Source organism: Collimonas sp. OK412 (assembly GCF_900112135.1).
Classification (GTDB): Bacteria; Pseudomonadota; Gammaproteobacteria; order Burkholderiales; family Burkholderiaceae_D; genus Collimonas; species Collimonas rhizosphaerae.
In genome coordinates this window covers 1-57,671 of sequence record NZ_FOLC01000017.1, presented here as the reverse complement: position 1 = coordinate 57,671, position 57,671 = coordinate 1, and the positions used below count along the sequence as shown (strand labels likewise).

The 57,671-nt window shown below is 57.9% G+C and carries 52 protein-coding genes; 29 read left to right on the top strand and 23 right to left on the bottom strand.

All coding sequences use genetic code 11. From position 1 onward, the window contains the following. Positions 1 to 109 precede the first annotated feature (109 nt). Positions 110 to 3,064 carry a sensor histidine kinase gene (locus tag BM062_RS17395; RefSeq protein ID WP_254785125.1) on the top strand — a complete coding sequence of 985 codons (2,955 nt, stop codon included), beginning with the start codon at positions 110 to 112 and terminating at the stop codon, positions 3,062 to 3,064. Positions 3,065 to 3,379: 315 nt separating this feature from the next. Further along, positions 3,380 to 5,650 carry a TonB-dependent receptor gene (locus tag BM062_RS17390; RefSeq protein ID WP_092399120.1) on the top strand — a complete coding sequence of 757 codons (2,271 nt, stop codon included), beginning with the start codon at positions 3,380 to 3,382 and terminating at the stop codon, positions 5,648 to 5,650. Between the two features lie 188 nt (positions 5,651 to 5,838). On the opposite strand, the gene BM062_RS17385 is transcribed toward BM062_RS17390, so the two are convergent. Next, positions 5,839 to 7,425 (bottom strand): glycoside hydrolase family 28 protein, encoded by a 1,587-nt coding sequence (locus BM062_RS17385; protein WP_092399118.1) that lies wholly within the window; start codon positions 7,423 to 7,425, stop codon positions 5,839 to 5,841. A 578-nt stretch (positions 7,426 to 8,003) separates the two neighbouring features. Here BM062_RS17385 and BM062_RS17380 point away from each other — a divergent pair. Further along, a complete protein-coding gene (locus BM062_RS17380; RefSeq protein ID WP_092399116.1) occupies positions 8,004 to 8,270 on the top strand; it encodes a hypothetical protein in 267 nt (88 codons plus the stop codon). A gap of 148 nt (positions 8,271 to 8,418) precedes the next feature. After that, positions 8,419 to 11,427 carry a sensor histidine kinase gene (locus BM062_RS17375; RefSeq protein WP_254785124.1) on the top strand — a complete coding sequence of 1,003 codons (3,009 nt, stop codon included), beginning with the start codon at positions 8,419 to 8,421 and terminating at the stop codon, positions 11,425 to 11,427. Positions 11,428 to 11,466: 39 nt separating this feature from the next. Here BM062_RS17375 and BM062_RS17370 read toward each other — a convergent pair whose 3' ends face one another. From BM062_RS17370 to BM062_RS17345, 6 genes are all read right to left on the bottom strand, one after another. Beyond that, positions 11,467 to 12,099, bottom strand: a complete 633-nt coding sequence (locus tag BM062_RS17370; RefSeq protein ID WP_092399112.1) for a response regulator — start codon at positions 12,097 to 12,099, stop codon at positions 11,467 to 11,469. Then, positions 12,096 to 14,738 carry a PAS domain-containing sensor histidine kinase gene (locus BM062_RS17365; RefSeq protein WP_092399110.1) on the bottom strand — a complete coding sequence of 881 codons (2,643 nt, stop codon included), beginning with the start codon at positions 14,736 to 14,738 and terminating at the stop codon, positions 12,096 to 12,098. The genes BM062_RS17370 and BM062_RS17365 overlap by 4 nt, the downstream gene beginning before the upstream one ends. Positions 14,739 to 15,401: 663 nt before the next feature. Continuing rightward, positions 15,402 to 15,761: a hypothetical protein gene (locus BM062_RS17360; protein WP_092399108.1), complete on the bottom strand. Its 360-nt coding sequence runs from the start codon at positions 15,759 to 15,761 to the stop codon at positions 15,402 to 15,404. A gap of 107 nt (positions 15,762 to 15,868) precedes the next feature. After that, entirely contained in the window at positions 15,869 to 16,270 is a 402-nt protein-coding gene (locus BM062_RS17355) for a roadblock/LC7 domain-containing protein (protein ID WP_092399106.1), read from the bottom strand. An 18-nt stretch (positions 16,271 to 16,288) separates the two neighbouring features. Then, positions 16,289 to 16,780 carry a GTP-binding protein gene (locus BM062_RS17350; protein ID WP_254785123.1) on the bottom strand — a complete coding sequence of 164 codons (492 nt, stop codon included), beginning with the start codon at positions 16,778 to 16,780 and terminating at the stop codon, positions 16,289 to 16,291. Between the two features lie 32 nt (positions 16,781 to 16,812). After that, positions 16,813 to 17,622: a hypothetical protein gene (locus tag BM062_RS17345; RefSeq protein ID WP_139220084.1), complete on the bottom strand. Its 810-nt coding sequence runs from the start codon at positions 17,620 to 17,622 to the stop codon at positions 16,813 to 16,815. A gap of 681 nt (positions 17,623 to 18,303) precedes the next feature. On the opposite strand from BM062_RS17345, the gene BM062_RS17340 reads away from it, so the two are divergent. Beyond that, on the top strand, positions 18,304 to 18,708 hold the full coding sequence (locus BM062_RS17340) for a hypothetical protein (RefSeq protein WP_092399100.1): 405 nt from the start codon (positions 18,304 to 18,306) through the stop codon (positions 18,706 to 18,708). A 462-nt stretch (positions 18,709 to 19,170) separates the two neighbouring features. Further along, positions 19,171 to 22,245, top strand: a complete 3,075-nt coding sequence (locus tag BM062_RS17335) for a hypothetical protein (RefSeq protein WP_139220083.1) — start codon at positions 19,171 to 19,173, stop codon at positions 22,243 to 22,245. Positions 22,246 to 22,304: 59 nt separating this feature from the next. Here BM062_RS17335 and BM062_RS17330 read toward each other — a convergent pair whose 3' ends face one another. Beyond that, positions 22,305 to 22,784: a VOC family protein gene (locus BM062_RS17330; protein ID WP_092399096.1), complete on the bottom strand. Its 480-nt coding sequence runs from the start codon at positions 22,782 to 22,784 to the stop codon at positions 22,305 to 22,307. 334 nt (positions 22,785 to 23,118) lie between these two features. Then, positions 23,119 to 23,646 carry a hypothetical protein gene (locus BM062_RS17325; RefSeq protein WP_092399094.1) on the bottom strand — a complete coding sequence of 176 codons (528 nt, stop codon included), beginning with the start codon at positions 23,644 to 23,646 and terminating at the stop codon, positions 23,119 to 23,121. 135 nt (positions 23,647 to 23,781) lie between these two features. On the opposite strand from BM062_RS17325, the gene BM062_RS25955 reads away from it, so the two are divergent. Beyond that, complete coding sequence (locus tag BM062_RS25955) at positions 23,782 to 24,306, top strand: winged helix-turn-helix transcriptional regulator (RefSeq protein WP_254785122.1); 525 nt, start codon at positions 23,782 to 23,784, stop codon at positions 24,304 to 24,306. Positions 24,307 to 24,358: 52 nt separating this feature from the next. Here BM062_RS25955 and panB read toward each other — a convergent pair whose 3' ends face one another. Then, complete coding sequence (panB, locus tag BM062_RS17315; RefSeq protein ID WP_092399090.1) at positions 24,359 to 25,189, bottom strand: 3-methyl-2-oxobutanoate hydroxymethyltransferase; 831 nt, start codon at positions 25,187 to 25,189, stop codon at positions 24,359 to 24,361. Between the two features lie 328 nt (positions 25,190 to 25,517). Here panB and BM062_RS17310 point away from each other — a divergent pair, with 328 nt between their 5' ends. The 6 genes from BM062_RS17310 (at position 25,518) to BM062_RS25630 (ending at position 28,651) form a co-directional block, all read left to right on the top strand. Further along, positions 25,518 to 25,934, top strand: coding sequence for a PaaI family thioesterase (locus tag BM062_RS17310; RefSeq protein ID WP_092399088.1), 417 nt, complete (start codon positions 25,518 to 25,520; stop codon positions 25,932 to 25,934). A gap of 28 nt (positions 25,935 to 25,962) precedes the next feature. Continuing rightward, entirely contained in the window at positions 25,963 to 26,403 is a 441-nt protein-coding gene (locus BM062_RS17305) for a DUF1294 domain-containing protein (protein WP_092399086.1), read from the top strand. Between the two features lie 147 nt (positions 26,404 to 26,550). Next, positions 26,551 to 26,964, top strand: a complete 414-nt coding sequence (locus BM062_RS17300; RefSeq protein ID WP_092399084.1) for a hypothetical protein — start codon at positions 26,551 to 26,553, stop codon at positions 26,962 to 26,964. Positions 26,965 to 27,253: 289 nt separating this feature from the next. Next, on the top strand, positions 27,254 to 27,520 hold the full coding sequence (locus BM062_RS25635; RefSeq protein WP_041741488.1) for a DUF1488 family protein: 267 nt from the start codon (positions 27,254 to 27,256) through the stop codon (positions 27,518 to 27,520). A 74-nt stretch (positions 27,521 to 27,594) separates the two neighbouring features. Next, entirely contained in the window at positions 27,595 to 28,359 is a 765-nt protein-coding gene (locus tag BM062_RS17290) for a substrate-binding domain-containing protein (RefSeq protein WP_371326601.1), read from the top strand. A gap of 115 nt (positions 28,360 to 28,474) precedes the next feature. Continuing rightward, positions 28,475 to 28,651, top strand: a complete 177-nt coding sequence (locus BM062_RS25630) for a hypothetical protein (protein ID WP_175501057.1) — start codon at positions 28,475 to 28,477, stop codon at positions 28,649 to 28,651. Positions 28,652 to 28,705: 54 nt separating this feature from the next. Here the strand turns inward: BM062_RS25630 and BM062_RS17285 are convergent, their stop codons facing one another. The 8 genes from BM062_RS17285 to msrA form a co-directional block, all read right to left on the bottom strand. Then, a complete protein-coding gene (locus BM062_RS17285; RefSeq protein WP_092399080.1) occupies positions 28,706 to 29,317 on the bottom strand; it encodes a LysE family translocator in 612 nt (203 codons plus the stop codon). Positions 29,318 to 29,660: 343 nt separating this feature from the next. After that, positions 29,661 to 29,864 carry a cold-shock protein gene (locus tag BM062_RS17280; protein WP_092399078.1) on the bottom strand — a complete coding sequence of 68 codons (204 nt, stop codon included), beginning with the start codon at positions 29,862 to 29,864 and terminating at the stop codon, positions 29,661 to 29,663. Positions 29,865 to 30,068: 204 nt separating this feature from the next. Next, entirely contained in the window at positions 30,069 to 31,445 is a 1,377-nt protein-coding gene (gene otsA / locus BM062_RS17275; protein WP_092399076.1) for an alpha,alpha-trehalose-phosphate synthase (UDP-forming), read from the bottom strand. A gap of 49 nt (positions 31,446 to 31,494) precedes the next feature. Further along, complete coding sequence (locus BM062_RS17270; protein ID WP_092399074.1) at positions 31,495 to 33,339, bottom strand: glycoside hydrolase family 15 protein; 1,845 nt, start codon at positions 33,337 to 33,339, stop codon at positions 31,495 to 31,497. Positions 33,340 to 33,353: 14 nt separating this feature from the next. Beyond that, positions 33,354 to 34,091: a trehalose-phosphatase gene (otsB, locus tag BM062_RS17265; protein ID WP_254785121.1), complete on the bottom strand. Its 738-nt coding sequence runs from the start codon at positions 34,089 to 34,091 to the stop codon at positions 33,354 to 33,356. A 129-nt stretch (positions 34,092 to 34,220) separates the two neighbouring features. Continuing rightward, positions 34,221 to 34,538, bottom strand: a complete 318-nt coding sequence (locus BM062_RS17260; RefSeq protein WP_092399070.1) for a hypothetical protein — start codon at positions 34,536 to 34,538, stop codon at positions 34,221 to 34,223. A 145-nt stretch (positions 34,539 to 34,683) separates the two neighbouring features. Next, positions 34,684 to 35,301 (bottom strand): CDP-diacylglycerol--serine O-phosphatidyltransferase, encoded by a 618-nt coding sequence (gene pssA, locus BM062_RS17255; protein ID WP_092399068.1) that lies wholly within the window; start codon positions 35,299 to 35,301, stop codon positions 34,684 to 34,686. Between the two features lie 138 nt (positions 35,302 to 35,439). Then, positions 35,440 to 36,186: a peptide-methionine (S)-S-oxide reductase MsrA gene (msrA, locus tag BM062_RS17250; RefSeq protein WP_371326600.1), complete on the bottom strand. Its 747-nt coding sequence runs from the start codon at positions 36,184 to 36,186 to the stop codon at positions 35,440 to 35,442. Between the two features lie 224 nt (positions 36,187 to 36,410). Between msrA and BM062_RS17245 the strand changes: the two genes are divergently transcribed. Continuing rightward, a complete protein-coding gene (locus BM062_RS17245) occupies positions 36,411 to 36,881 on the top strand; it encodes a GNAT family N-acetyltransferase (protein ID WP_092399064.1) in 471 nt (156 codons plus the stop codon). Here BM062_RS17245 and BM062_RS17240 read toward each other — a convergent pair. Both BM062_RS17240 and BM062_RS17235 read right to left on the bottom strand, forming a co-directional pair. Beyond that, positions 36,871 to 38,019: an acyltransferase family protein gene (locus BM062_RS17240; protein WP_092399062.1), complete on the bottom strand. Its 1,149-nt coding sequence runs from the start codon at positions 38,017 to 38,019 to the stop codon at positions 36,871 to 36,873. The two genes, BM062_RS17245 and BM062_RS17240, sit on opposite strands and share 11 nt — an antisense overlap. 8 nt (positions 38,020 to 38,027) lie before the next feature. After that, complete coding sequence (locus tag BM062_RS17235; protein WP_092399060.1) at positions 38,028 to 38,672, bottom strand: NUDIX domain-containing protein; 645 nt, start codon at positions 38,670 to 38,672, stop codon at positions 38,028 to 38,030. A 103-nt stretch (positions 38,673 to 38,775) separates the two neighbouring features. On the opposite strand from BM062_RS17235, the gene BM062_RS17230 reads away from it, so the two are divergent. Both BM062_RS17230 and BM062_RS17225 read left to right on the top strand, forming a co-directional pair. Further along, on the top strand, positions 38,776 to 39,531 hold the full coding sequence (locus BM062_RS17230) for a DeoR/GlpR family DNA-binding transcription regulator (protein WP_092399058.1): 756 nt from the start codon (positions 38,776 to 38,778) through the stop codon (positions 39,529 to 39,531). Between the two features lie 8 nt (positions 39,532 to 39,539). Continuing rightward, positions 39,540 to 40,088 (top strand): GNAT family N-acetyltransferase, encoded by a 549-nt coding sequence (locus BM062_RS17225; RefSeq protein ID WP_092399056.1) that lies wholly within the window; start codon positions 39,540 to 39,542, stop codon positions 40,086 to 40,088. Between the two features lie 6 nt (positions 40,089 to 40,094). Here the strand turns inward: BM062_RS17225 and soxR are convergent, their stop codons facing one another. Further along, positions 40,095 to 40,580 carry a redox-sensitive transcriptional activator SoxR gene (soxR, locus tag BM062_RS17220; protein WP_092399054.1) on the bottom strand — a complete coding sequence of 162 codons (486 nt, stop codon included), beginning with the start codon at positions 40,578 to 40,580 and terminating at the stop codon, positions 40,095 to 40,097. Between the two features lie 150 nt (positions 40,581 to 40,730). Here soxR and BM062_RS17215 point away from each other — a divergent pair, with 150 nt between their 5' ends. Beyond that, entirely contained in the window at positions 40,731 to 41,255 is a 525-nt protein-coding gene (locus BM062_RS17215) for a cupin domain-containing protein (RefSeq protein WP_092399052.1), read from the top strand. A gap of 38 nt (positions 41,256 to 41,293) precedes the next feature. Here BM062_RS17215 and BM062_RS17210 read toward each other — a convergent pair whose 3' ends face one another. Then, on the bottom strand, positions 41,294 to 41,584 hold the full coding sequence (locus tag BM062_RS17210; RefSeq protein WP_092399050.1) for a hypothetical protein: 291 nt from the start codon (positions 41,582 to 41,584) through the stop codon (positions 41,294 to 41,296). A gap of 75 nt (positions 41,585 to 41,659) precedes the next feature. Then, on the bottom strand, positions 41,660 to 42,070 hold the full coding sequence (locus BM062_RS17205) for a YXWGXW repeat-containing protein (protein ID WP_092399048.1): 411 nt from the start codon (positions 42,068 to 42,070) through the stop codon (positions 41,660 to 41,662). 539 nt (positions 42,071 to 42,609) lie between these two features. Here BM062_RS17205 and BM062_RS17195 point away from each other — a divergent pair. The 12 genes from BM062_RS17195 (at position 42,610) to upp (ending at position 57,367) form a co-directional block, all read left to right on the top strand. Continuing rightward, positions 42,610 to 43,767 carry an efflux RND transporter periplasmic adaptor subunit gene (locus BM062_RS17195; protein ID WP_092399044.1) on the top strand — a complete coding sequence of 386 codons (1,158 nt, stop codon included), beginning with the start codon at positions 42,610 to 42,612 and terminating at the stop codon, positions 43,765 to 43,767. After that, a complete protein-coding gene (locus BM062_RS17190; RefSeq protein WP_092399042.1) occupies positions 43,760 to 46,855 on the top strand; it encodes an efflux RND transporter permease subunit in 3,096 nt (1,031 codons plus the stop codon). The genes BM062_RS17195 and BM062_RS17190 overlap by 8 nt, the downstream gene beginning before the upstream one ends. Positions 46,856 to 46,888: 33 nt before the next feature. After that, on the top strand, positions 46,889 to 48,361 hold the full coding sequence (locus BM062_RS17185; protein WP_092399040.1) for an efflux transporter outer membrane subunit: 1,473 nt from the start codon (positions 46,889 to 46,891) through the stop codon (positions 48,359 to 48,361). A 354-nt stretch (positions 48,362 to 48,715) separates the two neighbouring features. Continuing rightward, on the top strand, positions 48,716 to 50,623 hold the full coding sequence (gene thrS, locus BM062_RS17180; protein WP_092399202.1) for a threonine--tRNA ligase: 1,908 nt from the start codon (positions 48,716 to 48,718) through the stop codon (positions 50,621 to 50,623). A 60-nt stretch (positions 50,624 to 50,683) separates the two neighbouring features. Further along, positions 50,684 to 51,208, top strand: coding sequence for a translation initiation factor IF-3 (gene infC / locus BM062_RS17175; protein WP_082814671.1), 525 nt, complete (start codon positions 50,684 to 50,686; stop codon positions 51,206 to 51,208). Between the two features lie 196 nt (positions 51,209 to 51,404). After that, positions 51,405 to 51,602: a 50S ribosomal protein L35 gene (rpmI, locus tag BM062_RS17170; protein WP_061539612.1), complete on the top strand. Its 198-nt coding sequence runs from the start codon at positions 51,405 to 51,407 to the stop codon at positions 51,600 to 51,602. A gap of 20 nt (positions 51,603 to 51,622) precedes the next feature. After that, positions 51,623 to 51,982, top strand: a complete 360-nt coding sequence (gene rplT / locus BM062_RS17165; protein ID WP_014005489.1) for a 50S ribosomal protein L20 — start codon at positions 51,623 to 51,625, stop codon at positions 51,980 to 51,982. A gap of 162 nt (positions 51,983 to 52,144) precedes the next feature. Beyond that, positions 52,145 to 53,161, top strand: coding sequence for a phenylalanine--tRNA ligase subunit alpha (gene pheS / locus BM062_RS17160; protein ID WP_092399038.1), 1,017 nt, complete (start codon positions 52,145 to 52,147; stop codon positions 53,159 to 53,161). A gap of 113 nt (positions 53,162 to 53,274) precedes the next feature. Continuing rightward, on the top strand, positions 53,275 to 55,701 hold the full coding sequence (pheT, locus tag BM062_RS17155) for a phenylalanine--tRNA ligase subunit beta (protein WP_092399036.1): 2,427 nt from the start codon (positions 53,275 to 53,277) through the stop codon (positions 55,699 to 55,701). 112 nt (positions 55,702 to 55,813) lie between these two features. Beyond that, positions 55,814 to 56,257: an integration host factor subunit alpha gene (locus BM062_RS17150; protein WP_014005494.1), complete on the top strand. Its 444-nt coding sequence runs from the start codon at positions 55,814 to 55,816 to the stop codon at positions 56,255 to 56,257. Next, entirely contained in the window at positions 56,254 to 56,658 is a 405-nt protein-coding gene (locus tag BM062_RS17145; protein ID WP_092399034.1) for a MerR family transcriptional regulator, read from the top strand. The genes BM062_RS17150 and BM062_RS17145 overlap by 4 nt, the downstream gene beginning before the upstream one ends. Before the next feature lie 58 nt (positions 56,659 to 56,716). Beyond that, on the top strand, positions 56,717 to 57,367 hold the full coding sequence (upp, locus tag BM062_RS17140) for a uracil phosphoribosyltransferase (protein WP_092399032.1): 651 nt from the start codon (positions 56,717 to 56,719) through the stop codon (positions 57,365 to 57,367). Positions 57,368 to 57,671 lie beyond the last annotated feature (304 nt).

The window sequence follows — 57,671 nt, the reverse complement described above, 5'->3', positions numbered from 1 at the left end:
TAATCGCATGGGCCGCTTCCATGCTTTGGACGGAATAAATATCAGCCCACCCTAAAATAGCAGGGAATCCGGAGTTGTAATGGTCTTGCGTTGCCGCCCTCGAATTACCATGCTGCTCTGGCTGCTTTCCTTCCCGTTGCTGGCAATCTGCCAGCAACTGCCTTTACGCTATTACAAGCAAGTGGATGGCTTGGGAAATCTGGCTGTTAACGCTCTTGTGCAGGAGAGAAGCGGCTATATCTGGATCGGCACGGAAAACGGCTTGTTCCGCTACGACGGCGCGCGCTTCGAGCGTTTTGAACTGGGCGATGGCGTTGCCGCCCCTAATATCTTCGCATTGCATGTGGATGCGGATGGCCATTTATGGGCGGGTACTTCAAACGGCTTGCATCAGTTGCAGGGACAGCGCTTCGTTCTCACCCAATTTCAAAACACAAGGCTCGCGTTTGACAAGGGACAGGTTTTTGCCTCCCTCGGATCGAATCGTTTTCTGGCGCTGAGCCAGGACCAGCTGTGGCTGCTGAAATCGACGGACCAGGGAGCGACATGGCAGGCACACCCGTTTTTTAGCGCCGAGCAACTTGCGCAGCATCCGGAAATGCATTCCCTTCGTAGTATCCATGTCGGACCGAAGGGTGATTTGTGGATCGGTTGCAGCCAATCGCTCTGTCATTATGATCAAGGCAAGTTGCTTGTCTTGGGGAGGAAGGAGGGTTTGCCCGCCGAGCGCTGGGTAGCCATGCTCCATGATCGGCAGGGGACATTGTGGCTGCGTGGCGAGCGCCATGTATTTGCCTTGCCGGCGGACGCGAATAGCTTCCTGGATCGTTCTCCGGCGCAGGACCAACAGAAAAAGGCGGGGCGTGTCCCGCTCCTTGTAGCGGATGCCAGCGGCAGGATTCTAAGCCAGCAGGATAGCGGCATCATTCGGTGGCAAGGCAATAGCTGGGAATCCTTTACCGAATCGAATGGCTTGACGATCGGCGGCGGAATCAACTCGATCCTGGTTGACCGCGACGATGGCGTATGGCTAGGATCTTTCGGCCTTGGCTTGATTCATTGGCTGGGTTATCCAAGCTGGGAGAATTGGACGTCGACGCAGGGTTTGCCCAGCAACGTCGTATGGTCTTTTCTGCGTGACCAGGAAGGGTTGCTCCATGTCGGCACGGCTTCCGGATCTGCGACGCTGCAGAAAACCGGCCGCTTTTCCATTTTTCCGGGGCGCTATGGCGATCGGTCCCACCAATGGGACAGCCTGGTCCAGGATGGCCGGGGCCGTATCTGGGCAAGCTCGCTTTCAGGATTCCTGGTTCGCCGCGACCCCGGAGCAAAGCGGGACGTCGTCGTCGCCAAGCTGCCGATGATCGTCAGATTGTTCTTTGACCGTTCGGGGCAACTCTGGATATGTACCCGGCGTGGGCTCTATGTCATCAAGCATGCCGATGCGAACGCCGTGCCGTTGCAGGTAACAGAATTTACGTCAATCACCGGGAGTGCGGACATTCGTTTTTTTCATGGATGTCAAAGTAAATCCGGGGCGCTCTGGTTTGTCTCCAATAAAGGGGTGCTGCGGTTTGACGGTGGAGGCTGGCGCAAGCGCCGGCTGAGTCCGGCAGCTCCTGTTGCCAGGTTGGAATCCATCGTCTGCTCGGACAATGGCGACTTGTGGTTTGGCACCGGCGGCGGCGGGATTTGGCGTGCTAGAGAGCAGGACGATAGGCTGGAGATAAGCGACGCGACGCCATTGCCGTTGCTAAACCAGGCAGTGCTGTCATTGCTTGAAGACCGGCGCGGCTGGCTGTGGCTAGCTACCGATACTGGAATCGCAGTCTGGAATCGCGCACAATGGCGATTTTTCAACCAGGAAAGCGGCATGGTCTGGAACGACAGCAATCAGTACGCTTTGTATGAAGATAGCGATGGTTCGATTTGGGTGGGAACCAGCAATGGCGCTTCCCATATTTTGCACCCTGAGTCGCTTTTTGCTCCGGTACACCTGGAAGTGCAGGTGGCAAGCGTGACCGGTGACGGTCAGGTGCTTGCCGCTGATAAGCCGATTCGGCTGCCATGGACGACCGGTCCGCTCAACTTCAAGCTGGCGGTGCTTTCGTACCAGAATCGCGAGGCAGTCCAATTTAGTTACCGATTGAAGGGGCTGGAGCGGGACTGGTCGAAGACCGCCATCCCTGAAGTCCGTTACCCGGCTTTACCGCCTGGACGCTATAGCCTCCAGGTGGCCGCCGATAATGTCGCCATGCAAACGTCTTCTCCGATGGCCGAGATCGGGATCGTGATTCTCCCTCCCTGGTGGAAGACAACGACAATCTATGTCGCCTGTGCTGTCTTTCTTCTTCTGCTGCTGTTTTTGATAGAGCGCCATCGTGCCCGCAGCCTGCGCGCCAGGCAGCAGCTGAAGGCGCAATTGGAGCGTGAACGCGCCTATGAACTCGAACAGTCGCGAGAAGAGGAGCGCAAGCACCTGACGCGCGAAATTCATGATGAACTAGGCCAATATCTGTCGGCGCTGCGCATGGGGGTTTCAGTGGTAGGCATGGAATTTGGAGAGAAAAATCCATCGCTGCAAGGAAAAATACAGCGCCTGGTATCGCTGGTCGACGGCACCATCAGGGTAGTTCGCAACATCGTCTCCGCGTTACGTCCTGGGGCGCTGGATATGGGGATCGTGTCGGCGCTGGAATGGCTGGTGGAAGAATTTTCAGAAAACACCGGCATACCATGTACGCTGCGCGTCTGCGAGGAAACAATCACCCTGGATGATAAACGAGCGACGACCATTTTTCGCATTGTGCAGGAATCCCTGACCAATATCGGCCGGCATGCGGAAGCGAGCCAAGTGGGGATCCGGCTGGAGAGAAAAGACCAGCATTATCTGCTGGAGGTGTGCGACAACGGCAAGGGGTTTGATCCTGCTTTGCGCAAAAAGAAGTCATTCGGCCTGGTCGGCATCCGCGAGCGGGCCAGCATGCTTGATGGCCATGCGGACATCATCAGCGTGCCCAACGTCGGCACCACAATCAAGGTATTTATTCCGATTGGCGGCTAGATGCCGGCCCGAGTCTGCATGCATCGTCGTGGTGCATGAGGTTTCATGGTGCATCATCCAAATCTTCTGTTGAAGCACGTTATGTAAATAGTGTTTTGTGCAATTATTGGTACGTACCAATAGGCATTGTGAAATAACGTAATTCACATCTATAGAATAAAGTTATTTTATTTTTTATAAAAAGATATTTTTATATGCATTCATCTGGTGCGTACCTCTATGGCGCGAAATTTGCATGTGAACGGGTTGCTGCCACCGCGGGAGCCGTTTGATGCTGCGGTGGCCGGACAACCTTGATCTGAAACTGGAGCAATCATGCGAGAACTTGCAGCAAAGCGCTTTTCCGTCAAATTCAGCCTGGTGGCAGGGCTGTTCGCACCAGGCATCGACGTCTATGCCCAGGCCAATCCGGCGGCGCCCGATCAGGCGCCCGCTGCGGGACAATTGCAGTCGATGACCGTCACCGCCGAGCGCCGCGAGGAAAACATCAAGAATGTCCCTGTGTCGGCGTCGATCATCAGCGATGACATGCTCAATGTGCTCAATTCCGGCGGTCAGGATATGCAGATGCTGGCTGGCCGGGTGCCGAGCCTGAATGTCGAATCCTCTCTGGGCAGAGCATTTCCGCGGTTTTATATTCGTGGCTACGGCAACGTCGATTTCCATCAGAATGCTTCGCAGCCGGTGTCGCTGGTGTATGACGACATCGTTCTTGAAAGCCCTGTACTTAAAGGTTTTCCGGCGTTCGACCTGGATCGCATTGAAGTGCTGCGCGGCCCGCAGGGCTCGCTGTTCGGGCGCAACACGCCGGCCGGCGTGGTCAAGTTCGATTCGGTCAAGCCGTCTTTCAAGCAGGAGGGATATGTCAGCGTCTCCGATGCCACCTATAACACGGCCAATCTGGAGGCCGCCGTCAACCTGCCCATCAACGGCGAGCTGGCGGCGCGCATTTCCGTGCTAGACCAGCATCGCGACGACTGGATCGGCAATTCCCATACCGGAAAAGCCGATCAATATGGCGGCTACAATGACAACGCGGCCAGGCTGCAGCTGCTCTACAAGCCCAATGCCGATTTCAGCGCCCTGGCCAATCTGCATGAGCGCACGATGAACGGCAGCGCATCGTTGTTCCGCGCAAATATCATTCAGAAGGGCACGGATAACCTGATTCCCGGCTTCGACAAAAACAATATCGCGACGGATGGCCAGAACGGCCAGCATCTCGATAATTACGGCGGCAGCTTGCGCCTGCGATGGCAATTGGGGGATTACACCTTGCATTCGACCACCGGCTACGAGACCGTGCGCATGTTCAGCCGCGGCGACGTCGATGGCGGTTATGGCGCGGTATTCGCACCGCCGTCCGGTCCGGGCGTGATTCCTTTTCCGGTCGAATCTGCCGACGGTACGTCTGGCCATCATCAGTTCACTCAGGAATTCCGTTTGGAGTCGGACCGCAAGCAGAAGCTAAGCTGGCAGACCGGCCTTTTTTTCTTCGACGAGAAATACAATGTCGACAGCTACAGCTACAACTCTCTGGCCAATGGCGTGCTGACCGGCGACGTCAAGTCGCAGCAGAAAAACGATGCCTTGGCGGTGTTCGGTTCGCTCAACTATGCATTGAGCGATCGCATCGACCTGCGCGCGGGCTTGCGCTATACCCACGACAAGAAGGATCTGGAGACGGCTGCCGTCAACAAGCCTGACGGCAGCTCCGACCTTGACAAATCGAACGGGCTGAGTGCGTCGACCAGCGTTTCGAAAATCAACTGGGACTTGAGCGGTGTCTACAAGCTGAGCGACACAAGCAATCTCTATTCCCGTATCGCCACCGGTTTCCGCGGCGCGACCATCCAGCCGGCCGGGTCCTTCAATCCGATGTCGGTCGCCAATCCGGAAACGGTCACGTCGTATGAAGTCGGATTCAAGTCCGACCTGTTTGACCGGCGCGCGCGCCTTAATTTCGACATCTACAATTACGACGTCAAGAACCAGCAGCTGAGCGCCGTCGGCGGCACCTCCAATTCGACCATTCTTCTCAATGCCAAGAAGAGCGTGGGACGGGGGGCGGAACTCGACCTCGAAACCTACCTTACGGAGAATTTGCTGATGACGCTCGGCGGCAGCTATAACTTCACCAAGATCGAAGATAAGGACCTTGCCGTCGGCGCATGTGCGGCCTGTACCATACAGAACCCGACCTTCGTGAATGCCGCCGGCGCCACCTTGGTGCGCATCGACGGCAATCCTCTGCCGCAAGCGCCGCGCTGGGCCGCCAACTTCACTTTGCGTTACGGATTGCCATACAAGAATGGTGAATTTTTCGCCTATACCGATTGGGTATATCGCAGCGCAGTCAACTTCACGCTCTACCGTTCCGCCGAATATGTCGGCAAGCCTTTGCTGACCGGCGGCCTGCGCCTCGGTTACAAGTGGGACCATGAGCGTTACGAACTAGCACTGTTTGGCCGTAACATCACCAATCGCGTGCAGCTGATCGGCGGCCTCGATTTCAATAACCTGACAGGCTTCGTCAACGACACCAATCCGCGTATCTTCGGCCTGCAGTTCACTACCCGCTTTTAATGGGGTTGGAAACGCGGTTAACCTATTTCAGTTAAGTAAGATTCCAAGAGAAGGGGCAGCATCAGCTGCCCCTTGGCATTTTCTTGCGAGAGACTTCAGTGCGTCTCGAAAAAATCTATTACGTCAAGACGCCCCCATCACTTCCGCGCTCGCGGGAATGAGGGGGTTTTCAGAGCGCCCTTTCAGCGTCAGATCGGCGACGTTGGCAAGACTGATTTGAATGGCACGAATGCGGAGCTGCAATCCAGCGCGCTTCCGCTTCCCGGCGTGCCGCTGACGGTCACGCCGTTGGCGGAGGAGGTGATGATCGACGATGCAAAACTCACCGGCCCCGGGCCTAGCGTGAAGTGGGTGGCAGCGGGGGTGACCGGTCCGCCGTTGTGGGCAGCGGTAAACGTCGGCTGTGTGCCGTCGAAGACCACATTGTCCAGTGTTATCGTCAGCGGATTGTTCTGGCCATTGATAGCGTATCCGGAAAAGGTCAGCCTGCCTCCCGCATACTTGCTGCTTCCCAGGTCATGAAATTTCCGGACCGCGATGTTGGTGAAGCTCGGGTACAAGGATCCTTTCGAGTTGCTATAGAACGGATCAAAGGTGAGCGGCTGGCTGACATTGCGCACGCAGATCTGGCTATAGCTCACGTTTGCGACTGCACCCCCCCGCGACTGGTCCGACTTGATGCGCAGACCGCCGCTGGTGCCGCTGTTGAAGCCGTCGATCGACAGATCGGTAACCGCGATGTCGCTCACACCTGCATTGGTTTCGCTGCCGATGGACAGCGCGTGTCCGTAATAGAAGTGGTTATGCGCGTAGGTGTGATTGTGGGCTCCTGCGCCGGAGCTCGACTTGATTGCCACATGGTCGTCACCCACGCTGATGTAGGAGTAAGCGAGCAGCACCTTGCTGGAGTAGCCTGTGTCGAAACCGTCTGTGTTCACAGCCGTGTCCGGCGTGAAGCAGGTGGCAGGCGTGACGGCATCCGGCGTCGTGCCGGCAGGGCACGCATAGCCGTTCCTGCTGTAGGCCAGGCTCGGCGTCAGTATCTTGATGCCCCAGGCTGTCAATCCTGTCACGCCATAGGCCCAGATATGGAAGTTGGGGGAGTTCTGCAGCGTGATGCCATGCAGCGTAAAGTTACTGCCGTTCTGGATCTGCAGTATGCGCGGATTCTGCTGGTTCAGGCCGGAAGTGCGGTTTTGCCAGGCTACATCCCACCATGTACGCATGTTGGCGTTTGCCCCGCTGGTCACTACGCTGCCGCCGCGGCCGTCGATGATGCCGCCGCCTACGACGCCACTTTGGGCCGTCTTATCCGCCAGGATCAGCGGCTTGCACGATTTGATGCTGGATTTAGTGGCCGTGCCGCAGGTGCCGACGCCGTTGTCGTAGTCCTTCGGGTTGCGCGAGGCAAAAAGCGTGACGCCGGTATCGACCCATAGCGTGACGCCGGACTTAAGATTTAATGGACCACTCAGGAATGCAGTTTGTCCTGCGGAACCTGCAACCAGCCTGACCGCCTGCCCGGCCGGGCAAGCGTTGATTTTATCCTGGATAAGCGACGTATCGGGCTGCGAGCGGGACGGGTCGCCGTCCAGCGAATCGACCGAACCGTTGACCGGTGTCAGCGTAGCTGCCAGCGTGCTGCAGACAGTGGCGGGAAGTGCAGGCTCGGAGACTTGCCCCCATTGCGTACTGACGGGCGCGCCGGCGGCATGCGCATTGGCCAATCCAGCGACAGCCAGTATTGCGAAACATCTGATCGGGCTCAACAACATACATGCTCCATGTAAAAGGAATTGGATTTTGATACTGCAGGCCTGGAATGGCTGGAATAAGAAGATGTATCAGGATGGCCCCTGCACCAGGGGCCATCCTGCGGAAATGCCGATGGCATATTCAAGTCCTTGGTGGCCGACAGAACTCTCGTCGGCTCGTCAAGGATGGCATCCGGCTGCAGCATCTTGCGAGAAAAGTTGTTTCTTTCCGTAAATTATTCTACCTGCAAAAATATCGAAAATAACCATTGATTTCTCGAATCAAGAAACAAGGAAATCCTTACATAAAAACAGGAATTACCTTATTTTCATTGATGGGTATCCGTTGAATGATCTTGCGCGGAGCAACGGTCTGACGATGCCTGCCAAAATGCGCCGCGAGGTCGATAACGGATACATTGCGCATGCGTGCTTGGGTAAGGAATTTCTTATGCCAGCTTCTTTCTTGCCTACACGGAAATCACGATTTCCCGATGACTCAAGTCTTTGATGTTGATTAAAATTTCTAATTGGAAATATGTGAATTCTTCCAAGGATTCACATAACCGGACTTTTATCTCAACACTCGAAGGTTGCAAATGAAACGTAAAGACAGCACAGAAGAATATATAAATAACGCAAACAGATTGTTGGATGCGGTCACTGCCAAACTCGGGCTCAAGAACGACGCCGCGCTTTCCCGCTGCCTTAAAGTGCGGCCGCCGGTCATCAGCAAGATTCGCCATGGCCGGGTGTCGGTTGCCGCCTCCCTTTTGATCACCATGCATGAAACCTGCGATTTATCGATTGCTGAATTGAAGAGTTTCTTGCAATCGAATGATCTTTCTTCGAAGGGCTTGGCATGAGAAGCTGCCTGCCAGTCAAACCGGGGACTATCGCTGTCGCTCAGGAGCTGTAGATATCGGCTTGGCATGAATTAAAGTGTTTTTTCTGAGGAAACTCATTCATCCAACTATAAAAATAATAGCGATTGGATCAGGAATGCCGTTGATCTTGCGCTGGCGTTATCGATTGATTGTGCCGCTGTGGCTGGTTTGCATGCCGCTGCAGGTACTTTGCCAGCAACTGCCGTTGCGCTATTACGGTCAGACGGATGGCCTGGGGAATATGGCCATTTCGGCGCTGGCGCAGGAGCCGGGAGGCTATCTCTGGATCGGCACTCAAAACGGCCTGTTCCGTTACGATGGCGCGCGCTTTCAGCGCTTTGAGTTGAGCCACGGCGTTCCTGGCCCCAACTCCGGTCCCAGCCTCAGTCCGCACGTAACGGCACTGCATGTCGATAGCAGTGGTCGATTGTGGGCTGGCACCCGCGAAGGCTTGTATCGCTGGCAGGGGCAGCGCATGGTGCCGATGCAATTCCAGAATGCCAAATTCAGTTTTTATGAGGGACAGAATTTTGCCGCACTTGGGCCGAATCGCCTGCTGGCGATAAGCCAGGATCGATTGTGGCTGCTGAAAACAGCGGATCATGGGAAATCCTGGCAGGCGCAGGAATTTTTCGACGCGGCGCAACTGGCGCATCATCCTGAAATGCGCACGCTTTTCAGCATTCATGTCGGCCCGCGGGAAGAGCTGTGGATGGGGTGCGGGCGAGCGTTGTGCCATTACCATCAAGGGAAACTGGAAGTACTGGGGAAAGAGAGTGGTTTGCCCGCTGAAAGCTGGCGCGCGATTATGCATGACAGGCAACAGACACTCTGGGTGCGCGGCGAGCACCACATACTTGTATTGCCGGCGGGCGGCCATGTGTTCCAGGATCGCTCCCCCCGGCAGGCTGAGCAGAAAAAGGCAAATGCGGTTCCTTTCCTGATGACGGATGCCGGCGGCCGGGTATTCAGCAGAAACGATCAAGGCGTCATCCGATGGAATGGCAAGCACTGGGAATCCTTTGGCGAGGCCAACGGACTGACCGTCGGCGGCGGCATCAACTCTGCCCTGGTTGACCGCGATGGCGGCGTCTGGCTTGGCTCGCTGGGACATGGCCTGATTCATTGGATAGGTTATCCGAATTGGGAGAACTGGACGCCCAGGCAAGGCTTGCCCAGCAGCGTTGTGTTGTCCTTCATGCGCGACCGGGAAAATCTGCTGCATGTCGGCACCCGTTCCGGTTCCGCGATATTGCAGAAAACCGGATACTTTTCCGTTGTGCCGGCAACCTATGGCGGCAGTTCGTACCAGTGGAGCAATATGGCTGAAGACGCCAACGGCAATATCTGGGCAGGCTCGCCGTCGGGCTTTCTGGTGCAGCGCGGCCGCGGCGCGGAAGCGGACGTCATGGTCGCAAAACTGCCACGCATTCGCGTCTTGTTTTTCGATTTGTCAGGGCAACTCTGGATTGCCACCGAGCGGGGCATTTACCGCATCAGGCATCCCGAGTCCAATCCGGTTCCGCTCAAGGTCACGGCATTCCCGTCGATTGAGAGCATCAATGTATTCCAAGGATGCCAAAGCCCTACGGGAGTGCTGTGGTTTCTCACAGATAAAGGGTTGTTGCGTTTTGACGGCGCAGGTTGGCGCAAGCCGCGATTCAAGCCGGCAGCACAGGCCTTTCAATCTAATATCCTTGCTTGCGCCCATGATGGAACACTGTGGCTGGGAGGGGAACTCGGGGGGATCTGGCATGCTGCCGAACAGGGCGAGACGCAGGGCATCAGCGACGTCACACCGTCGTTGATGCAGGATCAAACGGTGCTAGCGCTGTTTGAAGATAGTCGCGGCTGGTTATGGGTCGCGACTGGTGCGGGAATCGGCGTATGGAATCGCAAGCAATGGCGGTTTTTCAACCAGGACAGCGGCCTGGTCTGGAACGATACCAGCATGAACTCTTTTTATGAGGATGGCGACGGTTCGATGTGGGTGGCAACCAGTAACGGCGCTTCCCATATCTTGCGGCCGGACTCCCTGTTCGCGCCGTTGCAGTTGAATGTGCTGGTGGAAAGTGTCACGCGCGACGATAAGATCCTTCCGCCGGATCAGCCTGTCCGCCTGCCATGGGCATCGAGCCCGCTGAATTTCAAGCTGGCCGCGCTGTCATACCAGAGCCGCGAAACCCTCAATTATCGTTACCGGATGCAAGGCCTGGAGCCTGACTGGTCGAAGACCAGCGTGCCGGAAGTACGCTATGCGGCTTTGCCTGCCGGCCATTATCGCTTCCAGGTCGCCGCCGATAATCCCGCCATGCAGGCCTATTCGCCGACGATGGAAGTCGAGGTCGTTATCCTGCCGCCATGGTGGGCAACCAGGACTTTCTATGCTGTCTGCGGCTTGCTGCTGGTGCTGCTGCCTTTTTTGCTGCATCGCTACCGCGTCCGCTGGCTGATCTCCCGTCAGCGTCTCAAGGAACAGCTGGCGCGTGAGCGCGCCTATGAACTGGAAGCTTCGCGCGAAGAAGAACGCAAGCACCTGACACGAGAAATTCACGACGAATTGGGACAACACCTGTCGGCGCTGCGCATGGGGGTGTCAGTGGTGGGGCTGGAGTTCGGTGGAAAAAATCCATCGCTGCAAGGAAAAATCGAAGGCATGGTGACGCTGGTGGACGCCACCATCAAGGTAGTGCGCAATGTCGTCTCCTCGCTGCGGCCGTCGGCGCTTGACATGGGGGTGGTGTCGGCGCTGGAGTGGCTGACCGAGGAGTTTACAGGGCACACCGGCGTTCCATGCAGCCTGGATGTATGTGAAGAAAACATTGTCCTGGACGATCAGCGGGCGACTACCATTTTCCGTATCGCGCAGGAATCATTGACCAATATCAGCCGCCACGCGCAAGCTAGCCAGGTGAAAATCAGTCTGGAGAGAATAGACGAGCATTACGTGCTGCAGGTACGCGATAACGGCGTGGGATTCGATACTGCTCTGCGCAAAAAGAAATCGCTGGGCCTGATCGGCATTCGCGAACGCACCTCCATGCTCGGCGGCGAGGTCGCCATCTTCAGCGTGACTGGTGTCGGCACCACAGTCAAAGTATCGATTCCCGTAGCCGATGAGGCGCAGAATCAATGAGGGCGGAGATCGATATTGTTCGCGACATTACGCAATCAATTACTCAATCAGATTGTAGGTAATCGCGTAGCGCACCAGCTCGGCGTTGTTCTGGAAGTTCATCTTTTGCATCAGCCGCGCCTTGTGGGTGCTGACCGTCTTGTTGCTGATCGACAGTTCTTCCGCAACCTGGTTGACGCTTTTGCCGCCCACCAGCAGACGCAGGATGTGGAGTTCCCGATCGGACAACATTTCATGGGGCGGACTCTGATCGGAACTGCCGGATTCGAATACCATCTGTTCCGCCAGTTCAGGGTCGATGAAACGTCCTCCCGCGACCACTTTGCGGATCGCGTTCATCAATGTTTCCGGTTTGTTATCCTTGGTCAGGTAGCCGGAGGCGCCGGCAGCCAGGGTCCGCCGTGCAATCGGCAGCTCATTGTGCATGCTGAGGACCAGGACCGGCGGATAGGATTCATGGGCGCGGATGCGCTGGATGAGGTTGACGCCGCTGACGCCCGGCATGGTCATGTCGAGCAGCACCAGGTCTATGCCGCCCGCATGCAAGGCGTCGAGCACTTGTCCGCCGTTGACGGCTTCTCCCGCAACCTCCACCTCTTTGCCTAGGGCGAACAATTGTTTCAGCCCTTCACGCATTATCGCGTGATCGTCGGCGATCAATACTCGTATCATGAATCCCTCAATTTCTTGTGGACAGGAATGCTTACCCTGATTATTGTTCCTTGATCCGGCATGCTGGAAATCTCAACTTCACCTTCCAGCATCAGCACGCGTTCGCGGACGCCAATCAGACCGAAGGATTGTTTTTTCTGTAATAGCGAGTTGAATCCCTTGCCATTATCGCGTACCTCCAGCAGGTAATGGCTTTCTTTCCGCTTAAATGCGATCTGGACTTCAGTTGCGTCTGCATGACGGCTGATATTGGTCAGCGATTCCTGTGTAATCCGGAAAATTTCGGTAGCGCGTTTTTCATCCAGATGGATATCCTCTTCAACCACGTACAACATGCATCGTATGCCGGGATGTCCGCGGTTGAATTCCTCCACCAGCCATTCCAGCGCGGGCACAATCCCCATGTCGAGCGCTGTCGGGCGTAACCACGTCACCAGGTTGCGCACTATCCGGATCGTGGAATCGACCAGCGTTATCATGCGCTGAATTATTGCTTGCGACGAGGCATGATCTTCGTTGTATTGGAGCTCAAGGACCGACATGCCCATGCGCAAAGCCGACAGGCACTGTCCCAGTTCGTCGTGAATTTCACGCGACAGGTGCCGACGTTCATCTTCTCTTGCGGTTTCGTTGTGCGCAGCCAGTTGCCGCAGCAGCAGCTGTGATTCTTCAAGACGGCGCTGGGTTTCTTTCAGGACCGTGACGTTCTTGCCGATCGCCAGCGCGCCGATTACCTCGCCATCCGGATTGCATTCTGCGACGACGTGGAAGGCATAATCGGCAGTTTGCAGCTCCGCTTTGACCCCTCTGAGAAAAATCTGTGCAGGGATCCTGGTTTCCATGACTTTACATAGCGTCGCGTTGAATTCTTCGCCCGAAATGCCGGTCCGCCATTTTGCATCCGGCATTTTATTCATCGATTGTCTTGCCGGAATGCCGGTTTCCTGTTCATAGGCCGGATTGACGTAGGTGCGCCGGCAATTGCGGTCGTAGCGCACCACCAGATCTGGCAGATTTTCAGCAAGCGTGCGGAATTCCTGCTCGCGCTTACGCAATAATTCATCCGCTTGCTTGCGTTCGGTGATGTCGCGTCCGATCGCCAGCACGCCGATGGTCGACCCGAAGCCGTTCTTCTTGGGGATAAAACGTATTTCAAAAAGACGTTCCCCGTCCGGCGTCATCCGTCTGTTTTCTATCGTATGGGGCGCGCCTAGCCGGATGGTTTCCTTGAGGTATTTTCCCAGTTGTTCATCCGGATCCAGCTGCAACTCGTGCAGCGTTTTACCGATGAAATACTGGGCGGACTGACCGCAAGCCTTCGCCGCGGACGGATTGACGTATGTATGGCGGCCTTGCAAATCAAAGCGGGATATGAAATCGGGCAGGTTCTCGACCAGGGTGCGCAGCCTCATCTCGCTTTCCTTGAGCGCGGTGATGTCCCGCCCCAGCGACAATACACTGATAACTTGCCCGTTCGGATCCAGTTCAGGCATCAACTGGAATTGCAGGCAACTGGTTTTGCCGTCCGGGGAGTGCATGAAGAGCTCGGTTTCCTGCTTCACGCCGCTCTGCAGGACTTGCTTTATTGCGTGTTGATATTCCGTTGTCCCGTTGTAATTCAATTTAAATTCGACAGGAGTTTTACCGAGCATTTCATGTGCTGGAATACCGGTGATATGCGTCAGCGCGGGATTGACGTACATGCGCCGGCATTCCCGGTCGTAACGGACAATGGTGTCGGGAGAGTTTTCCACCAGGGCGCGAAACTCCTGTTCCCGCTTGTGCAAAAGCTCTTCTGTGCGCTTGCGTTCAGTAATGTCGCGCACCAGCGCGACGTTGTAACTGCGTCCTTGGTATTCGAAATATCTGGCGCTGACCTCCACCGGGAAGGTGCGCCCGTCCTTGGCCTGATGGCGAGTTTCGATCTTGTTGGAGCCGTGGATCCTGATGTAATCAAAGCATTCAGGCCAGCGCGCCGCCGGCCAGTCGGGATCGATATCGGCTACACCCATGCGCAGCAATTCCGAGCGACTGTAATTGAGCGCCCGGCAGGCTGCATCGTTGACATAGTGAAAGCGAGCGTGCTGGTCGATCAGGACCAGGCTGTCATTGAGCTGATTCAGGGTGAATTCGGCCAGCGCCAGATCCCGCGGGCGGATATCAAGATCTGGTTCGCCGACGAATTCATCGGAGGATGCGAGACTGGAGGCATCGACCAGCCAGGGCTTCTTTGGCGATGCCAGCTCGCTAATGCAGATAAGCTGAGAGAAAAAATACAGGAGTCCTCCGCGCTCCTCACGCACTGGCGAGATGCGTAACATTCTCTGGATGATTTGGCCGTTTTTGCGAATATATCGCGATTCCAGGCATAAGCCGTCGGCCGTGTCATGGATCAATCGATCAAACGCGTCCTGGATTGAAAGCTGGTCATCAGGATGCAGGATGTCAGTGAAATGCTTGCCGATCAATTCTTCCGCTTCATGTCCGAGGAACGCGCACATTGCGCCATTGAGCGCCAGGAAGGTTTGGTCCGGGCCGACGATCATCGATGCAGTTGCAGACCGCTCGAAGATTCTTTTAAAAAAATCTTCCCCATTGAGTGGCAAATTGATGGATGGCTCATTTCGCATAGAGGTCATTTAGATAGTTTTTTTCGGCGAAGTCTGATGTATCGCAAGTGCTCGGCTTACTCTTGCTGAGCACCTGAAATAACCGATCGCTATCGATTGTAGTGCGGCCATATCCATTTTTGCTATACATGATTTGATGCCTGACGGGTTCTTTCAACGGTTGCAACCGTGATCCCGGCCTGCGGAGGAACGCGCGGTCACGGGAAGAAGCTCGATTTCCATAGGGACGCGGAGTGATGACAGTTTCGGGAGTGGTCACACATGCAGGTATTGGCTTACACCAATGTCGGAAATGCCTACGATAAATTCAAGAAATTCCCACAGTGTTTTTGTCGTTTTTAACTTCATGCGAGCGAATACCGCAGAGCCTTCAGCACAATCTTTTCATCGAATAAAATCGTATCTCTTCAAGGACCGTGCTTATGCAATCAATGAAGTGTAGTTGCGATGACAACGCGATCCGACATCAACATGTGCGCGGTTTCACATTGATCGCGCTGATGGTGACTGTGGCGGGATTCGATTATTTTCCCAAGCGATAAGGCAGGAGATTGAAAACGCACTAAAAATACAAAAAAATAAGGCAGCCATCGATATCGATGGCTGCCTGGCGTGCTCAGGTCCCGCGGCAAATCAAACCAGGAGAAATTCTCATCTGGCCTGCGGCAGTGCTTACATCACCAGCGCTTGCTCTGCATCCAGTACCTTGCGGCGGGCCAGCGCCAGATTGGCTTTGCTCTTGTCCAGGACGGCATAGATGAACAGGCCGTCTTGTTTATCGATAGGGCGCAAGATGTGATACTGCTTGCCGAGGGTAATCAGGATGTCTTCGATGTTGTCTTTCAGGCCGAGGCTTTTCATGGTTTTTGTCTTGGCGCGCACTACCTCGGTATTGCCGGCCGCTGCCAGTTCCAGGTCGACGCCGGAACCGCCGGAACCCAGGATCATGCCGCTATTGCTATCGACAATTGCTGCCGCCAAAGCACCATCGATGGCCAACAATTTTTCAACGATAACATTCATGTTACTCATATTTTTTCCCCTGCATATATTGATAGCGGCGTTAAATGGACCAGAAGCATCACCGTCGGCCGGCCAGCGCCGGTGATGCATGAAGTGAACTTGGAAACGGCTTGGCGTTATTGGCTGAGCTCTAGCTGCTGGATGAAATTGCTGACAATCTTGTCGACCGTCCACAGCGTGTGCCCCAGGATGGCGTCGCGATTGACAACGATGCAAAGCAAATAGGGATATTGCATGCCGACTGGCCGGAAGATGATTTTCCCGTTCGGGGTTTCAAGCAGCAGACGATCGCATCCGTGAAAATCCACTTCCTTGCCTACCGATCGCGCAATCGCGACCAGGGAGCTGGTCATTGCCGACAGGCGCGCCGCGCTGAATTTCCGCCCTGGGTCGTGGATGGCGATTTCCTGGCCATCCAGGGTGGTCATGACTATCGTGGAAATGCCGTTTTGGGACATGCCGATTTGATTGAATACGTGGTGGGCTGCGATTGATGCAGAAGCTAGTTTGGCTTTCATGTCTCTTGATAGTTGAATTTATATTGTTACCAGCAACGAAGAAAATATATCCAATGCGTCGAGCATTTGCGATTTTTCCCGTACGTCCGCAGCGATTACCGGCACCGGCATGCCTAGTATGTCGGTGATTGCAGATGTAAACCGGTCAGCCGCCTCGGCACTGATTGGGCGTGCCTGCAACAGCATGCATGGCATGCTCTCGGATACCGAAAGTACAGTACGGATATATCTGGTCGCCACCTGAACCGCGTCTGGCTGGTTAGCGTCGATCATCACGATGACGCCGATAGACATGGAGAGCAGCCAGCCGCGCATGAAGTCGAAGCGATCCTGTCCGGGGCTGCCGTAAATATGCAATTGCTCGCCGCCATCCAGCTCCACCACGCCGAAATCGGCGCCGACGGTGGTGCTTTCTTTGGCGCAGGATGACGGATCCATGTTGGGGACATCGCAATCGACCATGAGATCGCCGCACAGAGAGCGAATGGCGGTGGTCTTGCCGATTCCCATCGGCCCTAGCAGAACAATCCGGAGTATGCACACTATGAGGTTTTCTCCAATTCTTGTGAGCGAGTCCGGCCTAGCCATTGATTGATTTTTTTGACGAACAATCCGACGCCGCCTTCATGTTGCTCAAGAGAGATCGGCCGCGATGCGTGTGCGATGCGGTCGTGGACGAGGAACATTTTATTTCTCTCTACAAGTGCGCTTTTCTTTCTCAATTCGCCAAGAAACAGCATGGCGTCACGTTCCGTCAAGCCGCCATATGTCAACAGCCAGCCCCAGCTGATGTCTTGTTTTGTCATTATTGCCAGGATTTTCTGAAAGCGGAGAGTGGAAAAGCCGTGTTCGAGACTGACCCATTTCGAGATGCGGTAGGTTTTTTGTGAAAGCGGTTCCGATTCAATATCCGGGCTGTCATCAGCGGCTTTCATGTCTAGCAATCGCAAAGCAGCACGATCCAATGCGTTAATCAAATCCGAAACGCCGAAATTGGGTAGCAAAGTCATGTCGCCTTTACGGCCTGGATAGGCAGGGGATTCAGAGATCCAGATACACACGCAGTTAGCAGGAAGTGGCTCGCGAGCAGCGAAAATCGTCATGTCCAGCAATGCCACGGAGGCGAGTTTGAGATCGGATGGACGCCATTGGGATATGGTTTTTTCATCCGCGATCTGCATCAGGAGGTCATAACGCAGGAATTCTTTTTCAGCCAGGTATTTGACGGATATGAAGGACGTTTTACGCATCACGCAAACCGATTCGAGTGCAGCCAATGAGGATGGCGGTGAAATCGCAGAATTGTGTGCTTGCACTTTCTGGTTGGCAATTCGGCATGGTTCTTCCTTCAAAGACGCGGTAACTCAGTCGACACTGCCTTGCCGGGCCAGTGGAGGACGTAAGGGATGTGCATGCAACGTATGTTTTTCAATCGCTGGGCATACGGCAAGACTAAGCAATGCGATGAATGGGGGGTATCAGGGGATCTTGATATTTCTGTAGGCTCACTGCTGTCGACTGTAAGAATTTCCCTAATCCTGCTATGAAAATCTGATCGCCGCAGTGTGCTAAAACTGCGAATTCTTGTTGTTATTGATCCAATTTCCAACGGCCGGTCGCTGGAATTGTTTGCACTATTGAAGGAAATGCTTACATGGATTTCAGGATGGTCTGATTGGAATTTTCTTTGACACTATGCACTATCGAACATAGGACTGAAGCAGATCCGGAAGGTAGCCAGAGGTAGCGACTAATGAGCCCAACTCTTCGAAAAATTTCTCCGCCAGCAATGAGTGCGAGCGCGTCAGCGGCAACCGTTATCACAAGCAGGAAATTCTGCACAAATCACCAGGGAGAGGTGGCGGCAGGCGCGGGCAGCTACGTTTTGCGCAGAAAATCAAAACGCTGGATCTGCTTTCGATGCCAGGAAATCATCGAAATCATCCGCTGCCGCGATTAATAGCTACTTTCAATATTTCCGATACTTGAGTTGGCGCTGCTTAAGCAGGCTTTGAATACATCGAACTATCTGTATGACCTTTTGCAACTATTCGCGTTTTCAGACCGACGAGGTGGACAACATGGTGGAAAAGATTTCAGACGACGATGCTTTATTGCTGGCGCAGATATTGCGTTCTTTTAATCTGGATGAGACAACCAGTGCTGCACGATTTATAGAGAGCCTGACTTTCGACGCCATTTTTCTTGAAGAATGGGAGAGCATCTGCGGCAATCAGCCTCAGCTGCAATTTTACGGCACGCTTGCCGAGGCCATTCTGGATGGACTGGCGAACCATGGCGACGTAGACAATGCGGTACGCGAAAAAGCCAGTCAACTGCTTGTCGAAATTGAAGCGCATTATGAATGGCTCAGCAACTATATGAATTCAAGCAGGGGTCGCGATGCAAGACCCAGGATGGCATTCCGGCCATATTGACGCGGATTTTTCCATTGCGGCGGTGATCGAGTTCGCTTTGTCTTGACGCCGGTCAATTCAAGCTCCAATTGCTTCGTCTTATGCAATGGGATTTCGCAGCGTTGGTAAATGCCCTTTGGCTTGCCTGTAGCATATCTTGAGCTTGAGGCCAGCCAGGCACAAAATGGAACTCGGGTAATCATTTGTTTTTCATGCTTGGCATGCCAGCCTAATGCCGCAAACCACCTGGAGCCTGCCATGCCTATTCGCCCCAATGTTGGCCGGGGAATTCCGGCCATAGCGCAAACTTCCGCGCAGGAACCGCCATCCACTGCATCGTCGGCCGCACAGGAGAATCCGCCAACGGAGCGCGGACGGGCGAGTGGAATGTCGGTGCAATTGTCCACGCTTTCCGATATGTCTAGAGTAAGGCGTTCCAGATCGGAACTCAACCTCCCACGCAAGACGGATGCAGGCGTTTCCTTGTCACGCAGTTTTCGTGAACCGCCGGCGTCCGCCTCGGCGGCGCTGCTCGACAGTGTGGTGCGTAGCGACGATGGGAGGTGGAGTGAAGAATCATTGGCGCAATCCCTTGCTTCGAAAGGCAAGGCTAAACTTGAGGAACGATCCGGCGTGATCGATCTTCACACTTTACCAGGCATGGACTCGTCGGCCGCGCCGCTGACGAGTGAGGAAATCGTCGCCTCATGGCTGTCGAAGGCTGAATTGAGCAATCCGCGAAGGCGCGGTGAGGCAGAGCTTTCGTCGAGTGCATCGCGCGCACCGCCGATAGGCTCTTCCCGTCGCAGTGTCGCCTCCTTGCCCAGCATTGCCGAGCAGCAGGACGACCGGCGGGATCAACAACGCACCGAGCCCTCTACCAGTTCCGGCGCGCGCCGCAATGGCAGCGTGAAGCCGCGGCCGGAGGTGCTGGAGCGCCAGCCGGGCACGCTGGCCGCCGCCGCTCCGCAATTCTCTCGCGGCACAGTCAAAGACCGATTTGCACAATTGGTCAATATCAAAAAAGTCCCATTCACGCCTCCCATCCGGGTCGAACGGTGGAATCTGGAGAGCACGCTGGAGATTTGCCAGGGGTGGCGCAACAGCCAGGCCGGCTCGCCGGCAATACCGGAATTGTCCAGGCTCATGGCGCTTAATTTCGAACGTGCCCATGCCGGCGCGATTCCCGAGGAAAGGCGAGGGCAGAGGCTTCTTCCCAAAGGAGCGGGAGACGACGACTACTACCGGGAAATGATCGCGACCTTCCTCAAGGCTGCAGGGATCGAGAATTCCGACGAAGTGCTCAGTAGTTTCAAGACGACCGGAACCGGTGCTCTGCACCGGCAGCCGGTCATGTCTTCGTCTACGGTGGGCGGCGCTGTAAGCAGCATCGCGCAGATTGCCGCTTCCTCCCATCCGGCAGCAAAAACCGCACTGTCGGCGGTCCAATTGATTCTCACGGCCGTGACTGCCAAGCTTTCGTTCGACTCCGCCGAGTTGCGCATGCGTAACGCCGGCACCGAGGAAATCATGCCATTGGGAAAAGCCGATGCCTCTCCGAGCGCCAAAACCGGACCCAACGTATTGGGTGCGGCGGCAACGCTCGTATGGCGTTTGCCGAAGATCCGGCAATGCGTGCAGCGGATGGAAAAAGCACAGATCCTGCTCGATGCCGCGAAATCAAGGCTTGCCGTTGTGGACATCTCTCCCGCAGAACGTCTGCAAGCTGAAAACGATGTCCGTGCCGCAGGAGGAAAACTCGGCATCGAGTACGCGCGGTTCTGCTTGCGCAACGAGCTGAAGACGGACTACAAAACCGCTTCTGAAAGCGCCAAAATCGAATATGAGGGCAACAAGCGCTACCTGGGCGTCAGTGGCGCAAGTGCTGCGTTTTCCGTCACGTCGACCGTTCTGGGTATCTTGTCCCATGCTGTTGCAGCCACCGTGACGGGGGGCTTCAGTGCCGTAGCGGTGACGGCGGTGGCGTTGATGTATGTGGGTTATCAGCTCAGTTCCGGACCGAGCAAAGATGGAGAATCCAAGGCGAAGCGCGCCATCGTGGCGCTTGGGAAGTCGCTCGATCTGCTCGGCGGCAATGCGGCCAGACAGCAAAAGGAAAGAGCGCAAGCCTATCAAATTTACATCAAGGAAAAACGCCTCTGGCGCCGCCCGGAAGTGCGCGCGCAGGCAAAGACCAGGCTGCTCGCCGCGTTAGACGATATCGCGCGCCGTGACACGACAGAGCATGACGTCAAGCCGCTGGCAAACTGGACAGCCTATGCCGATTACCGGCAGCAGATGGAAGCCGCCGCCGCTGACCCGCATGCCATGCAGGAGCTGGAAGCGGCCTTTACGCAAGCGCACCAGGCCGAGTTCAAGGCTTCGACCCTCGCTGACTCCTGGAAAACGCCGTATCGCATGCGCCTCGACAGCATGGGCCGTATCTTGCTCGGCAAGAGCTGCAAGACACTGGCGGCATTGCTGAAATCCGCCGCCCGCACCGGACAGGCACCATCCGGCCGGCCTGATCGTCGCACATTTGTGCAGGCGGAGATTCATGCCGGCTTGCGCGCCGACGTCAAAGCCAGCCTGCGTGATTGGATCTCATTTGAGCTGGCGCAATCGAACATCAAGAGCGTGCTCTCCGAGGGTGAAGGCCCCGCTGCGGAAGCCGGTTTGCAATCGGCCGCCCGGGCTCTCGCAGCGATCAGGGATGGCGATGCACAGGCGCTGTTCACCGGCGATGGCCGCGGTCAGGTAGAAGCGACAGAATTGGCGAAGAGATTGACTGCCGGCGAGGCCGAGCGCTACTCCATAACCAATGCCGGTTCTGCCACGCTGGCAGGTGTCGCCAATACTTTCGGCGCTGCGGTGAGCCTAGGCCTCAACATCAAGAATGAAATCAAGATAAGTCACGGCATCCACGTTCCCAAGACGTACAACGATCAGAACGACGCGCGCGTGTTTGTGCAGGGAACGGCTCCGGTCACGGCGCCATACATTTCGGCCGAACGCGCCCGGTTCCAGAAGACCAGCATGGCGAAGCTGTTGGGAACGCTGGCGCGGGATGGCGATCCGGTTTCTCTCGGATTGGACATCGCCGAGGCAGATCCGTCGGCGATGGATATGAGCGATCCGCGGATCGATGTCGCGCTCGACAGGCTGGTGGACGATCTCGAAAGACTTGCCGACTTGCCGGACGACATCAAGCTTTCGATTGGCGGGAAGAGCATCGCAACCGGCAAGTTGAGCGGCACGTCGAACTATTTCGATTGGCGCTACAGGCAGGCCTCGGCCGGTACCAAGGCCCGGTTTCAGATGCGGCGTACCGGGATGATTGTTAATAACATGCATGTACCCATCACGTCCCCGATCAGCCAGCTCGTGGCGCAGATTCCGCTTTCCATGACCCGGCGCGCGGCCAATCGCGGCCAAGAGATGAGCCATGACGTGCGCGACCGCCTCACCGGTCTCACCAGGCAATCGTCGTCCGTCGGTTCAGTAGACGAGGGAGCGGCGCCGGCAGAGGCGGCGTTGAAGATTCAGGTAAACGTTTAAGTGGAAATTCTGCTTCAATGAGAACGTCCGATGTGCGTATTAGGACAGTGTCATGAGCCTCAACCGCGCCGAGCCGCTTCAATCGCAGCGATGTCTATCTTTTTCATCGCCATCATGGCATCGAACGCCCGCTTGGCCGCGGCGCGATCAGGATCGGTGACCGCGGCCATCAGGACGCGTGGCGTGATCTGCCACGACAATCCCCATTTGTCCTTGCACCAGCCGCACGCGCTTTCCTGGCCGCCGTTTCCGACAATCGCGTGCCACAAGCGGTCAGTTTCGGCCTGGTTGTCGGTCGCGACCTGGAATGAGAATGCCTCGTTGTGCTTGATCGCAGGCCCCCCGTTCAGGCCAAGACAAGGAATGCCCATCACAGTAAACTCGACCGTCAGGACGTCGTTCTCCTTACCCGCAGGATAGTCGCCAGGCGCGCGATGGACTGCCCCCACCGCGCTGTCCGGGAACGTCTCGGCGTAGAATTTCGCAGCGTCCAGCGCCGCGCCGTCGAACCAGATACAAATCGTGTTTTTGCTGACCATGTTGTTTCTCCTGAATTGGAACAGATAAAAGAAGCCTCATTCGGCTCTCAACATTTGGGCTGGGTATGCCTAGTCACACGCTTCTTCGATTTGATTTCCTGAAAATAGTGCCGGCAAAATTCCTGGCTCCCAGATGGTCCGCAGATCAAGATGGAATACGTTACTTGATTGCTGAACAACAATGATGATTCTTTTCTATGGTCGATGGCAAGTGGCGCGGATGATGGCTTGCTATTATTTTATGCCTACATCCGGCCACAAGCGGACGATTAGCGATCTTCCGCAAATAGGTTTCCGTCTCAAGGGTTTCGGCGCCGTACGTCTTGCACGGTGATTACTGCGCTGCACGGGCGAGGAAACTGGCGGAACGGGAAGTGCGCAGCAAGATCGCGAACACCAGCACATGGGTCCAAAGTAAGAGAGGAACACCGACAGTCGGGATAAACCAGGCAGCACCGAGCGCAGCCGGCTCGATGCCTACGCCGATCACGCCTTGGTAGAAGGCGAACAAAAGGTCGGCAAAACCCCACAAGTTGAACACCCAGATCGCGATGCGCGAATAGCGGCCTGATCCCATCGTCAAAGCCACCCACGCCAGCACCGTTGCAACGAGATCGCCGTACGCCGCGGGCGCGGCGAACCCCACGGCAAGACTCGGGCCGACGACGCCCGGCACGATGAAAGCCAAACCTATGAAGCGGAACAAGTGCAGATGCAGAATAGGACGTATCGCCGCGTGCAGTGGGAGCTCGCGCATGCGCGGCCAGACATAGGTAAGGCAGAATGCTCCCCACGCGAGCATGCCGAAGGCGACGCTCGCCGCAAAGGGAAGTAAGGTTGCAAGGTTTCTGATGGGTTCCATACAAGACTCCAATAGAATGTTTCCGACATCAACACCAGTGAGCGATGCTTGACCTTGCCCAGCCGCGCTGCTCATGGCTCATGGCATGCGCCAGCGCCAATATCCTGTAGCTGCAAGACGGCATCGGACTTAAACTTGCAAAATGCAAGTTCGAACTTGTATTTTGCAAGTATTTTGGATAAAGTCAAGCAATGGACAACAAAAAAACGATTCCGCCCCGACGACCGTTACGCAGGAGTTTCTTTGCCACGCGCTAAGCAGGGTGTTGCGCGCCCCCAAAACAACGCGAGCTCGGCTCACAACGAGAATCGTCGCTCGGTATGCCCGGTCGCGTGCACCTTGGATCTTTTAGGCGACAAGTGGACTCTGCTTGTCGTTCGAGATTTGATGTACGGTAAGTCGCATTTCAAGGAATTCCTCGCGTCGCCAGAGAGAATCGCAACCAATATCCTTGCCGAGCGGCTCGCCCGGCTTTCTGCCAGCGGTCTTGTCGAACGCTACCCGTCCAGCGATATTGCCGGCAGGGAGGCTTATCGATTGACTGAGAAGGGACGTTCGCTCCAAGGGCTGATGGCCCAGCTCAGGACCTGGGGACTGGATCACATTGATGGAACTGACGCGCGGCTGCAGACAGATAGTTCGAAATCCTTGTCCGACTGACCGATTGAGCAAATGTACTTTTGCTGTCGGCGAGGTCATTAGCCAGGGTCGTCTAGAAGCAGTGTTCCGAGGCAGGGAAGGACTTATCCCTCACCGCCTTGATATAGGCGCGGACAGCAGCTTCAATGCTCGACTGCCCCTCCATGAAATTGCGCACGAAGCGGGCCTTCTTGCCGGGGAATACGTCCAGCATGTCGTGCATCACAAGCACTTGTCCCGAGCAGTCGGGGCCGGCGCCTATGCCGATGGTTGGAATGGCCAGCATCTCAGTCACTTCCTTGCCCAGCGCAGCCGGAATCGCTTCAAGCAGGAGCAGCGTTGCGCCTGCAGCCTGGAGCGCCATGGCGTCGGCTTTCAGCCGCTCCGCGCTTTCCGCTGTTTTTCCCTGCACCTTGAATCCGCCCAGTTGATGCACGGCTTGCGGCGTCAGGCCGAGATGGGCGAATACCGGTATGCCGCGCTCGGTGAGGAATTTTACGGTGTCCGCCAGCCATGCGCCCCCTTCAAGTTTGACCATCTGCGCGCCTGCCTGCATCAGCTTCACTGCATTGTCGAATGCCGACTGCGGCGTGGCATAGCTGCCGAACGGCATGTCTGCGGCCAGCAGCGCAGTCTGGTTTCCGCGCGCGGCGCATGCGGTGTGATAGGCAATATCCGCAATCGTCACCGGCAGCGTCGTGCCATGTCCCTGCAAGACATTGCCGAGCGAGTCGCCGACCAGCAACAAGTCGACGCCACAGTAGTCCATGAGCGACGCAAAGCTGGCGTCGTAGCAGGTCAGCGTCGCAATCTTTTCGCCGGCGGCTCGCATGGCCGATAGTGATTGCACGGTAACCGCCTTGCGGCGCACGGCGCCTTCGCGTTCCTGCAGGTATCCAGACATAGTCGTTCCTTAATGTTGAAAAGTGCACACTTGCCACATGCTGCCGACGCGCCCAGGCGCCGCGTCGTTGTCCTGATCGTGCTCAATCAGGTTAAAGCTTTTCCTCTTGCCTGATGCCAGGAGCGGGGAGGGGGAGTGATGATACCCGAAAAGGCTGCGATCTTTGCCGGCGGCAGGTAACGCGGCGCCTGGAATTGTTGTGCCGAATCAGCCAAGTCCGCCTTCTTGCTGGAAATGGTTTTCCTTATGCATAATGACTGCATGCATATCCGGTCCGCCTAATGATCGTTAGGCGGTATCCACTTTCCTGACAAGAGGCAAATTCTCCATGAGTGGCATTCAAGAAAGAATCGCAGCCAGCTTCAACGCGCAGGGCCTGATGGCGACCCTCGGCGCCCGGCTGGTCTCAGTCGCGGACGGCGAGGTGCAAATAGAATTGCCGTTTTCCACCCGGCTTTCGCAGCAGCGCGGTTATGTTCACGCTGGCGCAATAACAAGCATTGTTGACAGTGCATGCGGGTACGCGGCGCTGACCAAGGCGTCGTTGGAAAGCGATGTTGTGACTGCCGAGTTCAAGATCAACTTCGTGCGCCCTGCGATTGGCGAACGATTCCTGGCAGTCGGAAAAGTGCAGACTTCGGGCAAGCTGCTCACTGTCTGCACGGGAGAAGTCCAAGCCTTGTCGGGAGGCGTCTGGAAAGTGGTCGCCATCATGCAGGCAACGATCGTCAATGTTGGCGCCTGACGCCTGATTCCGCTCCATATATCTGATCATGGATGACAAGGGACGTTTGCGTGCCGACAAGAGGGCAGCAGCGGCGCCTTCCTCGGGAGCGGGGCGGTCCGGCGTTGTCTTTACCGTTCTGTTCTACTGTTTCCTGCTGGTGGCCACATTGATGGTGTGGATTCCGCTTGCGGTGCTTGTCTTCTACCACGCGGCAAGCGCCATCGCGTTTCTCGCGTATGCACTTGACAAGGACGCCGCAAAGAAAAAACGATGGCGCACCAAGGAGAGCACGCTGCACCTGCTGGCGCTTGCCGGCGGCTGGCCAGGGGCTTTCCTGGCCCAGAGAATAATGCGCCACAAATCGAAGAAAGAAGAATTCCAGGCGGTATTCTGGATCACCGTCATCTTGAATTGCTGCGCGCTTGGCTGGATTCTCACGAAGCCTGGCGCCGGTTTCCTGCGCTCTGCCATGGCCTTGGGCGCATAGGCAATGTTGAGCAGATCGACATGAGGCGCTCCACGTTGCCGAAAGCACTCAAATATTAGCGATAAAACAACATGTTGTAATGCTCGCTATCGCACATACGGCCGCGAAGGTTTCCGATAGATTCAAATTTTAGATCGGAGATCCATCATGCCAGCCAAGCGAAATTTTTCCTTATCCACGTTTATTGATTGCAAGGCAATACGGCAACTGGCCTTGGCGCTCTTTATCTCCGGCGCCTCGCTGGCAGCCGTGGCCGCCGGCAATCCGCAAGATGCGAATGCACGCTACCAGGCGGAACGAGCAGCCTGCCTGAACGGACAATCGAACCAGGCGCGCGAGACTTGCCTGCGCGAAGCCGGCGCCGCTTTGCAAGAGTCAAAAAGAGGCCACCTCAGCGACAACCCGGAGGCCGACCAAAAGAATGCCCTGTTAAGGTGCAACGCTTTGCCGGCCGACGACAGGGATGCGTGCCAGCGCCGCATAGCGGGTGAAGGCACGGCGACCGGCAGCGTACTTGACGGTGGCGTGCTGCGGGAATTGACTGTGCCGGATCGCAAATAGACGTCCTGCTTTTGAATTGAAGCGGGCCGGCCAAAGCCAAGCCGCGCGGCTTGCCGGCTGCGCGGTGTGGATATTGGTAAATGCTCAATACATCGATCATGATGTATTGGGCTGCGGTTAAATGCGTATCTAAATGCGCATAAATTTTGAACTTGCGAAACGGGTGCGATGTCTTATTCCATCAGCTCCATCGCAGGCGTTCGCATGGTTTCAAGGCTGGCGCGACAGTTACTGTTCAATGCTGGGATGGGAATGCTGGTTTTACCACCTATTTTCAGGAGAGAAGAAAATGCGGATTTCCTTTCTCGGTGCAATAGTCCACGATCCCAATTCCAACAGCGTCATCATTCCAGTCGTCATTGATAACAAACTGACAAAATGCAATGTCACCAAGGAATGCCTGGATAATAAATTCTACGCGGGGCCGCAACCGGAAGACCGGCTTGCGACTTATCGCGGCCATAAGGTCGAGATCCAGATAGCGCTCGCCCACAAGCTCAGGGCAACGGGACGCCGCAACGGCGTTACACTGTTGGCTGACGATTTTAACGATTAGATAATTCTTCATTATTGCAGGCCGGTATTCAACCGGAACAGCGGATAATATCGAGCATGCATATCAAACCTGTCATGTCCCGGCTGATCGCTCTTGGAGCGATCAGCATTGCCTTGTGCGCCAGCACTGTACAAGCCGATGAAATCGATGTGATGAACTCGGGCGGCTTTACCGCCGCCTATAAATCCTTGCAGCCCAAATTTGAAGCGGCTACCGGCCATGCGCTGGTAACCGCCTGGGGACCTTCCATGGGCAAGGCGCCGGAAGCGATTCCCAACCGCCTGCAGCGGGGTGAACCGGCTGATGTCGTGATCATGGTCGGTTATGCCTTGGACGAATTGATCAAGCAAGGCCGGGTGATTGCCGGCAGCCGCGTCGATCTGGCTGATTCCCGCATTGGCATGGCGGTCCGGAGCGGCGCCGCCAAACCGGACATCAGCACGGTGGCAGGCTTGAAATCGGCTTTGCTCGGTGCGCAATCGATTGCCTATTCAGATAGCGCCAGCGGAGTCTATATCGAGCGCGAGCTGTTCAAGAAGCTGGGCATTGAAGAACAGGTCAAGCCGAAAGCCCGCATGATCCAGAAAACCCCGGTCGCTGCACTGGTGGCTGGCGGCCAGTACGAACTGGGATTCCAGCAGGTGAGCGAGATATTGCCGGTGCAAGGCGTCGATTTTGTCGCCAGGATTCCTGAGCAGGTCCAGAGCATCACCACTTTCGCGGCCGGCATTCCAGTCGGCGCCAAACATCCGGACGCCGCGCGCGCATTGATTCGTTACCTGGCTTCGCCGGAGGCGCGCGCCGACGTGATCAAGAGCGGCCTCGATCCGCGCCAGTGAGCTGCACCGCGCGCAGGCACGCAATACGGATCAAATATTCGTTCGCAAGCAGCGGCGGCAATGGATTAACATGTGGTATCTGCCGACATGTATCCACTGCCCGTATCCGAGCTATATGAAATTACCGATCGCTATTGTCATAGGTTGCATCATCATCGCAGTTGCCATGTTCCTGGGCCTTACCTACGACAAGCGCACCTGGATGGCGTCATGCACCAGCGGCAATGAACTTTTCCTCAAAGACCAGACGACGCAAACCTGCGAGCTGCAATACGTCAAATCCAGGAAATAAATCGAGGGCGCGGACAGCTTGCCGGCGGGCGCCGGCGCTGCCGTGAAAAATTTCTTATCTCTCAGTCAGCGCCAGCTTGACCGCCAAGGCGCCAAACGCCGCCGCAAAACTGCGCCGCATCCAGGTCATGACATGCGGCCGCGATACCACGCGATCGCGCATCACGGCGGCAAACACGCCATAGCCTGAAAAAATCACGAAGGTGGCCAGCATGAAGGCGCCGGACAGTTCCAGCATGCGCAGCAGCGGATGCGTATCCTGGGGACTGACGAACTGCGGCAAGAACGCGACGAAGAAGATGGATAGCTTCGGATTGAGGATGTTGACGAGGACGCCATCGACGATCACGCGCAGGTCGGAGCGTTTGTCTTCGACGCGGTCCACCCGCAATGCGCCTTTCTCGCGCAAGGAACTCCAGGCCATGAACAGGAGATAGGCGATACCCGCATACTTGACGGCGTTGAAGGCAAGCGCGCTGGCGTGCAGGATCGCGGCCAGTCCGAACATGGCGGCGCCGAGATGCGGCAGGATTCCCAGCGTACAGCTGAAGGCGGCCAGGATGCTGGCCTTTGTTCCGCGCGACAGGCCGGCGGACAAGGTGTAGATCACCCCGGTGCCGGGCGATGCGACAATGATCAAGGTCGTCAGCAGGAATCCGAGTGTCATTGGCCGGTCCTCAATGATGTGGTTTGCGGGCAGGATGGTGAGTCGCGATTGCAAAGTCTATCATTGAAAACAGCTTTGGTATTCCGGGGCGTCATTACGTGGGGAAATGCTGGGGAGGGGGCACAAAGGGGGTAAATGTATTGGCGCACGCGCCAGCTGTGGAAGCGTGCCGCTGCTCCCAGTGCGGTTTGTTGCATGCCAAGCCTGAACTCCACCGGCCGATCCACATATACATCAAATCGGTGGAAAGCGTCCAGCCCGGTTCAGGCAAGTCTTTCGACGCCAGGCATGTCATTCGAGAGCTGTAAAACGGCTCTCGGGGCCTGGCGCTCGTGATCGAGGTTCAGGGGTTTTGAATATTGGATGCCTGCTTGCCTTTCGGACCTTGGGTGACATCGAATGACACCTTCTGGCCTTCCTTGAGGGTCTTGAAACCTTCCATGTTGATCGCGGAGAAGTGCGCGAACAGATCTTCGCCGCCATCGTCCGGCGTGATGAAGCCGAAACCTTTGGAGTCGTTGAACCACTTTACTGTACCTGTTGCCATGATGATCTTTCAAATATGTTAGCTACGGGCCAAGGTTAGTAGCGCCAGGAAAATGCTTCTGTACGCTATTTAACATAGCGCCGAGGGTCGGGCCGAAAACAAGCTGCGTCCCGGCATCGATCAGTATCCTCCTAAATTTCTGTTTTTGCCAAGAGTGTTGCTGAAATAAATACAGATATCCAACTATTGGATACCTGCCGTCCGTCAGCGCACGTTCGCCAGCGATTCCAGAAACTGTCCGCACCACCAGTGCACATCATATTTCCGCACATTTTCCAGCAGCGCCCCGTGGCGCGCCTGGCGCTCTGCCAGCGGCATTTGCAGGGCGCGCTGGATGGCCTGCGCCGTGCCGGGAATGTCGTAGGGGTTGACCAGCAACGCCTCTTTCAGCTGCTCGGCGGCGCCGGCAAAACGCGACAGCACCAGCACTCCCGGATCGGCGGCATCCTGCGCCGCGATGAACTCCTTGGCGACCAGGTTCATGCCGTCGCGCAGCGGCGTCACCAGCGCGACGTCGCAAGCCTGGTACAAGCCTGGCAGCCGGCGCCGCGCCACGGCGCGATGGATGTACCGGATCGGCATCCAGTCAAGGTCGCCGTAATTGCCGTTGATGGCGCCGCACAGGCTTTCCAGTTCATGCTGGATGTCGCTGTAGGCGTCGACATCTTCGCGGCTGGGCGCTGCTATCTGCAGCAAGGTCGCGCTATGCCGGTTCTCCGGGTATTCCTTGAGCAGTTCGCCGAAGGCGCGGATGCGTTGCGGCAGTCCTTTTGAATAATCGAGGCGGTCAACTCCGATCAGCAGCCGCCGGCGCGAATATTCGCGGCAGGTAGTTTCATAGGTTTCCTGCGATTCGCGCGCCCGTCCCAGGCGATGAAAGTCGTCGATGTCGATGCCGATCGGGAACGCGCCGGCCTGCACCGTGCTGTTGAAGGCGCGGAACTGGCCGACGCCGACGGTTTCAGCAGTGGCCTCGGCTTTTACGTAGTGAGCGAAATTCAGCAGGTCGGCCTCGCTCTGGAAACCCACCAGGTCGTAGGCAAACAGGGCGCGCATCAGCCATTCGTGCGATGGGATGGCAGCCAGGATCTGCTGCGGCGGCAGCGGGATATGCAAAAAGAAGCCGATCTTGTTGCCGCAGCCCATGGCGCGCAGTTCCGCCGCCAGCGGGATCAGATGGTAGTCGTGGATCCAGATAAGGTCGTCCGGTTTCAGCAGCGGCATCAGCTTGCGCGCGAACAGGTGGTTGACGCGGCGGTAGCCGCTCAGGTAGCCGGACTCCAGGTTGGCCAGGTCCAGCCGGTAATGGAATATCGGCCACAGCACGCCGTTGGCGTAGCCGCGGTAATACGCATCGTGGTCTTCCTGGCACAGGTCCATTTCGGCCAGCGTCACCGGCCCGGCCTGGTGCACGCGCAGTTCGCCTTCGCCGGGCGTGCCGTCCTTGACTACGGTACCGCTCCAGCCGAACCACAGGCCGCCGGTTTTCTTGAGGGTTTCGCCTAGCGCCACCGCCAGACCTCCTGCCGCGGGTTTGCGCGGGTCAGCGAGTCGGTTGGATACTACGACCAGGCGGGGCATGGGCGGATTCCTTTCTTGTTGTGGTTGAGGGGCACCAGCCGGAAGATGTTCAGATGGCGCTCTCCCAGGCTGCAGACAGGCGCATGGCGCAGTTGATGATGCCGACCATGGAGTAGGTCTGTGGAAAATTGCCCCACATCTCGCCGGTGACCGGATGCGTGTCTTCCGATAGCAGGCCGAGGTGGTTGCGGGTCGCCAGCATGGTCTCGAAAATCTCGCGCGCCTGTTTTTTGCGGCCTATGCGCGCCAGCGCGTCGATACGCCAGAAGGTGCAGATATTGAACGCGGTTTCGGGCCGGCCGAAATCGTCGGGCGCTTCGTAGCGCCGCATGTAAGGGCCGTCGCACAGATATTTTTCCAGGGCGTCGACGGTGGCGATGAAACGTTTGTCGGTCGGCGTTACCAGGCCGACTTCCACCATCAGCAGCACGCTGGCGTCGAGGTCGCGGCCGCCGAAACTCTCGGCGTAAGCCTGGCGCTCCTCGTTCCAGGCTTCGCTCAGGATACGCTGGCCGATGGTTGCGGCGCGCTCCTGCCAATAGCGGGCGCGTTCGGGGAGTTCCAGCTTGGCGGCAATCTTGCCCAGGCGGTCGCAGGCGGCCCAGCTCATCAGTGCCGACGAGGTATGGATGCGCGAACGGGTGCGCAGCTCCCACATGCCGGCGTCCGGCTGGTCATACAAGGTGAAGGCACGTTCGCCGCAGGCTTCCAGATGCTGGAACTGTTCAACGCCGGAACGGTGCAGCAGGCGCTCATCATGGAACGACTGCGCCGCGCCGAGCACGATATTGCCGTAGACGTCGTGCTGGAAATGCTCGTAAGCCTGGTTGCCGACGCGCACCGGTGCGTGATTGCGATAACCGGGCAGGTGGTCCAGGGTTATTTCCGGCAGCGCTTCTTCCAGGCCGATGCCGTACAAGGGCTGTACATGGCCGCCGGCGCTCCTGACCACGACATTGCCGAGCCAGCGCAGATAGTCTTCCATGGTGCCCAGTTCGGACAGGCTGTTGAGCGCGCGCACCACAAAAAAAGCGTCGCGCAGCCAGCAATAGCGATAGTCCCAGTTGCGCGCGCTGCCTGGCGCTTCCGGCACGCTGGTGGTCATGGCCGCGATGATTGCGCCGGTGTCTTCGCACAGCGATAGCTTGAGGGTGATCGCGGCGCGGATCACGGCGGCCTGCCATTCCAGCGGCGTCGCCAGGGCGCGGCTCCAGCTGCGCCAGTAAGCCAGGGTCTCCTGCTCGAAGGTGCGGGCGGTGTCGCCGATGCCGTTGAGCAGGGTTTCGTCCGGCCCCAGGATAAAGTTATACGGGCGGCTGACGACGAACGCGGTTTCCGCCAACAGGTAGCTGATGGGCGCGTCGGTGTTAAGGCGCAGGGTTTGTTCCGAGCCGACATAGCGCAGATGGTTGCTGCCGCGGGTGATGACCGGTATCTCGCGGCCCCAGTCGAAGCGCGGACGCAGCAATACGCGCAGGCGCGGCGCGCCGCTCAGCGGATGCAGGCGGCGCACCAGGGTCAGCGGACGGAAGTAGCGGCCGCGGCTGGGGAAGCGCGGCGCGAAGTCGGTAATCTCGACGCCTTGTCCCAGGGTGTCGAACAGGCGCGTGTGCAGCACGGCGGTGTTCGGTTCATACCACTGCTCGCTATGGGAAAAATTCTCCAGCTGGAAACTCCACAAGCTGCCGTCTTCGCTGGGATCGAGCAAGGCGTTGAACACCGGGTCGCCGTCGAAGCGTGGCAGGCAGCACCAGACTACGCGCCCCAACTTGTCGATCAAGGCGTTCAGCGCGCAATTGCCGACGACGCCGAGGTCGAGGGAGGAGGTGGAGGGTATTGCGCCGTCTTCGATCACTGCGGCAGCGGCCAACGTTTCTGCGGGTGGCTTGGTCATGATTTCCTTCGACTTTATTGTTGTTCCAGAACCTGCGCCAGCATGCTGCGTACCGCAGCCGGGCTGGCGATACGCGCGCGCGCCAGGCTGGCGCCGTCGCCGACCTTGATGCCGAGGCCGCCTGCCGGTTCCGACTGGACCCAGGCAAAGCCGATTTCATCCGTGATGTCGTCGCCGATGAATACCGGACGGCGGCCGGCAAACGGCGCTTCTTCCATGAAGGCAGCAATCGCCTTGCCTTTGTCGGCGTCGGCGGCCTTGGCTTCGACCACCATGTTGCCGCGCAATAGCGAAAATCCTTGCTCATGGGCCAGGGCTTCGTTCATTGCTTCGACGCAGATCTGTTCCAGGTGCGGAGCGCGCCGGTAGTGCAAGGCCAGCGCGCCGCGTTTTACTTCCAGCAGCAAGCCCGCATGCTGCACCGTCAGCGGCTGCAGGCAGGTCAGCAAGCGTTCAATGTCGGGGACCGTCAGTTGCGTCATGCGGCCGTCGGCGCTGCGGCGCTCGGCGCCGTGTACGCCGGCCACGGGCAAGCGCAGCGGTGCAAGGAAATGGTCGATCTGCTTTAACGGACGGCCGCTGACAATGGCCAGCGCTCCGTTTGCAGCATGTTGGAGCCGTTGCAAGGTTGTTATCAAATCCGGTGGCAGCACCACGCTTTCGGGCAGCGGGGCAAAATCGACCAGGGTATTGTCGAAGTCCAGAAACAACGCATCAGCGGCAAAGTCGTAGTCACGATTTTGTGGAGGCATGTTATGTATGGCGGCAGAATGCCGGAATAGTTCCATGACGAAAGTGACAAATGATGATTTGTCATCAAGGCCAGGCTGGAGAGGTGCTCGGGAAACTGGGCGGCAGTGCTGCCGATACGCCGTCCCGGCTTAATACAGCCGCGTTTTCATGACTTCGGATTCCATCGCTGCATTGCGCTCCTCGCTGGCTTCGATGGGATCGACTATGTCGTCGCTGAGCGCCGCCGCGCGCTCAGCGGCCGCGATGGCAGGATCCAGTCCGTCGCCGAATTCTTCCTCGTCGTCGCCCGGCGGCTCCAGCATGTCTTTCAGCATGGCGCTCAGCTCCGGCGTATCCCACGGCTCGCCATGGCGTTTTTTTACCGTGATGTAGTGCCGCACTTCTGCATCTTGCTCCGGAGTCAACGGCAGTCCCCGGAAACTGCTCTTGGGATCAATGTCGGTCATGATGTCACTCCCGTGTTGCGCTGGCTGGCGTGGCGCTGCATCGAATGGCTTGCGAAACACCACACTAGGAGTGTAGACCTATTGCGCGCGCTAGTGGGAGCCTTCGGCGGTTTTATCGCACCGCATCCGCCGCCCGCGGCCGGGCTTACAGTTTTGGAATCCGGATGCGGCTGACCATCAGGGCCCCGGACACGGCAAACATCAGTACCAGCGGGTGGAACTGGAAGCCGGCGACGTACACCACGCCCAGCCACAGCTGTTCGCCCACGGCGTCGTGCCAGGCAGCGGCGGCCAGCACCATGACCAGCAGCAGTGAAGTCGGGATCGGCGTGCCTTCGAAATATTTCACTTTGTCGCCGCCTTCGGCAAGCTTTTCGGAGGTGACGTTGTAGCGCGCCAGGCGCGAGACGCCGCAAGCGACAAAAAACACCAGGATGATGCGGTCCACCAGCCCCTGCATGCCGCAGCCGTAGGCGATGATTGCCGGGGCCACGCCAAACGAGATGATGTCGGCCAGCGAATCCAGTTCGCGCCCCATGGCCGAGCTTTGAGCGCGCCAGCGGGCGATGCGGCCATCCAGCACGTCGAATACCAGTGCCGCCGGAATCAGGCTGCACGCCAGCAGCAGGTGCAGCACTTCGCGCGTCTGCAGGTAAGTCATCACGGAAAACAGGGAGCCGACTCCGCAGAACGCGTTGCTGAGCGTGAACCAATCGGCTAGATGGAATTCACGTATCATCGAAAAAGGCTTAGGTCTGGTCATTGATTCAATCCGGATGTGATAAAAAAAGTAGGGGCAATCAATTGCCCGCACCAAATTTATCACATACGGCGCGCCAATCCGAAGTTGAATCTCCGATCTAAGGCCCGTTCGCACTCCCAAATCAAGTGTGAGCAGGCCCTAGCGCGATGCGACCTTGGTAAGCGCCGGCTGGGCGCGGTACACGGCTGGAAACAGGCGTTTCAGGTCGTCGATCTTCGGCAGGTCGTTGACCACGATATAAGGATAGCTCGGGTTGTGCACCAGGAAATTCTGATGATATGGCTCGGCAGGATAGAAACCGTTGAAGGGCTCTACCCGTGTCGCCAGCGCCTTGCCGAATACCTTGCTTTTATCTATCTGCCCGACATACGCCAGCGCCAGCTTGCGCTGCATGTCGTTGGCGGGAAACACGGCAGACCGGTACTGGGTGCCGGAATCCGGACCCTGGCGATTCAGCTCGGTCGGATCGTGGGCGACCGAGAAAAATATCTGCAGCAGCTTGCCATAAGTGACCTGGGCAGGATCGTAGGTGATCTGCACGGATTCCGCATGCCCGGTATCGCCCTCGCTGACGCGTTCGTAGCGGGCCGTATCGCGGCTGCCGCCGGCGTAGCCGGAGACCACGTCCGTCACTCCGCGCACATGCTGGAACACGCCTTGCACGCCCCAGAAACAGCCGCCGGCGAACACTGCAGTTTCCGAGTGTGCCGCGGCAGACACCGGTTCGTCGCTGGCAGGCGGCGGCACGACTTGGGCCGCCTCCGACGAGAATGCGGGATTCAGGCCAAGCAGCAATGCCAGCCCGAGTCCGCACGCCGTCAGCAATCCCTTGGCCCAGAGCGCCATGGTTGCCGGTTGCCTTGTTTCAGTTGATAAGTTTCTCATGACGCCCATCCTCTTCGATATGATCAGTTTTTGCGGAGCTGATGGTTAGTCGGCGATGCCTGGATTTCCTTACGGGAGTGCGCACGATATGCGTAGATTTCCACGCCTCAGCTTACACCCAGGCTGGAATATCGACTGCGCCCGCAGCGCTCGATGTTGCTTTGCCAATTTTTCCATGGCAACATGCTTTGGCCATTTTGAGTTTGTTGTCTGGAAGAGAGCGTATGACAGAATTAAAGTTAAGACCGCCTGTCGCAGCCGATTACGCCGCGATCGCCGGATGGATCCCTGATGCCGCGGCGTGCACGCGCTGGGCCGGTCCGCAGCTGGCGTATCCGTTCGACGCCGGCGCGTTGCCCCGGCTGCTGGCGGTGGAGCGCGGCGCCAGCTACGCGCTCCATGACGCGCATGCCGAGCTGCTAGGGTTCGGCCAGTATCGGCTGCGCCAGCCGGGCACGGCGCATCTGTGCCGCATTATCGTGGCTCCGGCGGCGCGCGGCAAAGGCATGGGCAAGGCGCTATGCCGCCTGCTGATCGACGAAGCGCGCCACGCCACTGCGGCAGAGGCCGTGACGCTGCGCGTTTATCGCGACAACCTTGCCGCCTTCGCGATCTATTCTGACCTGGGGTTTGTCCCGGCGGCTGCCGAATCGGACGCCGAAGTGCTCATGATGAAATTGACGCTCAAGGCCTGACCGCCGACGGCAGTTGCGTGACGCCCAGGAATGCCGCCCTGAGCCTGGCGTTGACCGGTTCCGAATAGAAGCGGGCGACAAGGCCGGCGACGATTGCCGAGACAGCCAGAAACAGCGCCAGCAGCGGCAGTTTGTAGGCATAGCCCATGGTCCCGCGCGGCACGGCGCTGCGCATCAGTCCAAGTACGATAATGTGGAACAGGTACAGCTCGTAGCTATGCCTGCCCAGCCAGCGCACTCCGGCGAGCAGCCGGTTGCGGCGCAGCCAGGCGGGTGTGGCGCGGCTGCGGGATCCGGCCAGCAGCACCGCGGTGCCGGCCGCGACCAGGCTGAAGCCAAACACCTCATGGCCATTGATGCCGCGCACATAAGTGACGGCGACCAGGCAGGCGGCGGCGACCTGGATTGCCGCTCCGGCTTTCCCCTGCAAACTGTGCCGGCCCGCAAACAAGGCCGCGCAGCAGCCAAAGGCCACGGCGTCGAAACAGGCTGCATAGGCATACATGAAATAGATTTCATCGGTGGCGTGGAAGCTGCGGTAAACCGGGCCTGCCGCAATCGCCAGGATCCATATCGAAGCGATCGCCCATTCGCGTTTCAAGCCGAAGCAGAGCACGGGAAACACAAGGTAGAACACCTCTTCCACCGACAGCGACCAGTAGATGTTCATCGCATAGTTGAAATACCAGGCATGCTGCATCAGCACGTTGTGCCAGAAGGTCAGGACAGACAGGACCGCGAGCGGATAGCCGACGTCCGGCCAGCCGTCCGCGGACGAATTCATGAATGCCGGTTGGCCGAGCAAGCCCAGGATGACGATGGCGGCAAGCGCGGCCAGCAGGCAGGGGATGATCCGCGACAGGCGGAAGACATAGAAGCTGCGGATATCGATATTGCCAAGGCTGCCGTAGCGTTTGACCGCAGTCGAAGTGATCAGGTACCCGGAGATCGCAAAAAACATCGTGACGCCATAGTTGCCGTTAACCGCAACCGCCTTGATCGCTTCCCTGGACAACAGCAGGTTGAGCGGACTGTCGGTGAGTGCGTAGGACAAATGGAAGTGAAGGATGAGGACCAGGAAGATGGCAATCCCTCTGAGCAGGTCTATTCTGAAATTGCGTGAATCATCAAGAGCCATTGGGGTTTTCATTTTCCAGGACGACCGGAACTGCCGGGCGGGCAAGCATCATAAGCTTGATTTGCGACGGCGGGCGGCGGCAGCAAATGCAATTGCGCGTATTGCAGCAGCATGATGGTCTTGCCGTCGGCGATCTTGCCGCTGCCTATCATCTGCAGCGCCTGTTCCAGCGGCAGTTCCAATACCTGGATATCTTCGCCTTCCGCATGCAAGCCGCCGCCATCGCTGATGCGCGATCCTGGATCATATTCAGCCACGAAAAAATACAGTTTTTCGGTGACGGAACCCGGGCTCATGAAGGCTTCGAATATTTTGCGCACTTCCGTCACCCGATAGCCGGTTTCTTCTTCCGCCTCGGCCTTGATGCGCTCTTCGGGACTGGCCTGGTCCAGCAGCCCGGCCGCGGTTTCGATCAGGAAACCGTCATGGCCGTTGCCGTAGGTGGGGAAGCGGAACTGGCGGATCAGGATCACGCTGCGCCGTTCGCGGTTGTACAGCAGGATGGTGGCGCCGTTGCCGCGGTCATAGGTTTCGCGCGTCAGGGTTTGCCAGCTGCCGTCGCTGCGGCGGTAATCGAAGGTGGTTTTCTGCAGTAGGTACCAGTCGTTCGACAATACTTCAACCTTACGGATCTTGACTCTGTCATCTTGCACGGCGGATCTCCTGTTGGTGTTGCATCGGGCTTGCGTTCGGAGAATTTATCATGCAATATCGTTAAATATCAAGAAAAAACGTGCAAACCATGTGTGGAAAATTATGCTGACCCTGCAACGCAAGCAACATTTGCTGGAAATCCTGAAGCGCGACGGACAGATCGTCGCCAAGTCGTTGAGCGAGCAGCTCGGGCTGTCGGAAGACACCATCCGGCGCGACCTGCGCCAGCTGGCGAAGGAGGGCCTGCTGCAGCGGGTCCATGGCGGCGCCTTGCCGGCGTCCTCGGCGATGGCTCCTTTCGCTGAGCGGCAGCAGATTTCAAGCGACGCCAAATCCGCCATCGGCCGCGCCGCTGCCGCCATGATCCAGCCGGGGCAGGTGGTGTTCATCGATGGCGGCACCACTGCGGTGCAGCTGGCGCGGCAGCTGCCGCCAGCGTTGCGGGCAACGGTGGTGACGCACAGCCCGTCGATCGCGCTGGAGCTGGTTGAGCATGCCCACATTGACGTGATCATGATCGGCGGGCGCCTGTTCAAGCACTCGATCGTCAACGTCGGAGCGAACGCAATCGAAGCCATCGGCCAGATCCGTGCCGACCTGTATTTCATGGGGGTGTGCAGCTTGCATCCCGAGGCGGGCATCAGCACCGGTGATTTTGAAGAAGCGTGCGTCAAGCGTGCGTTGTGCATTGGGGCTTTGAAGACGGTGGTGCTGGCGTCGCCGGAAAAGCTGGATACCGCATCGGCTTACCAGATAGTGCCGCTGGCTCAGGTCAGCGAAATCGTGGTCAATGCCGGGGTGGCGGAAGCCTTGATTGTTCCGTATCGGAAAATGGGAATAACCGTCACCCTGGCATAATCGAATCCATGCATTACATCGACCTTCCTGATTTCGTTCATGAACTTGTTGCCCTGCGCCCGTTGAGTCGCGCAGACGCCGCCGCGTGGTACGCATATCTGACCATGCCGCGAGTGCTCGACCATACGAGCTGGGACTTGCGCTCGATGGATGACCTGATGCAGAAATTCGATGCTTTGGAGTCGTTGGACCCAGCTTCAGAGATTCGCCTGGCAATTGTTCGGCACGACTCCGGTGCGTTGGTCGGTACTATCGGTTTTCACAGCATTTCGCTGCTGCACAAGACTGTCGAAATCGCCTACGATCTTGCGCCGGCTGTCTGGGGCAAAGATATCGCGCCTGCGGTATGCAATGCCGTGGCGGAATGGGGTTTCTCGTACCTTGGCGCGGTCCGGATCCAAGCCACCGTACTTGATTCAAATACGCGTTCTATCAGGGTATTGGAGAAATGCGGCTTTCAATGTGAAGGGCTGCTGCGCAGTTTTCGCATGGTGCGCGGTCATCCGCGGAATTTCTGGATTTATTCACGCCTCGATCTGCGTGTCACGGAAGCCTGAATGGCATTAGTCGTAGTCTTCTGGGCCATCGTCGGCGAGTACCATCGCCGCGTTGTCGCCTAACAAATAACGCGGTCCCGCGCCGCGCCGTTTTGCGGCATCGTCGGGATTGTATAGCGCGCATTTTTTCAGCGAAAGACAGCCGCAGCCGATGCACGAGGTAAGCTGGTCGCGCAGCGCGGTCAGGGTGTCTATGCGTTGTTGCAGCAGCGGGTGCCAGGAGCGCGAGAGCCGTTCCCAATCCTGCCTGGTCGGTGTGCGTTTTTGCGGCAGCGTGGACAGGGCGTCCTTGATTTCCTCGAGGCTGAGGCCTACCGTCTGCGCCACGCGGATGAAGGCGACCCGGCGCAATACGTCGCGCGAGAACTGGCGCTGCCGTCCGCTTTCGCGCGTGCTGCTCAGCAATCCCTGTTCTTCATAGAAGCGCAAGGCGCTGGCGGCCACGCCTGAGCGTTTTGCTAGTTCGCCGATAGTGATCAGTATCTCGCTCATCAGATGATCCCGAAATGTTATTGGCTTCAAGTTTACTTGAACTTTGCGCTGCCTGCCCGAGGCTGCACCGGGCGACGCAATGCGGCCTAGATGATCTGTGCTAAATTTTGCGTTCGACGTATATCGCCATGCAGGGCAAGGAGTACTGAATTGAGTGAAAAAACCACCTCAGCGAATGCCGAAGGGATATTCGAACCATTCCATGTCAGCAGCGTGCCATGGGAAGAAGCTGCGCGCGGGGAGCGTTTTGGCATGCGTTTCCAGCACCTGAGTTCATTCGGCGGCGGTTCCCAGCTGAGCGTGTCGATGGAGGTGCTGGAGCCCGGCAAGCAAGCCAACCAGTCGCATTACCACCTGCTTGAAGAGGAGCACCTGTTCATCCTTGAAGGCAGCCTCACTTTGCAGCTCGGCGCCAAGAGCTACGAATTGTCGCCCGGGCACTATGCCTGTTTTCCGGCAGGCCAGAAAGTCGGCCATTGCCTGGTCAATCACACATCCGCGCCTTGCCGCTACCTGGTGCTGGGCAATCCGCAGCGCAACGACGTGGCGGTGTTTCCGGAAACGGGGCGGGTCAGCGTGAAGCTGACCGGGGAAAGTTATCGCCGGTCAGCCACCATGGAGTATTGGGATGGCGTCGATATCAACCAGCCGGCGCGGGCGCCCGACGCCGGCTGAAACCGGCGGTGTCTTTGGAACCAGGCGGCTGATTTAACCTAGCATTTAGCGAAGAACATTTTTGTCTTGGCGTCTTTGCGTTCCTTGTCTATCCATTCCTTGGTCTGGACCGGGCTCTGCTGCGCACCGGTCCGCCCGGCGCGGGCGATACGTTCATCGTCCATCCTGTCGAGTTCGCTGATACGGTCCTGCAGGCGCCGGCATTCGTCGGCGGCTTGCGGCTTGGCGGTATCCAGCGATGCGCGCGGTCCGGCTTCCTGCGCTTGGGCGGCGGCAAGGCTGGCCGCCGCCAGCAGTGCGGCAGCGGCGAGGATTTTGTGGATTGTCATGGCTGTCGTCAAGTTGATGCTCCTGTGAATCCAGGCGCAGGCTCTGCCTTTACCTGTTGTCGTATGGCGTAGTGGTTAGCGGTGATGGCGGTCGTTGTCGCGGCGGTCGTAGCCGCGATGGTCATCGCCGCGGTGATGATCGCGCCTGCCGTCATATCCGCCGCGATGATCGCCGCCGCGCTGCCAGCCGCCACGGCGCAGTTCCCAGCCGTGCCGCCCCTGGCGCCATTCCGGCCGGTTATACATATAGCCGTTGCGTGATCTTTCCCAGTGGCCGCCGGACCAGACATGGCGGCGGCCGTCCCAATTCCAGTATCCCGGCGCCCACATGTAGCCGTAGCGCGGCGGCGGCGCCACTTCGTATCTTGGCGGTGGCGGCGGGGTGCCGATGATGATGTTGACGCCGACCTGCGCCATCGCCTGGGTTGGCAATACCGCGGCAGCGCCGGCGGCGACAAGGGCAATTGCGCAGAGCAAACGTTTCATGGTTTTTTTCTAATGTTGTTGGGTTGGGCTAACTATACCTGTGAATGTTTGCCTGCCAAGCAATGATGCAAATAATTACATCCATTTGGAGACTGGCGCTGGCCATGTTCAAGCAAGGCTGAATGTCGGCCGTCGCCGACGGTACTTCCAATGGCGTGATGAAAGGCAGGGGAGTGGTTCCGCCAGATTCGGTGATTGCAGCGGTGCTGGCGGCGAACTTCGGCTCTCGTGTGTGGAGAATTCCCATTGTCAGGATTTTGTCAGCTTTCCTTCAGGTTCCTGACAGGATAGCCCGGTAGCCTGTGCGGGTCCCAGTTTGGTGGGACTGAATCCACCTTCGGAGCTGCGGCGGACGACGTGCCTGGCATGCCACCGCACGCGAGCTCCCTGCGCCGCTCTTCAGCCGCGCTGACCCAAACCGGTGCCGCCGGCAATGTCCGGCAACTATCCCGGTTGAAAAAAAAACAGCATTCCGCCCTCTGCATGGCGATCTAGCCAGGGGCTGACGTGAACCACAATCTCTTAACACGAGCACGATCATGAACAAGAATATTTTCCGGCGAAAACCCCTGATGACTCTCGCCATCGTCATCCTGATTGCCGGCAGGCTGGCCTTCGTCGTATTCGACAGCAAGGCGTCCGCCAGCGCTGCCGGCGCGCAACCGGCTCCTAATTTCACCAGGCAAGGCGAACGCATCACGATCCCGGAACATTCGCCGTTGCGGCAGCGCCTTGCCGTACAAACGGTGGCGGCGCTGGACGCGGCGCATGCACTGGAACTGCCGGCGCAGGTGGAGGCGGACCCTGCCCGCACCGTCAATATCGTGCCGCCGGTGGCCGGCAAGGTGCTGGAATTGAAGGTCGGCCTTGGCGACCGCGTGCGCAAAGGACAGTTGCTGCTGGTGATGACTTCCGGCGATTTTGCCCAGGCTAGCGCCGAGCTGCAAAAGACCCGCGATGCGCTGCAGCTGGCCAAGCGCGCGCTGGAGCGGCAGCGCGGCGTGCAGCAGGCTGGCGCCGGAGCAGCCAAAGACCTGGAGCAGGCAGAAAGCGCCTATGTCCAGGCCCAAGCTGAATTCGCCAGCGCCGATACCCGCCTCAAATCGCTGAGCGCCAGCGGCGCAAGTGCTGCCGACCGCAGCGGCCAACGCCTCAACCTGGTTGCGCCGAACCTCGGCAGCATCACTGAACTGGCTGTCAGCGCAGGACAGTCGGCCAACGATACGAACGCCGTCCTGATGACGATCGCCAACCTGGAGAATGTCTGGATTACCGCCAACGTGCCGGAAAACATGCTGTCGTCGATCAAGAAAGGGCAGGCGGCCAGCATCAGTTTGCCGGCTTATCCCGGTGAGCGGTTCCAAGGCAAGGTGTCGTTCGTCAGCGACGTGCTGCAGGCCGATACGCGCAGGGCGCTGGTGCGTATCAGCGTGCCCAATGCAGACGGCAGGTTCAAGCCGAACATGTTTGCCAATGTGTCTTTTGCCGTGGCCCAGGCTACGGCGCCGGCAGTGCCGCCGTCGGCGCTGCTGATGAATAACGAAAACACCACGGTATTCGTCGAAGTGGCGCCCTGGACGTTTGTCCGCCGCGCCATAGAAACCGGCAGCCAGGAAGACGGCAGCGTGCGCATCCAGAGCGGACTGCAGGTCGGCGAGCGCGTGGTGACCAAGGGCGGAGTGCTGCTCAATGATTAACAACATCGTCCGTTACTGCCTGCAGAAGCGCTATGCGGTCATCCTGGTGACATTGATGGTGACGCTGTTCGGCTATTATTCCTGGACCCGGATGGCGGTCGAGGCGTATCCCGAGCTGTCCGATGTCACTGCCCAGGTGACGACCCAGGCGCCGGGCTTGGCCGCTGAGGAAATCGAGCAGCAGATCACCATCCCGCTGGAGCGCCAGCTGAGCGGTACGCCTGGCCTGGTGCATATGCGTTCGTCAAGTACTTTCGGCTTGTCGCTGATCACGCTGACATTCAAGGACGGCGCCGAAGATTACTGGCAGCGCCAGCGCGTCGCCGAACGCATGACGCAAGCGGCGCTGCCGGCCGGCATAACGCCCAGCCTGGATTCGGTGACCAGTCCTGCCGGTGAAATCTACCGCTACACGCTGGAGTCCGACAGCAAGAACCTGATGGAGCTGTCGGAGATCCAGCGCTGGATCGTGATTCCTGAACTGCAGCAAGTGCCTGGCATCGCCGAGGTCGGCAATTTCGGCGGCCTGACCATGGAGTACCAGCTGGAAGTCGACCAGAAGCAGCTGGAACGTTTCGACGTTTCCCTGTCCGATGTGACTACCGCCATCAGCAACAACAACGCCAATGCCGGCGGCAGCCGCATCACGCGCGGCGAGCAGGGATACGTGGTGCGCGGCATCGGCCTGATGCGCAGCCTGACCGATCTCGGCAACGTGGTGGTCAAGCAGACCAACGGCGTGCCGGTGCTGGTGCGCGACCTGGGCAAGCTGCAATACAGCCACCAGGAAAGGCAGGGCATCCTTGGCAAGGACAATAATCCCGACACCATCCAGGGCGTGGTCAAGCTGCTGAAATACCAGAACGCCTCGGAAGTCATCAAGGGCGTGCACGCCAAGGTGGACCAGCTGCAAACGCAGCTGGCGGCGATGGACGTCAAGATCGTGCCGTACATCGATCGCGACGACCTGATCCAGCTCACCATACACAAGGTCGGCCATACCGTCATGGAAGGCATCGGCCTGGTCTGCATCGTGCTGATCCTGTTTCTCGGCAGCCCGCGCAGCGCGCTGGTCGCCGCGGTGACGATTCCGCTGGCGCTGGTGACGGTCTTCATCATGATGTACCTGACCAAGATGCCGGCCAATCTGTTTTCGCTGGGGGCGATCGATTTCGGCATCATTGTCGATGGCGCGATCGTGGTCACCGAAGCGATCTTGCGGCGGCGCGAAGCGCAGCCTGATGCGGAACTGACCGAGACCGACGTACGCGACGCCACTACCGAAGTGATCCGGCCGATTTTCTTCGCCACCCTGATCATCATCGTCGCCTATCTGCCGCTGTTCGCTTTCGAACGCGCTGAAGGCAAGCTGCTCTCGCCCATGGCTTTCACCGTGGCCTATGCCTTGATCGGGGCTTTATTGTGCAGCATCGTGCTGGTGCCCGGACTGGCCTACATGGCTTTGCGCAAGCCACGCCGGATTTTCCATAACAAGCCGCTGGAATGGCTGGGCGCCGCATACCGCAAAACCCTGGGCCGCTTGCTGGATAATCCTGCGGTTTCCTATGGTATCGGGGCGGCGGCACTGGCCGGCGTCATCGTGCTGGGCGCGGCCACCGGCCGCGAATTCATGCCGAACCTGGATGAGGGAACGTTGTGGCTGCAGGTGCAGATGCCGTCCGGCCTGTCGCTGGAAAAAGGCAGCGAAATGGCCAGCGAATTGCGGCGTACCCTGCTGGAGTTTCCTGAAGTGTCTTATGCGGTTACCCAACTGGGCCGCAGCGACGACGGCACCGATCCCTGGACGCCGTCGCACATGGAAGTACCGGTGGGCCTGAAACCCTACAGCACCTGGACCAGCGGCGAAACCAAGGAACAGTTCGTGCGCCGGCTCAACGCCCGCCTGTCGCAGCTGCCCGGCTTTTCGATCGGCATCAGCCAGCCGATCAGCGACGGCGTCAACGATGCGGTGGGCGGCGCCCACAGCCCTCTGGTGATTCGCGTGTACGGCGACGATTTCAAGGAACTGCGGCGCATCGGCAGCCAGATCGTCGAAGTGCTGAACGGCGTGCCGGGATCGGCTGACGTGGCGATCTTCCAGGAGCCGCCGGTGCCGCAGGTGGCGATCGATATCGACCGTGCCGCCGCCGCTCGCCTCGGCATCAACGTCGCCGATGTCGCCGGCCTTATCCAGACAGGCATCGGCGGCGCGCCGGTGACCCAGCTGTACCTGGGCGACAAGGTGCATAACGTTACGGTGCGTTTCCCCGTGAGCAGCCGCAACAACCCGGAGGCGCTGGGCCAATTGCTGCTGACGGCAGCCGGCGGCGCGCGCATTCCCTTGTCGCAGGTGGCGCATATCCGCACCACTACCGGCGAGAGCACCATCGCCCATGAAAACACGCATCGCCAGCTGACCGTGCGGCTCGACTATGCGGACCGCGACCTGCTGTCGTACTACAAGGATGCGCAGGTGCAGGTGGCGCAGAAAGTGCATTTCGATAAAACCAGGTACCGCCTCGAATGGGCCGGCCAGTTCGAGAACCAGGAACGCGCGCAGTCGCGCCTGATACTGGTGTTCGGCCTGGTGCTGGGATTGATGGCGATCATCTTGTATGCGGGATTCGGCAAGTTGCGCCAGGCGCTGCTGATCCTGGGCGTGGTGCCGCTGGCCGCACTTGGCGGGCTGATTGCGCTGCGTGTCACCAACGGCACCATCAACGTCGCTAGCGGCGTCGGCTTCATCGCCTTGTTCGGGGTGGCGGTGCAGAACGGCATCATCATGGTGTCGAATATCAACCGCGTCAGGCGCCAGGGCATGGCCTTGCTGGATGCGGTCCTGGCGGGCGCCTACGAACGTTTCCGGCCGGTGCTGATGACGGCCACGGTGGCATCGGTGGGCATGTTGCCGGCGGCCTTGGCTACCGGCGTCGGCACCGATGTCCAGCGTGGCCTGGCGACTGTGGTGGTGGGCGGCCTGGTTGTCGCCACCATGCTGACGCTGTTCATCCTGCCGGCCTTCTATTATTCGCTGGAGAGCTGGATTGAAAAACGGCGCGGGATCAGCAAGGAAAATGACGGCCGCTAGCGCGCAACCGACCAAATCTTGAGCAGGTGAAAAATGAACGCAATCAAATTGAAACTACAGATGTCGGCGCTGGCGGTGTTGCTGTCAGGCTGCGCGGCCGGACCGGATTTCAAGCAGCCGGATGCGCCGCAAGTGCAGGGATATACCAAGGAGCCATTGCCGCAAAAAACCTCTTCCGCGGCTACGCTTGGGGGCGATGCGCAGCAATTTGTCGAAGGCATGGACATTCCGGCCCAATGGTGGACGCTGTTCAATTCGCCGTCCTTGAATGCCGTAATCGAGGAAGCCCTGAAAGCCAGCCCCGACCTGCAATCGGCGCAAGCCGCATTGCGTGCGGCGCAGGAGCAGGTGTCGGCGCAGCAGGGCGCGTTCCTGCCGAGCGTCAACGCCAGCCTGGCGCCGACCCGGCAGAAGCAGCCGGTATCGGCCGGGCAGGGCGCCTCGCCGTTCAATCTGCATACGGCGCAGGTCAGCGTCTCTTACACGCTCGATGCTTTCGGCGGCAACCGGCGCCAGGTCGAGGGTTTGCAGGCGCAGGCGGAACAGCAGAAATTCCTGCTGGAGGCAGCGTACCTGACGCTGACTTCAAATGTAGTGGAAGCAGCGGTGCAGGAGGCCGGGTTGCGGGCACAAATTGCAGCGACTCAGGAAGTGCTCAAAGTGCAGGAACAATTGCTGGAGCTGTTGCAGCGGCAGTATGCACTGGGCGATGTCGCCCAGGCCGACGTCCTGACGCAGCAGGCGGCGCTGGCGCAGACCCAGGCCAGCTTGCCGCCATTGCAGAAATCGCTGGCGCAACAGCGCGATCGCCTGACCGCGCTGGCAGGACGCTTCCCGAGCCAGGAACTGGAGCAGAAATTCGACCTGGCCAGTCTCAGCCTGCCGCAGAAGCTGCCGCTCAGCCTGCCGTCCAGCCTGGTGCGGCAGCGGCCGGATGTGCGGTCGGCGGAAGCGCAGCTGCATGCGGCCAGCGCCGCGGTCGGCATCGCTACTGCGAACATGCTGCCGCAGATCACCTTGAGTGCGAATATCGGCAGCGCGGCGGCGGAAATGGGGAACCTGTTTACTTCGGGCACCGGCTTGTGGGGACTGGCGGGCGGCTTGACGCAACCTTTATTTGCCGGCGGCGCGCTGCTGCACAGGAAGCGCGCCTCCGAAGCGTTGCTGGAGCAGGCGGCCGCGCAGTACAAGAGTACGGTGATCCTGGCTTTCCAGAATGTGGCGGACAGTTTGCGTGCCTTGCAATACGATGCTGACGCCTTGCAGGCGCAAGACGCCGCCGAACGTGCAGCAGCGCGCAGCCTGGAAATTTCACGCAGGTCGGTGCAGCTTGGGGAGACCAGCCCGCAGACTTTATTGGCCGCGCAACAGGCTTACCAACAAGCGGTGATCGGCCTGGCGCAGGCGCAGGCAGCGCGCTTCGCCGATACGGCGGCCTTGTTCCAGGCCTTGGGCGGCGGCTGGTGGAATCGCGGCGAGCTTGCGCTCAACAGTCCTGCCAGGTAAACCAGCGGACGCGTATTTAGGCAGTTTAGCAACACGGCAGCTTGTGCACTTGCCATGCCGCAGCCATTTTCTGGTATGATCGGCGACATCCAGTTGCTGCTGTTGTTATTGCTGTTTTGCGGCAGGCAGGCTGAAACGAATTTCACATCTGTAAGAGCGAGAAAGGCATCCCGGTTATGACACCGCGAACTACCACCACGATCTGTGAGCGACGCTAGTCGAGGCTTTTTTCTACCTGCATGATGAAAAAAGCGCGGCTGGTCCGCGTTTTTTTTCGTCCGCGTTTTTGTAAAGCACACGTTAATTTCATTCAATCCGGCGTCGTCCCGAGTGACCGCCGATATGGGGCTCAAAATGATAGCAGTCAAACTTCCCGATGGTTCACAGCGTCAATTCGATGCGCCGCTGACTGTGGCGCAGGTCGCCGCCAGCATCGGCGCCGGCCTGGCCAAGGCGGCGCTGGCCGGCAAGGTCGACGGCAAGCTGGTGGATACCTCGTTCCTGATAGAGCGCGATGTCGAGCTGGCCATCGTCACCGACAAGGATGCCGACGGACTGGAAGTGATTCGCCATTCGACCGCCCACTTGCTGGCGTACGCGGTAAAGGAACTGTTTCCCGATGCGCAGGTGACTATCGGCCCGGTGATCGAAAACGGTTTCTACTACGATTTTGCCTACAAGCGTCCGTTCACTCCAGAAGACTTGCAGGAGATTGAAAAGAAGATGGCGGAACTGGCCAAGAAGGACGAGCCGGTGACACGCAAGGTAGTGGCGCGCGACGAAGCCATCGCCTATTTCGAATCGATAGGCGAGGCTTACAAGGCCGAGCTGATCGGCTCGATTCCCCAGGACCAGGAAGTCTCCTTATATACAGAAGGCAAGTTCACCGACTTGTGCCGTGGCCCGCACGTGCCGTCAACCGGCAAATTGAAGGTGTTCAAGCTGATGAAGCTGGCCGGCGCCTACTGGCGCGGCGATGCAAAAAATGAAATGTTGCAGCGTGTGTACGGCACCGCCTGGGCCAAGAAGGATGAGCAGGAAGCCTATCTGCACATGCTGGAAGAGGCGGAAAAGCGCGACCACCGCAAGCTGGGGCGCGCGCTCGACCTGTTCCATTTCCAGGATGAAGCGCCGGGCCTGATTTTCTGGCATCCGAAGGGCTGGACTATCTGGCAGCAGGTTGAGCAGTTCATGCGCCGTGTTTACCAGGATAACGGTTACCAGGAAGTCAAGGCGCCGCAAATCCTGGACCGCACTTTGTGGGAAAAGACCGGCCACTGGGATAACTACCGCGACAACATGTTCACTACCGAGTCGGAAAGCCGCAGTTATGCCCTGAAGCCGATGAACTGCCCCGGCCATATCCAGATTTTCAATTCCGGCCTGCATAGCTACCGCGACCTGCCGCTGCGCTACGGCGAATTCGGCCAATGCCACCGCAACGAGCCGTCCGGCGCCTTGCACGGCATGATGCGGGTGCGCGGCTTTACCCAGGATGACGGTCATATTTTCTGTACCGAAGAACAGGTGCAGGAAGAGGTGGCGGCCTTCGACAAGGTGGTGCGCCAGGTGTATACCGATTTCGGTTTTACCGAAGTAGCGGTGAAGCTGGCTTTGCGCCCTGAAAAGCGGGTCGGCGAAGATGTGGTCTGGGACAAGGCGGAAAGCGCCTTGCGCGAAGCGATCCGGGCTTCCGGCACGGAATGGGAAGAATTGCCGGGCGAAGGCGCGTTCTACGGCCCGAAAATCGAATACCACCTGAAAGACTCGATCGGCCGCTCCTGGCAGTGCGGCACCATGCAGGTCGACTTTTCAATGCCGGGCCGGCTCGGTTCGGAATATGTCACGGAAGATAACGGCCGCAAGGTGCCGGTCATGCTGCATAGGGCGATTGTCGGTTCGCTCGAGCGTTTTATCGGAATACTGATCGAAAATCATGCCGGCGCGATGCCCCTGTGGCTTGCTCCCGTGCAAGTTGTTGTTTTGAATATCTCGGACGCGCAGTCGGAATATGTGAAAAATGTTGCACAAACGCTGAAAAAACAAGGGTTTAGAGTAGAGACCGATTTGCGTAATGAGAAGATTACCTATAAAATACGGCAGCATTCTTTGCAGAAGCCGCCTTATATACTGGTTGTCGGTGATAAAGAGCGGGATGCAAACACAGTGGCCGTGCGAGCGCGGGGCAATGTCGACCTGGGTGTGATGCCTATCGACGTACTGGTGGAACGCCTCAAGAACGAGGTTGAAACCAAAGCCTGAACGGGGCAACCCGAAGCGCAAGAGCACGGCTTAATTATTTGATTTTTAAAGGAAACTGCAATAGCTACGGACAAGTCACATCGCATCAACGGCGAAATTACTGCGCCAGAATTGCGCTTATCCGGTGTCGAGAACGAAGCACTCGGTATCGTCAGTCTGGCTGAGGCCTTCCGCCTGGCGGAAGAGGCGAACGTTGATCTGGTGGAAATCGCACCGACCGCGCAGCCGCCAGTAGCCCGTTTGATGGACTACGGCAAGTTCAAGTACCAGGAGCAGAAGAAGGCGCACGAAGCCAAGTTGAAGCAGAAGGTCATCCTGGTCAAGGAAGTCAAATTCCGTCCAGGCACCGATGATGGGGATTACAACATCAAGCTGCGCAACTTGACCCGTTTCCTGGATGAAGACGGCGACAAGGTCAAGATCACGCTGCGTTTCCGCGGCCGTGAAATGGCTCACCAGGACATCGGCGTACGCATGCTGGAACGTCTGAAGCAAGACCTGGAGCCGTACGGACAGGTCGAGCAGTGGCCTAAGATGGAAGGGCGCCAGATGATCATGATCATTGGCCCCAAGAAGAAAAAGTAATTCGATTTTAGGCGAGCTGGATGAGCAATCGTCCGGATCGCCCAAAAGCAGCAGGCCAGATTCTGCTGCGAAATTCAGTTGCGGTCATTGGTGCAGCTGGGTTTAAACAAGTGAGAGCAGGCATCCAAGCGTAACGTCATGTTGCCACCTGCAATCATGTTAAAAAAGGAGCTGTCCCTAGAGGACAGATAGTGTCATGCCAAAAATGAAGACGAAAAGCAGCGCCAAAAAGCGCTTTCGTGTGCGTCCGGGTGGAACCGTTAAACGCGGTCAAGCGTTCAAGCGCCACATCCTGACCAAGAAAACCACCAAAAACAAACGTCAATTGCGCGGTTCCGTTGGGGTCAATGACCACAACATGGTATCCGTTTCGCGCATGTTGCCGAACGCTTAACCTCATACTAAGGAGTTATTATGCCTAGAGTAAAACGTGGGGTTACAGCTCGTGCCCGTCATAAAAAAATCTTGGTGCAAGCCAAGGGTTACCGCGGTCGCCGCAGTAAAGTCTATCGCGTAGCCAAGCAAGCGGTTATGCGCGCTGGTCAATATGCATACCGTGACCGCCGCAACAAGAAGCGCGTATTCCGTGCATTGTGGATCGCCCGTATCAACGCTGCTTCGCGTGAGCATGGCGTTACATACAGCGTATTCATGAACGGTCTGAAGCGTGCTTCGATCGAACTGGACCGTAAGGTTCTGGCTGATATGGCAGTGATGGACAAGCCAGCGTTTGCTGCGATTGTCAATCAAGTCAAGGCCAACATCGCTGCGTAACTCATCTTAGTTACGTAGTTTTGCCATCGCTGCAGTGTTTGTTGGCAGCGTGGCAATCCCGAGCGGGGCAGAGGTCAACACCTTGTGCCCCGTTTGTGTTTTTAACCGCTGGTTTTTCGATTTTATCAGCGTATTTCGGCTTCATTGGAGCAGGAAAACTGCATGAACTCCCTAGAACAATTAGTAACGCAAGCCCAAGCTGATTTCACCGCCGCCGCCGACGCCGCCGCGCTGGAAAATGCGAAGGCCAAGTATCTCGGCAAGACCGGCCAGATCACCGAGCAGATGAAGGGGCTGGGCAAGCTGGCGCCGGATGAGCGCAAGGTCCAGGGCGCAGTCATCAACAATGCCAAAGAGCAGATCGAAGCCGCGCTGAATGCGCGCCGTGATGCACTGGCCAATGCGCAGATGCAAGAGCGCCTGAATGCGGAAGCGATCGATGTCACCTTGCCGGGCCGCGGCCGCGGCGTCGGCGGCATCCATCCTGTGATGCGCTCGTGGCAGCGTATCGAAGAGATTTTCCGTTCTATCGGTTTCGACGTGGCCGACGGCCCCGAGATCGAAACCGACTGGACCAACTTTACCGCGTTGAACAGCCCGGAAAACCACCCGGCGCGTTCGATGCAGGACACTTTCTACATCGACGGCAAGGACAGCGAAGGCAAGCAACTGCTGCTGCGCACCCATACCAGCCCGATGCAGGTGCGTTATGCGCGCATGAACAAGCCGCCGATCAAGGTCATTGCGCCGGGCCGTACTTACCGGGTCGATAGCGACGCTACCCACTCGCCGATGTTCCACCAGGTCGAAGGCCTGTGGATCGCCGAGGACATCAGCTTCGCCGACCTCAAGGGCGTGTACCTGAATTTCGTCAAGGCCTTCTTTGAAACCGACGACCTGCAAGTGCGTTTCCGCCCGTCGTACTTTCCGTTCACCGAGCCATCGGCCGAGATCGACATTGCCTTCGGCAGCGGTCCGCTGAAAGGACGCTGGCTGGAAGTGTCCGGCGCCGGCCAGGTGCACCCGAACGTGGTGCGCAACATGGGGCTGGATCCGGAACAGTTCATCGGTTTTGCGTTCGGCTCCGGCATCGAGCGCCTGACCATGCTGCGTTATGGCATCAACGATCTGCGCCTGTTTTACGAAGGCGACCTGCGCTTCCTGAAACAATTTAATTAAACTGGCTTCTGAAACGAGCCCATCGCCGAAGACGCCCGGGTTGTCTAGCCATCGTGCTCCGATGCCCCAGCGTTCCCTGCTTCTGTGACTAAAGGTTTTTGAAGGTTTTACCTATGCAATTCTCTGAAAGCTGGCTGCGTTCCATGGTCGATCCGAAGATGACTTCGGACGAATTGTCCCATCTGCTGACCATGTCAGGTCTCGAAGTGGAAGAGGTCGAGCCGGTTGCGCCGCCCTTTACCAATATCGTGGTCGGCCTGGTGGTCGAGACCGCCAAGCATCCGAACGCCGATCGCCTCAATGTCTGCCAGGTCGATGTCGGCACCGGCACCATGCTCAATATCGTATGCGGCGCGCCGAATGTACGGCCTGGCCTCAAGGTGCCTTGTGCGATGGTCGGTGCAATTCTGCCGCCAGGCGCGGATGGCAAGCCATTCGAGATCAAGCTCGGGCAGCTGCGCGGCGTCGAATCGCAGGGCATGTTGTGCTCGGCGCGCGAACTGAAACTGTCGGAAGACCATGGCGGTTTGCTGGAATTGCCGGAAGATGCGCCGGTCGGCAAGAATTTCCGCGATTATTTCGAGCTGAACGACCTGAAGTTCACCATCAAGCTGACGCCGAACAAGGCCGATTGCCTGTCGGTGCTGGGCGTGGCGCGCGAAGTATCGGCGCTGACCGGTACGCCGCTGAAGCAGCCGGTATTCAAGGCTGTCAGCGCCAACATCGCTGAAACGCTGCCGGTCAAGATTTCGGCGCCGGACCTGTGCGGCCGTTTTTCCGGCCGCGTGATCCGCGGCCTGAACGCCAAGGCGGCAACGCCGCGCTGGATGAAGCAGCGCCTGGAGCGCAGCGGCCAGCGTCCGATTTCGGCTTTGGTCGACATCTCCAACTATGTCATGCTGGAGCTGGGGCGTCCTACCCACGTCTTCGACCTGGACAAGATCCACGGCGGCCTCGATGTCCGCTGGGGCAAGGCTGGCGAATCGCTTAAACTGTTGAACGGCAATACGGTCAGCGTCGACGACTGGATCGGCGTGATCGCCGACGACCGGCAGATCGAATCGCTGGCCGGCATCATGGGCGGCGACGCTACCGCGGTGTCGCTGGAAACGCAAAACATCTACCTGGAAGCCGCATTCTGGTGGCCGCAGGCGATACAAGGCCGTGCCCGCCGGTTCAACTTCTCGACCGATGCCGGCCATCGCTTCGAGCGCGGCGTCGATTTTGCGACCACGGTTGAGCACATCGAACGCATCACTGCCTTGCTGATCGACATTTGCGGTACGCCCCAGACCCAGGTCGGCCCGGTCGACGATCAAAGCGTCAACCTGCCAAAACGCGATCCGGTCAAGGTGCGCACGGCGCGCGCCATCAAGGTCATCGGCGTGCCTTTGTCGGATAGCCAGATCGCCGACATCTTCACCCGCCTGGGCCTGGCGTTCACGCAAGAGAACGGCGTGTTTTCGGTGACGCCGCCGTCGTACCGTTTCGATATCGAGATCGAGGAAGACCTGATCGAGGAAATCGCCCGCGTCTACGGTTTTGAAAATATCCCGGCCTTGCCGCCGGTGGCGCCGAACGCGATGTACATCGCGCCGGAGAACCAACGCTCGCTGTTCACGATCCGGCGCCAGCTGGCTGACCTGGATTACCAGGAAGTGATCAATTTCAGTTTTGTCGAAGAAGCCTGGGAAGCCGACTTTGCCGGCAACCTGGAGCCGATCAAGCTGCTCAATCCGATCGCCAGCCAGATGAGCGTGATGCGTTCGTCGCTGATCGCCAGCCTGGTGGCCAACGTCAAATACAATCTGAACCGCAAGTTGAACCGGGTCCGGATTTTTGAAACAGGCGCGGTGTATACGCGTAACCAGGAAGTCCAGGACGGGCCGCTGGCAGTCGCCGGTTTTGAACAGCCGAAGCGGGTCGCCGGCCTGGCCTATGGTCCGCAAGCAGATGAGCAATGGGGGCAGGCTAGCCGCACCGTCGATTTCTTCGACGTCAAGGCGGACCTGGAAGCCTTGTTTGCACCCGCAACTTTGCGTTTCGCCAAACTGGAACATCCCGCTTTGCATCCGGGCCGTTCGGCGCAGGTGCTGCTGGGCGACGTCGCGGTAGGCTTTATCGGCGAGTTGCATCCGCGCCTGCAGCAGAAGTACGAGTTGCCGCTGGCCCCGGTTTTGTTTGAAGTCGACGCCTTGGCCTTGCAGCAACGGCAAGTGCCTGCGTATGCCGAGATTTCGAAATTCCCGGCGGTGGTGCGCGACCTTGCGGTGGTGGTTAAACAAGCCGTTTATGCACAAGATTTACTGGATGTTTTTGCTGCTGAGCAGCAAGGGAATCCAGCCTGCCGGATTCTGCAAGCCATTGTTTTATTTGATGAATATCACGGCAAAGGACTGGAAAATGACGAAAAAAGTCTTGCTTTCCGTTTTACCTTGCAAGATACTGAAAACACCCTTCAAGATGACACCGTAGAAGCCGCCATGTCGGCTTTGATCGCTGCTGTCAGCAAGGTGCCAACAGCTAGATTGCGCGCCTGATCTGTAATTGAATGGCTTTAATGATATCTAAACCTGCAGCAAATACCGGTGCGCTCGACACACAGCCGCACCGGCTGCAGCAATCCCAAAAAGACGGGGGCGTAACAACAGAATGAACAATATGCAGACAGTAGAATTTGAATCCGTTCTGGACGCCGATCTGAACCGGGCGATGCGCGAAGCGCAAGCCCGTTCGCAGGCAGAAAAGAATTTGCCGACATTGACCAAGGCGGAACTGGCTGAACTTTTGTTTGAACAGGTAGGCCTCAACAAGCGTGAAGCCAAGGACATGGTTGAAACGTTTTTCGATGAAATCCGGGATGCGCTGGAACGCGGCGAATCCGTGAAATTGTCCGGTTTCGGCAATTTCCAGTTGCGCGACAAGCCGCAGCGTCCGGGCCGCAATCCGAAGACCGGGGAAGAGATTCCCATCACTGCGCGCCGCGTGGTCACTTTCCACGCAAGCCAGAAACTCAAGGGCATGGTTGAAGCCGCAAGCCTGCAACCGATCCAGCCTATCCAACAGTTTGCCGCCGCTCTCCCAGCTAATTCATGAACGATCGCATTAGTAAGTCCGAGCTTGTCGTATTGCCGCCGATTCCGGCCAAGCGTTATTTCACCATAGGCGAAGTCAGCGACCTGTGCGGCGTCAAGCCGCATGTGCTGCGCTACTGGGAACAGGAATTCACCCAGCTCAAGCCGGTCAAGCGGCGCGGCAATCGCCGTTATTACCAGCACCATGAAGTGCTGCTGATCCGCCGCATCCGTGAATTATTGTATGAACATGGCTTTACCATCAGCGGCGCCCGCAACAAGCTTGACGGCCGCCTGGGTGGCGCCGCCGAAGCCGAGCTTGCCGAGGCCAGGAAAAACGAAGTCAACCTGACAGAAGTGCGGCATGAACTGGAACAGATACTCGATTTGCTGATACCCAAGGTAGAGCAAGCCGCTCAGTGAATATTGAATCAACGAGGGAGAGCAATCTCCCTTTTTTGTATTTGGAATAATTACACCTATGCTCAGCGATCCGCGTTTCCCCAATCTTTTCATCCTCAACCATCCGCTGATCCAGCACAAGCTGACGCATATGCGGAGCAAGGAAACATCAACCCGCACGTTCCGCCAGCTGTTGCGTGAAATCACGCTGCTGATGGGTTATGAAATCACGCGCGACTTGCCGCTGACCACGCAGCAGATCGAGACGCCGATGCAAAGCATGGAAGCGCCGGTGATTGCCGGCCGCAAGCTGGCGGTGGTGCCGGTACTGCGGGCCGGGATCGGCATGAGCGACGGCTTGCTGGACCTGGTGCCGTCGGCGCGGGTCGGCCATATCGGCGTGTATCGCGATCCCGACACGCATCAGCCGGTTGAATACCTGGTGCGGTTGCCGGACCTGGCGGAGCGGATCTTTATCGTGTGCGATCCCATGGTGGCGACCGGTAATTCGGCAGTACACGCGGTCGATGTCCTGAAAAAACGCGGCGTCGGCGACGACCAGATCATTTTCCTGGCGCTGGTGGCCGCGCCTGAAGGCGTGCAGGTATTCCAGGACGCGCATCCCGGAGTCAAGCTGTACGTTGCCAGCCTCGATTCGCATCTCGACGCGCATGCCTACATCGTGCCCGGACTAGGCGACGCCGGCGACCGCATCTTCGGCACCAAATAATCCGCGCACCAGTTAAATAGGGTCAGAGTCTGACCCTTCCCCTCAAATTTCGCTTGTAAACTCTCCGAAATCGCGTTAACTTTCAATCTCAAAAACGGTGCATGCATGGCTGTGTTACCCCTTTCATTCGTAGCGACCAAACTGCGAAGGAAAGACCATGCATGCACAACGCATCATACAAGATCTGATTTTGAAGCAATACCCTGCAGTGCATGCTAAACGGCGTGACTGCCTGGCGAAGGTAAGCAGCGCCGCCGTGCACGGTGGCTTGAGCCTGATTCGGATGAGCAAGGCACTCGATAGC

Excerpts from the sequence above, each read along its gene's own strand:
- BM062_RS17395 (WP_254785125.1), top strand. The coding sequence starts at position 110 with ATGCTGCTCTGGCTGCTTTCCTTCCCGTTGCTGGCAATCTGCCAGCAA.
- BM062_RS17390 (WP_092399120.1), top strand. The coding sequence starts at position 3,380 with ATGCGAGAACTTGCAGCAAAGCGCTTTTCCGTCAAATTCAGCCTGGTG.
- BM062_RS17385 (WP_092399118.1), bottom strand. The coding sequence starts at position 7,425 with ATGTTGTTGAGCCCGATCAGATGTTTCGCAATACTGGCTGTCGCTGGA.
- BM062_RS17380 (WP_092399116.1), top strand. The coding sequence starts at position 8,004 with ATGAAACGTAAAGACAGCACAGAAGAATATATAAATAACGCAAACAGA.
- BM062_RS17370 (WP_092399112.1), bottom strand. The coding sequence starts at position 12,099 with ATGATACGAGTATTGATCGCCGACGATCACGCGATAATGCGTGAAGGG.
- BM062_RS17365 (WP_092399110.1), bottom strand. The coding sequence starts at position 14,738 with ATGACCTCTATGCGAAATGAGCCATCCATCAATTTGCCACTCAATGGG.
- BM062_RS17360 (WP_092399108.1), bottom strand. The coding sequence starts at position 15,761 with ATGAGTAACATGAATGTTATCGTTGAAAAATTGTTGGCCATCGATGGT.
- BM062_RS17355 (WP_092399106.1), bottom strand. The coding sequence starts at position 16,270 with ATGAAAGCCAAACTAGCTTCTGCATCAATCGCAGCCCACCACGTATTC.
- BM062_RS17350 (WP_254785123.1), bottom strand. The coding sequence starts at position 16,780 with ATGGGAATCGGCAAGACCACCGCCATTCGCTCTCTGTGCGGCGATCTC.
- BM062_RS17340 (WP_092399100.1), top strand. The coding sequence starts at position 18,304 with ATGACCTTTTGCAACTATTCGCGTTTTCAGACCGACGAGGTGGACAAC.
- BM062_RS17330 (WP_092399096.1), bottom strand. The coding sequence starts at position 22,784 with ATGGTCAGCAAAAACACGATTTGTATCTGGTTCGACGGCGCGGCGCTG.
- BM062_RS17325 (WP_092399094.1), bottom strand. The coding sequence starts at position 23,646 with ATGGAACCCATCAGAAACCTTGCAACCTTACTTCCCTTTGCGGCGAGC.
- panB (WP_092399090.1), bottom strand. The coding sequence starts at position 25,189 with ATGTCTGGATACCTGCAGGAACGCGAAGGCGCCGTGCGCCGCAAGGCG.
- BM062_RS17310 (WP_092399088.1), top strand. The coding sequence starts at position 25,518 with ATGAGTGGCATTCAAGAAAGAATCGCAGCCAGCTTCAACGCGCAGGGC.
- BM062_RS17305 (WP_092399086.1), top strand. The coding sequence starts at position 25,963 with ATGGATGACAAGGGACGTTTGCGTGCCGACAAGAGGGCAGCAGCGGCG.
- BM062_RS17300 (WP_092399084.1), top strand. The coding sequence starts at position 26,551 with ATGCCAGCCAAGCGAAATTTTTCCTTATCCACGTTTATTGATTGCAAG.
- BM062_RS25635 (WP_041741488.1), top strand. The coding sequence starts at position 27,254 with ATGCGGATTTCCTTTCTCGGTGCAATAGTCCACGATCCCAATTCCAAC.
- BM062_RS17290 (WP_371326601.1), top strand. The coding sequence starts at position 27,595 with ATGTCCCGGCTGATCGCTCTTGGAGCGATCAGCATTGCCTTGTGCGCC.
- BM062_RS25630 (WP_175501057.1), top strand. The coding sequence starts at position 28,475 with ATGAAATTACCGATCGCTATTGTCATAGGTTGCATCATCATCGCAGTT.
- BM062_RS17285 (WP_092399080.1), bottom strand. The coding sequence starts at position 29,317 with ATGACACTCGGATTCCTGCTGACGACCTTGATCATTGTCGCATCGCCC.
- BM062_RS17280 (WP_092399078.1), bottom strand. The coding sequence starts at position 29,864 with ATGGCAACAGGTACAGTAAAGTGGTTCAACGACTCCAAAGGTTTCGGC.
- otsA (WP_092399076.1), bottom strand. The coding sequence starts at position 31,445 with ATGCCCCGCCTGGTCGTAGTATCCAACCGACTCGCTGACCCGCGCAAA.
- BM062_RS17270 (WP_092399074.1), bottom strand. The coding sequence starts at position 33,339 with ATGACCAAGCCACCCGCAGAAACGTTGGCCGCTGCCGCAGTGATCGAA.
- otsB (WP_254785121.1), bottom strand. The coding sequence starts at position 34,091 with ATGCCTCCACAAAATCGTGACTACGACTTTGCCGCTGATGCGTTGTTT.
- BM062_RS17260 (WP_092399070.1), bottom strand. The coding sequence starts at position 34,538 with ATGACCGACATTGATCCCAAGAGCAGTTTCCGGGGACTGCCGTTGACT.
- pssA (WP_092399068.1), bottom strand. The coding sequence starts at position 35,301 with ATGACCAGACCTAAGCCTTTTTCGATGATACGTGAATTCCATCTAGCC.
- msrA (WP_371326600.1), bottom strand. The coding sequence starts at position 36,186 with ATGAGAAACTTATCAACTGAAACAAGGCAACCGGCAACCATGGCGCTC.
- BM062_RS17245 (WP_092399064.1), top strand. The coding sequence starts at position 36,411 with ATGACAGAATTAAAGTTAAGACCGCCTGTCGCAGCCGATTACGCCGCG.
- BM062_RS17240 (WP_092399062.1), bottom strand. The coding sequence starts at position 38,019 with ATGGCTCTTGATGATTCACGCAATTTCAGAATAGACCTGCTCAGAGGG.
- BM062_RS17230 (WP_092399058.1), top strand. The coding sequence starts at position 38,776 with ATGCTGACCCTGCAACGCAAGCAACATTTGCTGGAAATCCTGAAGCGC.
- BM062_RS17225 (WP_092399056.1), top strand. The coding sequence starts at position 39,540 with ATGCATTACATCGACCTTCCTGATTTCGTTCATGAACTTGTTGCCCTG.
- soxR (WP_092399054.1), bottom strand. The coding sequence starts at position 40,580 with ATGAGCGAGATACTGATCACTATCGGCGAACTAGCAAAACGCTCAGGC.
- BM062_RS17210 (WP_092399050.1), bottom strand. The coding sequence starts at position 41,584 with ATGACAATCCACAAAATCCTCGCCGCTGCCGCACTGCTGGCGGCGGCC.
- BM062_RS17205 (WP_092399048.1), bottom strand. The coding sequence starts at position 42,070 with ATGAAACGTTTGCTCTGCGCAATTGCCCTTGTCGCCGCCGGCGCTGCC.
- BM062_RS17195 (WP_092399044.1), top strand. The coding sequence starts at position 42,610 with ATGAACAAGAATATTTTCCGGCGAAAACCCCTGATGACTCTCGCCATC.
- BM062_RS17190 (WP_092399042.1), top strand. The coding sequence starts at position 43,760 with ATGATTAACAACATCGTCCGTTACTGCCTGCAGAAGCGCTATGCGGTC.
- BM062_RS17185 (WP_092399040.1), top strand. The coding sequence starts at position 46,889 with ATGAACGCAATCAAATTGAAACTACAGATGTCGGCGCTGGCGGTGTTG.
- thrS (WP_092399202.1), top strand. The coding sequence starts at position 48,716 with ATGATAGCAGTCAAACTTCCCGATGGTTCACAGCGTCAATTCGATGCG.
- rpmI (WP_061539612.1), top strand. The coding sequence starts at position 51,405 with ATGCCAAAAATGAAGACGAAAAGCAGCGCCAAAAAGCGCTTTCGTGTG.
- rplT (WP_014005489.1), top strand. The coding sequence starts at position 51,623 with ATGCCTAGAGTAAAACGTGGGGTTACAGCTCGTGCCCGTCATAAAAAA.
- pheS (WP_092399038.1), top strand. The coding sequence starts at position 52,145 with ATGAACTCCCTAGAACAATTAGTAACGCAAGCCCAAGCTGATTTCACC.
- pheT (WP_092399036.1), top strand. The coding sequence starts at position 53,275 with ATGCAATTCTCTGAAAGCTGGCTGCGTTCCATGGTCGATCCGAAGATG.
- BM062_RS17150 (WP_014005494.1), top strand. The coding sequence starts at position 55,814 with ATGAACAATATGCAGACAGTAGAATTTGAATCCGTTCTGGACGCCGAT.
- BM062_RS17145 (WP_092399034.1), top strand. The coding sequence starts at position 56,254 with ATGAACGATCGCATTAGTAAGTCCGAGCTTGTCGTATTGCCGCCGATT.
- upp (WP_092399032.1), top strand. The coding sequence starts at position 56,717 with ATGCTCAGCGATCCGCGTTTCCCCAATCTTTTCATCCTCAACCATCCG.